The sequence below is a fragment of the Pseudomonas sp. Xaverov 83 genome (assembly GCF_019352905.1).
Taxonomy (GTDB): Bacteria; Pseudomonadota; Gammaproteobacteria; order Pseudomonadales; family Pseudomonadaceae; genus Aquipseudomonas; species Aquipseudomonas yamanorum.
The window spans coordinates 55,808-109,921 of record NZ_JAAAFU010000038.1 but is presented as its reverse complement, the minus strand read 5'-3'; the positions used below and the strand labels follow the sequence as shown (position 1 = coordinate 109,921).

The following is a 54,114-nucleotide window of genomic DNA, read 5'->3' as shown; positions in this document are numbered from 1 at the left end:
CAGTGCCGGTGGTTTTACCGGCATCAATGGTGATCACCTGGCCGTTGGACAGGGTCACGGTCACCGGCGCATGCGCTTCATTAGAAAGCGTGGCGGTGTAAGTGATCTGGCCGCCTTCAGTGATCGCAGTGTCGTTAGTCGACAAGGTCACGGTGGTGGTATCGATCGAGTCCGAAATAACGGTGGTCGGCGGATTAGTGTTATCCGGTACCAACTTCTCGAAATTGCCGCCAGTAGCGGTGGTAATCGTGGTGCTAACGGTCGAACCGTTGTTGTAAACGTCATTGACCGGAGTCTGGAAAACCACGGTGCCCGTGGTTTTACCCGCGTCGATAGTGATCACCTGACCGTTAGACAAAGTCACGGTCACCGGCGCATGCGCTTCATTCGAAAGCGTGGCGGTGTAAGTGATCTGACCGCCTTCAGTGATCGCTGTGTCGTTAGTCGACAGCGTTACCGTCGTGGTATCGATCGAGTCGGTGATCGTAGTCACCGCTGGCGTAGTGCTCGGCACCAGGTTCTCAAAATTACCGCCAGTCGCCGCCGTAATGGTGGTGCTAACGGTCGAGCCATTGTTGTAAACATCATTGGCTGGCGTATCGACCACGATCGTCCCGGTGGACTTCCCGGCTTCAATGGTAATCACCGAGCCATTGCTCAAAGTGACAGTCACCGGTGTCTGCGCTGGGTTGGTCAGGGTGGCGGTGTAAGTAATCTGGCCGCCTTCGGTCACGCTTTCGCCCGCCGTCAGGGTGACGGTGGTGTTGTCGATCGAATCGGTAATGGTGGTAACCGCTGGCGTAGTCGCTGGCACCAGGTTCTCGAAGTTGCCGCCGGTAGCCCCGGTAATCGTGGTGCTGATGGTTGAGCCATTGTTGTAAACATCATTGGCTGGGGTTTCGACGACCACCGTCCCGGTGGACTTCCCGGCTTCAATGGTAATCACCGAGCCATTGCTCAAAGTGACAGTCACCGGTGTCTGTGCTGGATTAGTCAGGGTCGCGGTGTAGGTAATCTGACCGCCTTCGGTCACGGTATTCCCGGCTGTCAGCGTGACAGTGGTGGTATCGATCGAATCGGTAATGGTGGTAACCGCTGGCGTAGTCGCCGGCACCAGGTTCTCGAAGTTACCCCCGGTAGCCCCGGTAATCGTGGTGCTGATGGTCGAGCCGTTGTTGTAAACATCATTGGCTGGCGTATCGACCACGACCGTCCCGGTGGACTTCCCGGCTTCAATGGTAATCACCGAGCCATTGCTCAAAGTGACAGTCACTGGTGTCTGCGCGGGATTGGTCAGGGTAGCGGTGTAAGTGATCTGACCGCCTTCGGTCACGGTATTACCGGCTGTCAGCGTGACAGTGGTGGTGTCGACGGTGTCGGTGATTTGGGTCACCGCCGGCGCGGGGTCGGTGGTCAGCACCAGGTTGTTGCCACCGGTGGTGCCGGTGACGGTGACGCTGATCTGGCTTGCATCGATGTACGGGGTGTCGTTGGGTGCCAGGGGCACATTCACGGTGCCCGTCAATTGGCCGGCCGGGATGGTGATCACCGCGCCATTGGACAGGGTGATGCTCAGGTCGCTGGTGGGCGCCTGCGTCACCGTGGCGGTGTAGGTCAGCACGCCGCCCGCTTCGGTGATGGTCGGGGTCGCGCCCAGGGTCAGCGTGGAGGCTTGCAGCACCAGGCCGCCCGCGTCGCTCGCCTGTGCGCCCGCGTTCTGGGTCAGGGCCGAGGTGGTCACACCCAGGCCGGCCGTTGGGAAACCAATGGTCGGTGCAACGCTGGCCGCTGTCGCATCCAGCACCACGAAACTATGGCCGCCACCCGCTGCGCCCGTGCCGGCCGCAGTCGGCCCTGCTGCGGTAGCTTCCAGGTCGGTGGTCGGGTCGGCGCCGGCAGCGATGGCTTGCTGCAGCTCGGCAACCGACGGCGCGGCCTGGGCTGTTGCTTGGGCCAAGTCGAGGCTGGAGTCCGGCGTTTCGGCGCTCCACTGGGTTTCACGGCCCAGGTCCAGTGTGCGGCCGTCGGCCAGCTCCAGGCTAACGGCGCCCGAGAGGCCGGTGTCTACCTGATCCCCTGCGAACAGTCGGTCGCCTTCGACAAGTACACGTCTGACTCCTTCTGGAGAAATGACGAAAACTTGGCCAACAATGCTTTTGACGATGGCAACAACACTGCTCATTGAAGATTTCTCCGGCGATCCGTTCGGGTAACTTCCATAGACCTGAGCACTAGTTAGCGCCAGTTTGGAGGTGTTAAGACTTTTGACAGGTGATTCGTCAATAATTTGGCTATATTTTTTCGGAATTAACTTTATGCCAAACTATTGACCTTGTGGCCGCCATCCTAAACAATCGCCCCACTAATGTCACATTGATATTTATGCGGCGAACCGTCCTACATGTGTGAACCAGTTCCGATTTTGAACTTTCCGACGTACGGTCATTACGGTTGCCATTTTCCGACACAGCTACTCGATCTGCTGTGATTTGAGACAAGAAGTCCTGGGGAATTTTTGAAATGCGTTTGCACCTGTTTAAGGCACTGCCGTTCGTCCTCGCCGCGAGTTTCGTACACGCCCAAACATTGCCACAGGCCATGCAGCAAGCGCTCGACGTGCACCCTGAGATTCAGGCCGGCGTAAATAGTCGTATCGCCGCCGACTACCAATTACGCGCCGCCCAAGGTGGCTACCTGCCGAAGGTAGACTTGGCCGGTGGCTACGGTCGTGAAGGTGTGGACAACTCGTCCACTCGTGCCGCCAACGGTCGTGGCAGCAACCAATGGGATACGCTCAACCGCGGCGAATCGAGCCTGCGTCTGCAGCAAATGATTTTTGACGGTTTTGCCACTTCCAGCGAAGTAGGGCGTCAACAAGCCACCGTCAACTCCCGTGCTTATTCGTTGCTCGGCACCTCCGAGCGCACTGGCCTGACCGTTGCCCAGGTCTATCTGGACGTGCTGACCCGGCGTGAATTCGTACGCCTGGCTGAAGAGAACCTGCGCAACCACGAGCGCATCTACGACCAGATCAAACTGCGCACCCAGCGCGGCGTCGGTAACGGTGCTGACCAGGACCAGGCTGAAGCCCGTCTGGCTCAAGCCCGTAACAACCTGATCACCGAACAGACCAACCTGGCCGACTCCCAGACTAACTATCTGAGTGCCGTGGGCCAGATGCCTGACCAGTTGGAGCGCCCGGCACCGTTCATGGCCATGCTGCCAGCCGACCTGAACGAAGCACGTCGCCAGATGCTCGACAACAGCCCGATCCTGCGCTCGGCCGAATCCGATATCGTCGCGACCGAACAGCAGTACCAAGCCGCCAAGTCGGCGTTCTACCCGCGTTTTGATGCTGAACTCGGCACCAATGCCGACAACAACGTCAACGGTGACCCGTCCCACAACAATGGCTGGGAAGCCATGTTGCGCATGCGCTTCAACCTTTACTCCGGCGGCAGCAACAAAGCTGATCTGGAATCCAAATCGGCCCTGTCCAACCAGGCCCTGGATATCCGCAATAACGCCTTGCGCCAGTTGAACGAAGAGCTGGGCCTGGCCTGGAATGCCCTGAACAACGCCAACGCCCAAGTGCCGATCGCCCAGCAATACGTTGATCACAGCACCCGAGTACGCACTTCTTACCAGCAGCAATTCAGTTTGGGCCAACGTACCCTGCTCGATTTGCTCGACAGCGAGAACGAACTGTTCACCGCTTCCCGCCGTTTGGAAGAGATCAAAAACATTCAGTTATTTACTCAATACCGAATCAAGGCGACCATGGGCGAATTGCTCAAAAGCCAGGGAGTGGTCGCGCCAATGGCCTCCGTCGTGCAAAACGACGTGAAGCCTAAAGTCCAACTGCCAGGGATGAATTGAGCCACCCCTCCAAGCCCCATCTGTTAGTCGAGAGTACCCGCGTGGAATCAGAAGTCAGTCGAGTTCATCTCAGTCATGATCCACGCACGCTGCATGACGACCCGTTACTCGACGGGTTGCTTGCGCTTTGTGCACTGCATCAGAAACCTGCCAGTGCGGCGATGCTCACCACCGGCCTGCCGTTGCCTGCGCAACGCCTGAGCGCCGAACTGCTGCCTCGCGCCGCTGCACGCGCGGGGCTCCAGGGGCGTTTGTTGCAACGCAAGCTGGAACAGATTCCGACCATCGCCCTGCCGGCCTTGCTGTTGCTCAAGGACGGTCGCAGCACGGTGTTGGTCGGTTGGCATGGCGAGGACGAAGCTCGCATTTTGCTCAGCGAAAGCGACGGCGGTGAAGTCGTCGTCAAACGCGACGTGCTGGCCGATGATTACACCGGCAAAGTGTTCTTCGCCCAACCCCAGCACAAGTTCGATGTCAACCACGGCACCCTGATCCCCCGTGCCCGCTCCTGGTTCCGCGACACCTTGAAGCGCTCGCGCTGGCTTTACACAGACGCCATCGCTGCCAGTTTCCTGATCAACATCATCGCCATGGCCGCACCGCTGTTCGTGATGAACGTCTATGACCGTGTAGTGCCGAACCAGGCCACGGCCACCTTGTGGGTGCTGGCTATCGGCATTGGTGGCGCCTATCTGTTCGATCTGATCCTCAAGAGTCTGCGCAGTTTGTGCCTGGACCTGGCCGGGAAAAAAACCGACCTGATTATCTCGGCGACGCTGTTCGAGCGCATTGTCGGGATGTCCATGAAATACCGCCCGGCGCGGGTGGGCAGCTTCGCCCAAAATATCCACGAGTTTCAGAGCCTGCGGGATTTCCTCGCGTCACTGACCCTCACCAGCCTGATCGACCTGCCGTTCACCCTGCTGATTTTCCTGGTGATCGCTATCCTCGGCGGGCACCTGGTGTGGATTCCCGTGCTGGCGTTCCCGCTGGCCCTGGGCATCGGTTACGCCCTGCAAAAGCCCCTGGTGGCAACCATGGAGCGAACCATGGCCCTGGCCGCCGAGCGTCAGTCGAGCCTGATCGAAACCCTCGCCGGGCTGGACGCGGTCAAGGTCAATAACGCCGAAAGTGAACGCCAATACCAGTGGGAGCAAACCATTGGCACCCTCAGCCGTCTGGAACTGCGGGTGAAGTTGCTGTCGGGCCTGTCGATGAACATGACGCTGCTGATTCAGCAATTGGCGGGCGTCGTGATGATTTGCTTCGGTGTTTACCAGATCATCGACGGCAACCTGAGCATGGGCGGCCTGATTGCCTGCTACATGCTCAGTGGCCGTGCCTTGAGCCCGCTGGCTTCGCTGTCCGGCCTGCTGACCCGTTACCAGCAAGCCAAAGTCACCATGAAATCGGTAGACCAGATGATGGAGTTGCCCCAAGAGCGCAACTTCGAAGAGCGTCCGATGAGCCGCCGCACGCTGCAAGGTGCGATCGAATGCCGGGGCTTGAACTTCACCTACCCGGACCAGCAAAACGCCGCACTGAAAAACCTCAACCTGGTGATCAAGCCTGGGGAAAAGATCGGCATTATCGGGCGCAGTGGTTCGGGTAAAAGCTCACTGGCCAAATTGATTGTCGGCCTCTACCAACCCGACTCCGGCGCCTTGCTGGTGGACGGCGTGGACGTTCGCCAGATTGACGTCAGCGAGCTGCGCCACAACATCGGCTACGTCCCCCAGGATATCCAACTGCTGGCCGGCACCCTGCGGGACAACCTGGTATCCGGTGCCCGCTATGTCGAAGACGAAATGGTCCTGCAAGCCGCAGAATTGGCCGGTGTCCACGAGTTCGCCCGCCTGCACCCCCAAGGTTACGAACTGCAAGTCGGCGAGCGCGGGCAGAACCTGTCCGGCGGCCAGCGGCAGAACGTCGCGCTGGCCCGTGCCTTATTGCTCAACCCGCCTATTCTGCTGCTCGACGAACCGACCAGCGCCATGGACAACACCGGTGAAGAACGCTTGAAACAACGCCTGCAAGCTGTGGTGCAAAACAAGACGGTCGTGCTGGTCACGCACCGCGCCTCGCTGCTGTCCCTGGTGGACCGCCTGTTGGTGGTCGATCGTGGTCAGATTCTCGCCGATGGCCCGAAAGCCGCCGTCATGGAAGCGTTGAAAAAGGGGCAAATCAGTGTCGCTTAAGTCCTTCAAAAACGCGGTTGGCCGCTACTTCAAAGGCTCCGAATCCCTGCAAGACCAGCCGCTGCCCGAGGTCAACAAAGCACTGATCGAAGATGCGCCGCGGGTCATCCGCCTGACCATCTGGGCGATCATCGCGTTTTTCCTGTTCCTGGTGGGCTGGGCGTATTTCTCCAGTATCGACGAAGTGACGCGCGGCGACGGCAAGGCGATTCCGTCCTCCAAACTGCAGAAAATCCAAAACCTTGAAGGCGGTATCGTCGCAGAGCTGTACGTCAAGGAAGGCCAGATCGTCGAAGCCGGGGCGCCGTTGATTCGTCTGGATGACACGCGCTTTGTGTCCAACGCCGGCGAAACCGAAGCCTTGCGGTTGTCGATGTTGCTGCGGGTCGAACGCTTGAGCGCGCAGGTGGATGACCGTCCGCTGAATATTCCGGACGACGTGCTCAAGGCCGCGCCGAGCCAGGCCGCCAGTGAGCGCTCGCTCTACGAGAGCCGTCGTCAGCAGCTCAAGGACGAAGTCGGCGGGTTGCAGGAGCAACTGGTGCAGCGTCAACAGGAACTGCGCGAGTTCTCCTCCAAGCAAGGCCAATACCGCAACCAGCTGTCGTTGCAGCGCCAGGAAATCAACATGTCCGAGCCGTTGGTGGCCCAGGGCGCGGTCTCGCCGGTTGAAGTGCTGCGGCTCAAGCGTGCGGAAATGGAAACCCGTGGCCAACTCGATGCAACTACCCTGGCGATTCCCCGTGCCGAATCGGCGATCAAGGAAGTGCAGCGCAAGATCGACGAAACCCGCGGCAAATTCCGCAGTGAGGCCCTGACGCAACTCAACGAAGCCCGTACCGAACTGAACAAGGCTGCGTCTACCGGCAAGGCCCTGGAAGATCGGGTAAGCCGCACCCTGGTGACCTCGCCGGTGCGTGGCATCGTCAAGCAGCTGCTGGTGAATACCGTTGGCGGCGTGATCCAGCCAGGCAGCGACATGGTGGAAATCGTGCCGCTGAATGACACCTTGCTGGTGGAAGCCAAGATACGTCCGCAAGACATCGCCTTCCTGCACCCGGGGCAAGAAGCGGTGGTCAAGTTCACCGCCTATGACTACACCATCTACGGCGGCCTCAAGGCCAAGCTCGAGCGCATCGGTGCCGACACCATCACCGACGAAGACAAGAAAACCACCTACTACATGATCACCCTGCGCACTGACCGCAGCCACCTGGGCACCGATGAGAAGCCGCTGATCATCATCCCCGGCATGGTGGCGTCGGTCGACATCATCACCGGCCAGAAAAGCATCCTCAGCTACCTGCTCAAGCCGATCCTTCGGGCGCGGGCAGAGGCGTTGCACGAGCGCTGATCCCGATTGCACGCACAGGCAAGCCCGGCCGCCCCCTGTGGGAGCCGGGCTCGCCCGCGATGAGGCCCTCCAAAACACCCAAGTGCCATGGGCTGTACAAAAGCCATATCGATATTCATTAACGGTATTTAAAATGCCGTTCTTATGACTATAAAGTCACTCTCCTGACTGTCCGGGAGTGAACTCATGTCTGCCACCTCTACTGTTCCAACAGCGAACGACACTGCACAAACCTTTGAGATCCGTCCATTTCCCGGCAGCGTCGGCGCCGAGATCATTGGCCTGGACCTGACCCGCCCGGTCAGCGACCAGGACTTCGCCCGCATCCATCGCGCGCACCTGGACCACCATGTCGTCGTCTTCCGCGACCAACGCATCACTCCCGAGCAACAGATCGCCTTCAGCCGCCGCTTCGGTGTGCTGCAAATCCACGTGCTCAAACAATTCCTGCTGGCCAACCACCCGGAAATCCTGATCGTCTCCAACATCATCGAAAATGGCCAATCCATCGGCCTGGGGGACGCCGGCAAGTTCTGGCACTCGGATCTCTCCTACAAAGAGCTGCCGAGCCTCGGCTCAATGCTCCATGCCCAGGAGCTGCCGTCCGAAGGCGGCGACACCTTGTTCGCCGACATGCACAAAGCCTGGGACCACCTGCCCGAGCACCTGCGAAAGGCTGTCGAAGGTCGCAGCGCCGCACACTCCTACACGGCGCGTTACAGCGAAACCAAATTCGAAGGCAACTGGCGCCCGACCCTCACGCCTGAGCAGCTGGCTCAAGTGGCGGAAGTGGTGCACCCGATCGTACGTACCCATCCGGAAAATGGCCGCAAGGCGCTGTTCGTCAGTGAGGGCTTCACCACCCGTATCGTCGGCCTGCCGGAAGACGAAAGCCGCGACTTGCTGGCCCAGCTCTACGCCCACAGCGTGCTGCCCGAAAACATCTACCGCCATCAGTGGCAGCCCCACGACCTGGTGTTCTGGGACAACCGCTCGCTGATCCACCTGGCGGCCGGCTGCCCGAGTCACCTGCGGCGCAAGCTGTTCCGCACCACCATCCAGGGCGACGCGCCTTTCTGATCCGGAGCAAGACCATGTCCAAGAAAATCCCATTTGCGCGCCTGGCCGCCACGGTCGGCCTGGGCGTCAGCCTGCTGGCCGGCAGCCTTGTTGCACCTGCGGCCGCCCAGGCCGAAGGAGAGATTCGCATTGCCGAGCAGTTCGGCATCGTCTACCTGTTGCTCAACGTGGTGCGTGACCAGAACCTGATCGAAAAATACGGCAAGCAGGAAGGCATCGACATCAAGGTCGACTGGACCCAACTGTCCGGCGGCGCCGCCGTCAACGATGCGTTGCTCTCCGGCTCCATCGACATCGCCGGCGCTGGCGTCGGCCCGCTGCTGACCATCTGGGACCGCACCCACGGCAAGCAGAACGTGAAAGCCGTCGCTTCCCTGGGCAACTTCCCTTACTACCTGGTGAGCAACAATCCCAAGGTCAAGACCATTGCCGACTTCACCGAAAAAGACCGCATCGCCGTACCCGCAGTGGGCGTCTCCGTGCAGTCGCGCTTCCTGCAATACGCCGCGGCCAAGCAGTGGGGCGACAAGGAATTCAATCGCCTCGACAAGTACACCGTCGCCGTCCCGCACCCGGACGCCACGGCTGCGTTGATCGCCGGTGGTACCGAGCTGACCGGGCACTTCTCCAACCCGCCGTTCCAGGAGCAGGCCCTGACCAACCCGAACGTGCACGTGGTGCTCAATTCCTACGACATCCTCGGCCCCAACTCGCCGACGGTGCTGTTCGCCACCGAGAAATTCCGCAACGACAACCCGAAAACCTACAAGGCGTTCGTCGAGGCGCTGACCGAAGCGGCCCAATTCGCCCAGAACGATAAAGGCGCCGCCGCCGATACCTACATTCGCGTGACGAAGGCCAAGATCGACCGCGCCGAACTGCTGAAAATCATCGAAAACCCGCAATTCGAATTCAGCGTCACACCGAAAAATACCTACCCGCTGGCGGAATTCCTCTACCGCGTCGGCGCGATCAAAAACAAACCCGAATCGTGGAAGGATTACTTCTTCCAGGACACCAAGCCGCTGCAAGGGAGCTGACATGAACGCGCCCTTGCAAGGCCACACGGCCAGCAACCCGACGACCACCGAAGCACTGCTTTCGGTGGATAAAGTCAGCCTTGAATACCGCACACCAGAACGGGTCGTGCGGGCCACCCACCAGGTCAGTTTCGAGATCGACCCGGCGGACCGCTTTGTACTGCTGGGGCCTTCGGGCTGCGGCAAATCCACGCTGCTGAAATCCATCGCCGGCTTTATCAAGCCGTGTGAGGGCGAGATCCGTCTGCTTGGGCAAAAAGTCGAGCAGCCAGGGCCGGACCGCATCGTGGTGTTCCAGGAGTTCGACCAACTGCCGCCGTGGAAAACCGTCAAGCAGAACGTCATGTTCCCGCTGCTCGCCTCCAAGACCCTGAAGCGTCGCGAGGCTGAAGAGCGGGCCCTGTACTACCTGGAAAAAGTCGGCCTTACGGCCTTTGCCGATGCCTATCCACACACCCTGTCCGGCGGCATGAAGGCCCGCGTGGCAATCGCCCGGGCGTTGGCCATGCAGCCGAAAATCCTGCTGATGGACGAACCCTTCGCCGCCCTCGACGCCCTGACCCGACGCAAGATGCAGGAAGAGTTGCTGCTGCTCTGGGAAGAGGTGCGCTTCACGCTGTTGTTCGTCACCCACTCCATTGAAGAAGCGCTGGTGGTGGGCAACCGCATCCTGTTGCTGTCGCCGCACCCGGGGCGGGTGCGAGCGGAAATCCACAGCCATCAATACGACCTGCACAGCCTTGGCGGTGTGGCGTTCCAGGCTTCGGCGCGGCGCATTCATCGGCTGTTGTTTGATGAAGCGCCCGAGGCGGAAACCGAGCTGGGTTTCGCCGATATCCGCATCGCTTATTGAAGGGTTTCCACCATGCGCCAGGAATATGAAATCACCCTCGAACCGTTGCCCGGTGTTCGCGTAGAGCGCGAGTTGCCGCTGCGTCAGCGCCTGTGGCAACAAGGCTGGCTGCGTAAAAGCCTGATCCTGATCGTGCTCGCGATCCTCTGGGAAGCGGCCGCCCGTTATCAAAACAATGACCTGCTGCTGCCGAGCTTCCTGCAGACCCTGAGCGCGTTCTACGACGGCATGGCCAGTGGCGAGCTGTTGAGCAAGGTCAGCATCTCGCTGGTGGTGCTGATCAAGGGTTACCTGATCGGCATTGTGCTGGCGTTCGCCCTGACCACCCTGGCGGTGTCGACCCAATTGGGTCGCGACCTGCTGAGCACCCTGACCTCAATGTTCAACCCGTTGCCGGCGATTGCCCTGCTGCCGCTGGCGCTGTTGTGGTTTGGCCTGGGGCAGAACAGCCTGATCTTCGTGCTGGTGCATTCAGTGCTGTGGGCGCTGGCGCTCAACACCTATTCCGGGTTTCTCGGTGTCTCGGAAACCCTGCGCATGGCCGGTCGCAATTACGGCCTCAAGGGCATGCGTTTTGTGCTGTTCATCCTGATCCCGGCGGCGCTGCCTTCGATCCTCGCCGGGCTGAAAATCGGCTGGGCGTTTGCCTGGCGCACACTGATTGCTGCCGAGCTGGTATTCGGCGCCACCAGCGGCAAGGGCGGGCTGGGCTGGTACATCTTCCAGAACCGCAACGAGCTGTACACCGACAAGGTGTTTGCCGGCTTGGCAGTGGTGATCCTGATCGGTCTGCTGGTAGAGAACCTGGTGTTCGACACCCTGGAGCGCGTCACCGTGAAGCGTTGGGGCATGCAACGCTAATCACCTGCTGCTCCCTGTAGGAGCGAGCTTGCTCGCGAAAAAAGCCCAGGCGACGCGTCCCTTCAGGATGCCCGCGTTACCGTTAACGTTCTTCGCGAGCAAGCTCGCTCCTACAGAGAAGCCTGCTACGATTGCGCCAAGTTCACTCCCAACCCATCACGAGTGCTTGGCATGCAATTACCGGACATGAACCTGCTGGTCGCCCTCGACGCCTTGCTCGACGAGGGCAGTGTGGTGGGTGCCGCACGGCGGATGAACCTGAGCCCGGCCGCCATGAGCCGCACCCTCACGCGAATCCGCGAGGCGGTGGGCGATCCGATCCTGGTGCGCGCCGGTCGCGGCCTGGTGCCGACGCCCAAGGCCCTGGAGCTACAAGGCCAGGTGCGTAACGTGGTGGAACAGGCGGCGCTGCTGTTCCGCTCGGCGGACGAAGTGGACTTGCGCACCCTGCGCCGGCGGTTCAGCGTGCGGGCCAATGACTTTTTTGTCGGGGTGTATGGCGGTCGGCTGTTCGACACCATGGAGCGCATGGCGCCGCTGTGCGAGCTACGCTTCGTGCCCGAAGGCGACACAGACGACGAAGCCCTGCGGGAAGGCCGTCTCGATCTGCGGGTGGGTAACACCATGCCGATCACTCCGGAAGTGAAGGTGCAAAACCTGTTCACCACCACCTTCGTCGGGCTGGCGCGGGAAGGGCATCCGTTGTTCGATGGAGAAATCACCGCTGCACGGTTCGCCAGCTACTCCCACATTAGCATCTCCCGGCGCGGCATCGCCCGTGGTCCGATCGACACGGCGCTCAACGCCCAGGGCCTGGAACGTCGAGTCGCCATGATCGCCCCGGGGTTTCACGGCGCGATGTTCATGCTGCCGGACTCCGACCTGATCCTGCCGGTGCCCAAGGAAGCGCTCTACAGCGCCAATCGCCTGAAGCTGCCGTTGCGCGCCTTCACCCTGCCGATCTCCCTGCCGACCCTGGTGTTGACCCAGGCCTGGCACCCGCGTTTCGACAAGGACCCGGCCCATAAATGGCTGCGCGAAACCATGCGTGAATGCTGCGAGGCGACGTGGCAAGAAGCGCAGCCCACGTGAGTCGCAAGTGAGCTCGGTCAATGTGGGAGCTGGCTTGCCTGCGATGCGGGCGACCCGGCTTTTCAGGAATAGCGAGGTGATGCCGTCGCGGGCAAGCCCGGCTCCCACTGCGATTGCCTACATTTTGATCATTGCGTCTGGTGCACTTATAAGCTTCCTATAAGTCACTTTCTGTCATGTCTAAGCCTGATTAAACTGCTCGGGTATTTCTTATTCCGAGTTGTAGTTCATGACGTCCCTCGCTGCTCCCGCACCCCTGGCCGCAGCCAAGCCGACCGCCATCACCCCGCCCGTTTTCGGCCCGCGCATCATCATCGGCCTGGTGGGCGTTTTGCTCGCGGTACTGGTGTCCGGCCTCAACGAGATGGTGACCAAAGTCGCCCTCGCCGATATTCGCGGCGCGATGTACATCGGCTTCGACGAAGGCACCTGGCTGGTGGCCGCGTACACCGCCACCTCCGTCTCGGCGATGGCCTTTGCACCCTGGTGTTCGGTGACGTTCTCTCTGCGCCGTTTCACCCTGTGCGCCATCGGCCTGTTCACCGTGCTTGGCGTGCTTTGCCCGTTCGCACCGAATTACGAAAGCCTGCTGATTTTGCGCACCGTGCAAGGCCTGGCCGGCGGCGCTTTGCCGCCGATGCTGATGACTGTGGCCCTGCGGTTCCTGCCGGCCAACGTCAAGCTGTACGGCCTGGCCGGCTACGCCCTGACCGCAACCTTCGGCCCTAGCCTCGGCACACCGCTGGCGGCCATGTGGACCGAATACGTCGGTTGGCAATGGGCGTTCTGGCAGATTGTCGGGCCGTGCCTGTTGGCCATGGCCGCCGTAGCCTACGGCTTGCCCCAGGACCCGTTGCGCCTGGAGCGCTTCAAGCAGTTCAACTGGCGGGGCCTGCTGCTGGGTTTTCCGGCGATCTGCATGCTGGTGATCGGCCTGTTGCAGGGCAACCGCCTGGACTGGTTCGAATCACCGCTGATCACCTCGTTGCTGATCGGCGGCCTGGTGTTGCTGGTGTTGTTCATGATCAACGAGTGGTCGCACCCGATGCCGTTTTTCAAGTTGCAGATGCTCGGCATCCGCAACCTGGCGTTCGCGCTGATCGTGCTCGCCGGCGTGCTGATCGTGCTGCTGGCGGTGACCATCATTCCGTCCAGCTACCTGGCTCAGGTACAAGGCTACCGCCCGCTGCAAACTGCCCCGGTGATGCTGATCATGGCGCTGCCGCAGTTGATCGCGCTGCCGTTGGTGGCGGCGCTGTGCAACCTGCGTTGGGTCGATTGCCGTTGGGTATTGGGCATCGGCTTGAGCATGCTGATCCTGTCCTGCGTGGGCGGGGCCCAACTGACGTCGGCGTGGATCCGCGATGACTTCTATGCGCTGCAATTGCTGCAAATTTTCGGGCAACCGATGGCGGTGTTGCCGCTGTTGATGCTCTCCACCGGCAGCATTACGCCGCAGGACGGGCCGTTCGCCTCGGCGTGGTTCAACACCGTCAAAGGCCTGGCCGCCGTGGTCGCCACAGGCGTGATCGACGCCCTGACCACCCACCGCCTGCATTTCCACTCGACCATGTTGGTGGACAGCCTGGGCAACTCGCCCCTGGCCGACAGCGATGCCGCCGGCCTTGCCCATCGCTTGCACCAGCAGGCCGTGGTGCTCACTTCTTCGGATCTCTACTACGTCATGGCCGGTGTCGCGGCGGTGTTGATCCTGCTGATTTTCTGGATGCCTACGCGGATTTATCCGCCCCGCGCGCCGACTTGATTGCTCACTGAGCCAAAGGGATCGTTATGAAACGCAAAGACAAAATCGCTGTAACCGTCATCACCGTGTTCGCCGTGGGTGTGCTGGTTTACCTGCTGGCGCCGGGCGTGTTCGGCAGCAAGCGCCAGACCACCAACGACGCCTTCGTCGCCGCCGACTACACCCTGGTGGCGCCACGCGTGGCCGGGTTTATCAAGGAAGTGCTGGTGGAAGACAACCAGCGGGTCAAGGCCGGCCAGTTGCTGGCGCTGATCGATGACCGCGACTTCCGCGCCGCAGCCCAGGCGGCTGATGCCGATACGTTGGTGGCCCAGGCGCAACTGAAAAACGCCACGGCGACCCTGGAGCGGCAAAGCTCGGTGATCGCCCAGGCCCAGGCCACGGTGGCGGCAGATCGCGCCGAAGTGGCGTTTGCCGAACACGAACTGAACCGCTACAACCACCTCGCGGGCGTAGGCGCCGGTACTGTGCAGAACGCTCAGCAAGCCAAGACCCGCATCGACCAGGCTACCGCGCGCCTGGCGAATGCCACGGCGGTACTGGCTGCCGAACGCAAGCAAGTGGAAATCCTCAGCGCCCAGCAGGATGCGGCGCAAGGCGGTTTGAAACGTGCCCAGGCCGCACTGGAAATGGCCAGCTTTCAGCTGTCGTACACCCGCATCGTCGCGCCGGTGGACGGCATGGTCGGCGAGCGTGCGGTGCGGGTTGGCGCCTATGTGACGCCGGGCAGCAAGATCCTCGCCGTGGTGCCGCTGGCCGAGGCCTACGTGGTGGCCAATTTCCAGGAGACCCAACTGTCCCACATGCACGCAGGCCAAGCGGTTGAAGTGCGGGTCGACAGCCTCGACGGTGATGTGCTCAAGGGGCACCTTGAAAGCCTGGCGCCGGCCACTGGCGTGACGTTCGCCTCGGTCAAGCCGGACAACGCCACCGGCAACTTCACCAAGGTGGTGCAGCGCATTCCGGTGAAAATCATCCTGGAGCCCGGCCAGGCGCTGACCGAACGCCTGCGGGTCGGCATGTCGGTGGAAGCCAGCGTCGACACCCACGCCGCCGCCCAGCCACGCGAGGTCGCCCAGCAATGAGACATCTCGCCTGGATCACCTTGAGTTTGCTCAGCCTGAGTGCCTGCACCGTCGGCCCGGACTTTCAGCGCCCGCAAAACCCGCTGGGCAAATGGACCGAGCCTCAGGGCCGACAAGCCGCCAGTCATGCGGTCAACGAGCCGTTGGAAGAGCGTTGGTGGGAAGTGTTCCATGACCAGCAACTCACCGCGCTGACGCGTCGTGCACTGACCGACAACCTCGACCTGAAACTCGCCAGCAGTCGCCTGCAACAAAGCCGCGCGGCGCGCCAGGTGATCACTTCCGAGCGCTACCCGACCGTCAACGCCACCGGGGATTATCTGCGCCAACGCAACAGCGCCGATGGCTTGAGCGATCCCTCCGGCAAGAATGGCCGCTCGGCCTTCAACCAATGGGACATGGGTTTCTCCGCCGCCTGGGAACTGGACTTCTGGGGCCGGGTAAAGCGCGAAACCGAAGCCGCCGACGCCACCCTGCAAGTCGCCGAAAACGACCGCCGCGCCGTGCTGTTGTCAGTGCTGGCGGAAACCGCCCAGGACTACATCCAACTGCGCGGCGTACAGAACACCCGGGCCGTCACCGAGCAAAACCTCGACGTCGCCCGCCACAGCCTCAAGCTGTCGCAACTGCGTTTGGCCGACGGGGTTGCTACTGATCTGGACGTCGCCGAAGCCGCCGCTCAAGTCGCCGCCATCGAGGCGCGCCTGCCGGACTTGCAGCAACGCCAGGACCAACTGATCAACGCCCTGAGCTTGTTGATGGGCGAACCGCCACAAGCTCTGTATGCCGAACTGTCCAAGGACGCCGCCGTGCCGCAAACCCAACGTCAGGTTGCTATTGGCCTGCCGTCGCAACTGGCCGAACGGCGCCCCGATATCCGCCAGGCCGAAGCGCGCTTGCATGCCGCCACCGCTTCCATCGGCGTGGCCAAGGGCGACTTCTACCCGCGCATCACCCTGTCCGGCAGCGTGGGCTCCCAGGCGTTGCAGCTGGCGGATCTCGGCTCGTGGAGTTCTCGTGCATTCGCCTTTGGCCCGCAACTGAGCTTGCCGATTTTCAACGGTGGCCGGCTGCAAGGCATGCTCGATTTGCGCGAAGCCCAGCAACAGGAAGCGGCTTTGGCCTACCAGCAAACTGTGCTGCGGGCCTGGCATGAAATCGACGACCAGCTGACTCGCTACAACGCCAGCCAACTGCGCCGCGACAGCCTCGCCGAAGCCGTCCGGCAGAACCAGATCGCCCTTGCCACGGCGCAGCATCAATACGTCGAAGGCGTGGTGGATTTCGTTAACGTGCTGACCGTGCAAAGTGCGTTGCTGGCGACGCAGGAACAGTGGGTGGAAAGCTCCACCGGGGTTTCCCTGGCCATGGTCGGGTTGTACAAGGCATTGGGCGGGGGCTGGGAGTCGGTGTATCCGGAACAGACGGCAGGGCGTTAATACCAGTGCCCACAGTCCAGGGACTGTGGGCATTCAAGGATTCTGCAAAAACACCACATACCCACGAAACCACTCATTTCCCTTCAAATACCCCGGCTCCTCCCACGCCCCACCCTGAATCAACCCAATCTTGAATGGCACTCCCAGCCGGTTCATGCGTGGCAGGTACGCCGCGTAATCCGGGATGCTGTGGCGGCCCTGGTAGGTCTGCACCACCACTTCATCAATCACGCCTTTGAGTTGGGCGATGGCGGCCGGGTCAGCGTTGCTGCTCCAGTCCATCAGCCCGGTGATGCTCAGGCGCAAATCCTTGGGCAGGCGCTGGCGCAAGTCGCGCAGGAAGTCGGCGTATTCGTTGAGGTATTGCGTGCGTGCGTCGAAGTCGATCTGGATGCCAACCACCGGGTTGCCCGCGTCTCGCCAACGTTGTACCTGGCCGAGCATCTGGCTGTAGACCGACTCGGGCCAGTGCAGGGTGTGGGCGCGGTACACCACCCAGATTTCACCTTGGGTGAGGCGCGGCACACTCATGCCCTGGGCGATGAACTGCACGCCACGCTGGGGTGCGCGGCGGGTTGAGTTGATCTGGCCCTGGAGGATGTACAGGGTTTTGGCCTGCTTGAGCACCGGCTGCGGCGCGACGCCGCTCCACAGCCAGAACGCATCATGGTCGCGGGCGTCCACCGCACCGAAAGCCGGGCTTGCCAGCAGGAGCAGGGCCAGCCAGAAACGCTTCACGGCTTACCAGTAGTACTGCAGCGACTTGCCCCACTGGGTATCGGCAAACCCGGTCTTCAACTGGCGGAACCAACCTTTGCGCACGGCCTTGTCGACGTCTTCCCCACCGCAGCTGTTGTAGCCCGAAGGCCCATAGCAGTTGATGGCGCGAAACAGTGCGTAGGCCTTGTCGTTGTGAGGGGCCTTGGGATTGCCGATCACCCGTTTATAGCCTTCGAGCCGCGAGAAGGTTTCGCCCTTGAAGGGCGAGGCGGTACTGCCCAGGCTGCCGGCGGAGCGCGCTTGTTCCAGGGGCATGCCGTCCAGGCCGTTACGCAGGATGAATTCACCCAGGCAGTTCAGGCCTTGCGGGTTTTTCGGATCGGCCTGCAGGGTGCTGGCGATTTGCGCGATGCTCGGGCAGGTGTAGCCGGACTCGGCCTTGTCACCGTTCCATTGGAACAGTTTCAACGACTGGCCGCCGCTGTAGACGTAACCCAGGCTGGTGCCGAGCTTGTCATCGGGAACCGAGGCGGGCAGTTGCTTCAGGTCCTTGGCAAAGGTCTCAAACTGGCCGCGCAGCAGGTCTTTATAAAGCAGCGTGAATTGCGCGGTCTGGCGCTCTACTGGGTCGCTGGAATCGGCAAGCTGTTGGCGCAGCAGATCGGGACCGGCGACGTTGCGCAGCAGGATATAGCGCACCTGTTTGGCACTGATCGGCGAGTCGGCGGCGAATACCTTGGCCAGTTGGCCGCTGCGTTCGTAGTTCATCGCCAAGGCCAGCTCCAGCTGGTCACGTTGCAACGGTTGCTTGGCCAACGGCAGCAGTTGCAGCCACAGTGCTTCGGCGGTTTTCCAGTCTTCCTTGGCTTCCAATGCCAGGCCGCGCAGGGTCTGCTGGCTGAAGGCGAAGTAATCGAGGTTCGACGGCACGTCTTGCGGCAACAACTTCAAGGCGCGATCGGGTTGGTGCTCGACGTACACGGCAAACGCCGCCTGTACGTAGGCATATAGCGCCGGTTCCTGGGCGAATGTCGACTTCTGCCCATCGAGGGCTTCACGGGTGAGCTTCGGCGGGTCACCGGCGCGCATCCACATCAGGTCGTTGAGGGCCAGGATCAACGGATTGCCTACGGGTGCCGTGGTGCTGGTCAGCAATTTGGTGTCGGCTTCCTGCACCAGTTCATCCAGCGATACGTTGCGCTGGGCCTCGGTGGCCTGGGTCAGTTGCCAGGCGAAGTCGTCCGCCAGTTTGTCGGGGTTGGGCGCCAGCCAGTGCACCCGGCGCAGCAGGCCGCGGGCGGAGGCGGCGTATTCGCCCTGTGGATAAGTTTTCAGGTAATCATCGAATCCAGTCTCGGCCTGTTGCAGCGCGGACTTATCCACATGCTCAAGCGAGGGCGTGCCGTATTCGTCGAAGGCATTTTGCTGGGCGTCGTTCAGCGCGGTGCGCGCCGTCATATATAACGCTGTTTCCTTGAGCCAAGGCAGCGAACTGCTCGTCAGCCCGGCAAAGCCTTTTTGCGCATCGCCGAAGCGCCCGCTGTAAAAGTCCCCGGCGGCTTTCAGGTAGGCGAGCAATGCCTGGCCGTCTGCGGATTTAATTGAGTCGGCCTCGCCTGCCGCTACGCCGTCCGAGGAACAACTGCCGAGCATCTGCAACCGCAGTTTGGCCAGTAGTTGGCGCTCGGCTTGCGGTACATCGGCCTTCACCACCTGGCTGATAAACGCGGCGGCGCTGTCATCGGCGTTGCTGCGGCAACGGCTGCCTTCGCCGGAAAGGAAGGCTTCACCGGCGGCCTTGTAGTCATCGCGCTTGATGCCGAGTGGGCTGAGCAGTTCATCCAGTTCGGCGGTACGCGAGTCGTCGGGTTTGTTGTCGGGCTCATCCGCTGCGGGCGTGAGCCGATACACCGGGAATGGCACCGGGCCAAAGCCTTCGGAAAAGTCCTGCTCGCCCAGGGCATTCGGTGCCAGCGGCATGACGTTTTTGTCCGCCAGCAGCAGCCGCAGGTTGACCCGGCTGTCATTGCCCGGGCTCAAAAATGGCAGGTTGCTGCACACGTCCAGGCTGTTACGCGACACCCGCCAATCCGGGTAGCACGAGTCATCGCCGCTGGCGTGGGCCTGAAGGGGCAGGGAGGCGAGCAATGCCAGTGCCAGGGGTGACAGAAGACCGATGCGCATGAAGTGTCCTTGATCCTGAATCCATGGAAGGCAGCAATCATAGCCTGATCCGACCAAAGCGTCGGAGACACCCTGCGCAAAATTCAGATTTGTCCGATTGGCGGATGACGGCTCAAAACGAGCAAAACAGCGGGCGAATCAAGGCCTTTTCACCTAGAGTGGCGGGTGTTCGCGCAAGCGCAGGTTCAGTAGTGGGTGAGGAAGTAGAGGTGCGACGCTCTGTGGCGGAACAAGACAACAAGGCCGGGGCATTTCCCGTGGTCAATCCTGGTCTTTGGGAGAATGCCGGCTGGCTGGCTCGATTGTGGTGGGTGCCGCTGGTGGCGTTGGCCATGGCCGTGCGCTTCTATGGCCTGACCGCCTCCGCAATCTGGGGCGATGAAGGTTCAAGCCTGCTGCTCGCTGAGTATTCCCTGGAGGACCTGTGGTTTCACGCCGCCCATGACGTTCACCCGCCGCTGTATTTCTTCATGCTGCGCGGCTGGATCGAGGTGTTTGGCGACAGTATTTTCTCCCTGCGCAGCATGAGTGCGATCCCCGGTGTGGTTGCGGTCGGCCTGGGGGTCTGGCTGACGCGGCTGATCGCGACCCGCCGCGCGGCGGTACTGGCGGGGATTCTGCTGGCGTTGCTGCCCACGGCGGTGCGCTACAGCCAGGAAGTGCGAATGTATTCGCTGCTGGGCGTGTGGCTGCTGGCCGCCACCCTGGCATTGGTGTATTGGGTCCGCCAGCCTGAACGCAAGCGCTATCTGGTGGCCTATGCGCTGTTGATGACGGCGGCTTTCTACACCCACTACTTCACTGCCTTGTGCGTACTGGTGCATTGGTCATGGCTGCTGTTGCTGCGCCAGCCACGGACCGGCGGCCTGCGCCTTGTCACACGTCCGGGCTGGTGGTTGGCCAACGTTGCCATTGTCTTGCTGTACCTGCCCTGGCTCCCGAATTTGCTGGGCCTGGTGCAGCACACCGAAGAACTCAAGGTGGGCGGTGATATTGGCTGGGAGGATCCGGTCAACCTGTATTCCGTGCCATCGATGGTGTGGCAGTTCCTCATTCAGGACCCGGGCGACCATTTGTGGCGCCCCCTCTTCATTGCGTTTCCTTTACTACTGATAGCACTGGTAGGCGTGACCGCCTGGCGCGATCAAAGCCGCTATCGCTTCGGCTGGCTGCTGGCGCTGTTTTTCATCCTGCCGGTGCTGCTGGTCTATGGGGTGTCGTTTATTTCCCCGGTGTTTATCGAGCGTTATCTCACCGCCTACGCGATGAGTTTGCCGATCATCGTGGCGGTGGCTGTCGACCGTCTGTCGCCACGCCTGCCGCTCGCCGGGGCAGCACTGCTAGTGCTGTTTGTCGGGGTCGAGTGGGTGGGCGTGAAGACCAACGCCACCGTCGATGAACATGACCAATTCAACGTGGTGGTGGAGTTCGTCAATCGTAACTACCAGGAAGATGACCGCATCGTCATCAGCGACATGCTGTGGTACCTGCCCTACGTCTATTACGATGAGACCGACGCCCAGTTGCAGCTCTTCACACCGCCGACCGCCTCCGGCAAGTCCACACGGCCGAACGCCTATGGTTTTGGCACCTTGGTGGACCAGGACGGCGGGCGTATTTACCTTGATCGCTTGTCGGCGTTACCCGCCGAGACCCAGCGTGTATGGCTGATCAGCGGCACGGAGCCGCCGGATGAGTTTGCTCCGTTACCGACAGGGTGGCGCCAGCTCAGCCAGCAGGATGGCGGTGGCGCACGAGCCCGGCTGTTCGTGCTGTGTAACGCGCCAGCGGGCGTGCACCGCGAGGGTTGCGATTAATCTGCGCAACACCGGAGAGGTTTATGTTCGCCTGGGGGGCTAGACTCAGGTGAACCATTTCTCCAGGAACGCCTCATGGAATCCCCAGTCCACAACTTGCCATCGTTGTTCAAACAGCTCGGTTTGCCCGATGACCCGGTCAGCATTGAGCGGTTCATCGCGGTCCACTCCCCACTCAAGCCCGAACTGCACCTGGCGGAAGCGTTTTTCTGGACGCCAGGCCAGCGGGCGTTTTTGCGCGAAGAGATTTTGGAGGATGCGGATTGGGCGGAGGTGGTGGATGAGTTGAATTTGCGGTTGAGAGAGGGGCGAGGAGTCTAAGCCGTCAAGAGGCGGTTGCTTTCTCTGGTGGCCATTGGCGAGCGGTGTGCACAAGCGCTACGACCCTTACTACGTCGGGCTCAAGTTGGTAAACAAGGCGGTAGCTTGGATGAGGAATGACTTCGCGTGTGCCCGTGATCCTGCCGAGTGGACCGATTTCTGGGTGTTTTGCCAGTCCCAGCACTGCACTGCTGAAGCGTCGATCCATATCGGCTGCGGCTTGTGGGCTTTTCTCAAATAAAAAGTCCCAGATATCCCTACGGTCCTGCGCCGCTTCCGGCGTCCAGGCAACCCTCATTCCTGACTATCTACGTGAGCACGTTTCGCAGAAAACTCAGCTTCCAAATCCTCATTGGAAATCTCTCTGCCTGCCTGTATCGAGGCGCGAGAGGCGTCTACTTTACGCTGCAAGAACGCATCGTACTCCCGTGATTCCTGCTGGGCCTGGACAAACTGACGCATCATATCTCGTACGATTTGCGATGCAGGACGGTGGGTAGCCTCGCACTCGGCCATGAATTGGTCGCGTAGTTCCGACTCAAGCTTCAAGGTGAAAACGGCTAGTTTCGACATAAGTGAATGCTCTAGATTGGTATGTACGAAGTATATACAACGTGCATACCTGACGACGCATGTGAGCTGAGTGAGGCGACTGACGGTTGCTGGCAGCAAACCACCTTTCCCCAAACCAGCTTTACTTAGCCCACGGGCCATCCACCCATCCGCAAATTTGTATCAAAACTTGACTGCTTTGTATCCATCGACCATATTGATAGTTAGCAAACTAACTGTATGCGAAGAGTCCAGTGTCCCAGACCCTCGAACAACTCCAGATGAACATCAGCAGCAGCATGGTGGTAGGTGCCAGGACCTGGCGCAAAATCTGCCAGACCACGCTCGTCAGCTATGGCATCTCTGAAGCCTGCGCCGTGCCGCTGCTGATGATCGGCCGCCTCGGTGACGGCGTGCACCAGGTCAAGGTGGCCCAGGCCGCCGGGATGGAAAGCCCGTCCCTGGTGCGCCTGTTGGACCAGCTGTGCAGTTCCGGCTATGTGTGCCGCACCGAAGACATCCACGACCGCCGTGCCAAGGCCTTGAGCCTCACCGAGCGTGGCCGCGAGCTGGTGCAGGCGGTGGAAGAACAGCTGGTGCGCCTGCGCCGCGAGGTGCTGGCGACGATCGATCCCGATGACCTGGAAGCTGCGCTGCGTGTACTGCGGGCCTTCGAAGGCGCCAATCAACATCCCATGGTTGTGAGTTCTTGAACGGATTTTTTACCGGCATGCCGCCGGCCAAGGATTGGTTCTATGGCGTAAGGACATTCGCCGCTTCAATGATCGCGTTGTACATCGCCATGCTGATGCAAATGCCGCGTCCGTATTGGGCGATGGCCACGGTGTATATCGTTTCCAGCCCGTTTGTCGGCCCTACCAGCTCCAAGGCGCTGTACCGGGCGGTCGGTACCTTCATGGGGGCGGCCGCTGCGGTGTTTTTTGTGCCGATGTTTGTACAGACGCCTTACATGCTGGTGGTGGTGATCGCGCTGTGGACCGGGATTCTGCTGTTCCTGTCACTGCACCTGCGCACCGCCAACAGCTATGCGCTGATGCTGGCCGGCTACACCTTGCCGCTGATCGCCCTGCCGGTGGTGGATAACCCGCTGGCGGTGTGGGATGTGGCCGAAGCGCGTACTGAAGAAATTTTCCTCGGTATCGCCGTGGCAGCCGTAGTGGGCGCGATGTTCTGGCCGCGACGCCTGGCGCCGGTGTTCGATGACTCGGTGAGCAAGTGGTTTGCCGACGCCCAGGTCTACAGCCAGCGCTTTCTCAGCCGCGACGTGCAACCCGATGAAATCAGCACCCTGCGCGGTGGCATGGTTGCCACCTTCAACACCCTGGAATTGATGATCGGCCAACTGCCCCACGAGGGCTCGCGGCCGCAAACGGTGCGCAACACCAAGGAGCTGCGCGGGCGGATGATCCACCTGCTGCCGGTGATCGATGCTCTCGACGATGCCGTGTATGCCCTGGAACACCGCGCGCCGGAATTGCTCGACCGTTTCACACCGTTGCTGACCGCCGCCAACGAGTGGCTGGCCAGCACGCAAAAGGACGCGCCCCTCGAACGCTGGCGTGTTCTGCGTGACCAGATCGAAGCCCTGCAACCCGATGCCGACGCCCTGGATGACCGCCATCAGTTGCTGTTCTCCAACGCCCTGTATCGTCTGGGCGAGTGGGTGGATTTGTGGCAAGACTGCCGCAGCCTGCAAGCCGCCATCCAGTGCGAAAGCCAGGACAGCTGGCGCGCGGTGTACCGCCATTGGCGCCTGGGCCGGCTGACCCCGTTTCTCGACCGTGGCTTGATGTTCTACTCGGCGTTTTCCACCGTCACCGCGATCATCGTCGCCTCGGTGCTGTGGATCCTGCTGGGCTGGACCGACGGTGGCAGCGCGGTGATCCTGGCGGCGGTGGCCTGCAGCTTTTTTGCCTCCATGGACGATCCGGCGCCGCAGATCTACCGGTTCTTTTTCTGGACCGCAATGTCGGTGCTGTTCGCCAGCCTCTACCTGTTTCTGGTGCTGCCCAACCTGCATGATTTCCCGATGCTGGTGCTGGCGTTTTCGGTGCCCTTTATCTGCATCGGCACGCTGACGGTACAGCCGCGCTTCTACCTCGGCATGCTGCTGACGCTGGTCAACACCTCGTCGTTCATCAGCATCCAGGGCGCCTATGATGCGGACTTCCTGGCCTTCGCCAACTCCAACCTGGCGGGCCCGGTGGGCCTGTTGTTCGCCTTCGTCTGGACCCTGATTGCCCGGCCGTTCGGCGCCGAGCTGGCGGCCAAGCGCCTGACCCGTTTCAGCTGGCGCGACATCGTCACCCTCACCGAGCCTGCGACCCTGGCCGAGCACCGCAAGATGGGCGTGCAAATGCTCGACCGCCTGATGCAGCACCTGCCGCGCCTGGCCATGACCGGCCAGGACACCGGCATCGCGTTGCGGGAAGTACGGGTGGCGCTGAACCTGCTGGACCTGCTGGCGTACTCGCCGCGCATCCTCGGGGTTCCGCGTGTGTTGTTGAACCAGGTGGTGGAAGGCGTCGGCGGTTACTTCAAGGCCTGCCTGAAAGCCGGTGAACGTCTGCCGGCCCCCAGCGGTCTGCTGATGACCCTCGACCGTACCCGCCGCGCCCTCAACGGCCAGGGCCTGCAAGGTGAGGACGAAACCCGCCTGCACTTGCTGCACGCCCTCAGTGGCTTGCGCCTGGCGTTGTTGCCCGGCGTGGAATTTCTCGGCGGCACAGAAATGGAAGCGCCGTTACCCGATGGAGCGCCTTTATGATCGGTGATCTGGATATCAGCGGGGTGTTCCTGCCCACGCTGCTGGTGCTGATGGGCATTACGTATGTGTTGTACCTGGTGGTGCACGGGCTGTTGACCCGCGTCCACTTCTATCGCCTGGTCTGGCACCGGGCATTGTTCAATGTGGGTCTCTACGCTCTGTTGCTGGGCGCAGTGGATTCACTCAGTCGATACCTCATGACATGAAAAAACCTTTTTTGACCATCGGCCGTGTAGTCCTGACGTTATTGGTGGTGACCTTCGCCTGCGTCGTCGTATGGCGCATGGTGATGTACTACATGTTCGCCCCCTGGACCCGTGACGGCCACATCCGTGCCGACATCGTGCAGATCGCCCCGGACGTGTCCGGGCTGATCCAGCAAGTGGACGTGCGTGACAACCAGTTGGTGGTGCGCGGCCAGGTGCTGTTCTCTGTCGACCAGGACCGCTTCAAGCTGGCCCTGCGCCAAGCCCAGGCCGCCGTGGCCGACCGCCAGGAAACCCTGGCCCAGGCCGTGCGCGAGAACAAGCGTAACCGTGGCCTCGGCAACCTGGTGGCCAGCGAGCAACTGGAAGAAAGCCAGTCCCGCGTGGCCCGTGCCCAATCGGCCCTGGCGGAGTCGCAAGTGGCGGTGGATGCCGCGCAGCTCAACCTGGACCGCTCGGTGATCCGCAGCCCGGTGGACGGCTACATCAACGACCGTGCGCCACGTAACCAGGAGTTCGTGACCGCCGGGCGTCCGGTGTTGTCGGTGGTGGACAGCAACTCCTTCCACATCGACGGCTATTTCGAAGAGACCAAGCTCGACGGCATCCACGTCGGCCAGAGCGTCGACATCCGCGTGATCGGCGACAACGCTCGCCTGCGCGGGCATGTGCAGAGCATTGTCGCCGGTATCGAAGACCGTGACCGCACCAGCGGCTCCAACCTGCTGCCCAACGTCAACCCGGCGTTCAGCTGGGTGCGCCTGGCCCAGCGGATTCCGGTGCGCATCGCCTTTGACGACGTGCCGGCGGACTTCCGCATGATTGCCGGGCGCACTGCCACGGTGTCGATCATCGGCGATAAACCCAAGTCGGAGAACCAGCCATGAAACGGCTTTTAGCAACCGCCGGGCTGGGGTTGTTGCTGTCGGCCTGCCAAGTGGTGGGCCCCGATTACAAGCTGCCGGACAAGGCGGCCGTGAACCGTGGTGACCTTCAGGGCCAGTTGGCCGGGGAGGGCAACAATGTGGTGTCGGCGCCGGTGCCGGCGGACTGGTGGAAGCTCTATCAAGACCCGCGCCTGGATAAGCTGGTGGAGCAGGCCATGGCCTCCAACACCGACCTGCGGGTGGCTGCGGCCAACTTGCAGCGCTCGCGCTATCAAGTGCAGCAAGCCGAATCTGCCGGCGGCTGGAGTGCTGGCGCCAAAGCGGAAGCCCAGCGCCTGCAAGAATCCGGTGAGGCCTATTTGCTGACGGAAAAAGTCCCGGTGGCCAATATCGGCGCCGCGAGCATCAGCACGTCCTACCAATTCGATTTGTTCGGCACCTTGCAGCGCGGCATTGAAAGCTCCCAGGCCAGCGCCGACGCGGCCCAGGCGGCGGCCGATATCGCCCGTATCACCCTGGTGGCCGACGTGGTGCGCTCCTACACCCAAGTGTGCGCGGCCAATGAAGAGCTGGCGATCGCCAACGAGTCCCTCGACCTGCAAGCCCAGAGCACGCACCTGACCCAGCGCCTGCGGGATGCCGGGCGGGGTGATGAAACCCAGGTCACCCGTTCGCAAACCCAGTACAAATCCTTGCGCGCCGAAATGCCGCGCTATGAAGCACTGCGCCAGGCGGGGCTGTTCCGCCTGTCGATGCTGCTGGCCAAGCCACTGAATCAACTGCCGGCCGGCACCGCGCAATGCGCCGAACTGCCGCATATCGCCCAATTGCTGCCGGTAGGCGACGGCGCCACGCTGCTCAAGCGTCGCCCTGATGTGCGCCAGGCCGAACGCCAACTGGCGGCTGCCACTGCGCGCATCGGTGTGGCCACCGGCGCGCTGTACCCGGACATCAGCATCGGGGCCACCGTCGGCACCGTGGGTATCCTGGATGACCTGGGCACGCCGGCCACCAACCGCTGGGGCTTTGGCCCGCTGATCAGTTGGACGCTGCCGACCAACGGCGCCCGCGCGCGCATCCATGAAGCCGAAGCCGCGACCCAGGGCGCCCTGGCGCATTTCGACGGCGTGGTGCTCAACGCCATCCGCGAAACCCAGACGGGCCTGGCGCAATACACCGCGCAACTGCAACGTCGCGATGCCCTGGCGGATGCCGGCGCCTCGGCCAAAGAGGCCGCGGAGCAGACGCACCGCTTCTTCCAGGCCGGTCGCGCGTCGTTCCTGGCCGACCTGCAAGCCACCCGCACCTACACCGATGTGCGGGCGCAACTGGCGGCGGCGAACACCCAGGTTGCCATGAGCCAGATCGATTTGTTCCTGGCCCTGGGCGGCGGCTGGGAAAGTGGACGAACGCAAGCCACACAAGCCAGCAAACCCTGAGCTGATTGCTATGCTTTGACTGGCGGGTTCTGTTGATGACCCGCTTGTCACTGCTCGCGTTTGCTCATGGGGATTCCAATAATGAAAAACCCTTATGCTCCCGCTTTCTGGTGCGTGTTCTTCGCACTGGTGTTGCTATCGGCGACTTACTTCTACGGCATCATGTTGGCCCATCAAATCGACAAGGCCATGGTGTTCCTCGACAGCGCCAGCGCGCTGATCGCGGTGCTGTCCATCGGCGTGGTGGCCTGGGCTTCTTACCAGGGCCAGCGAATCAAGCGAAGACTGCTCGAACAAGGCAAGACCCGCGTGGCGATCTGGGACACCAAGGTTGCCCTGCGTCGGGTCGAGACAGTGTTCGACCGCTACTTCTGGGGCAGCTACTGGCAACCTGGGCGCACCTTCCAGGAAGTCATGGGTGAACTGACCGGCACCCCGCTGGAAAAAAGCCTCGAAGCCCTGAAAAAACAGTGCGTGATGCTTGATCGGCAAGTCGCCGACGGACGGCATTGGCTGAATAACGCCCGGGAATTATCCGACGTGGCCACCGCGATGGCGCGGGAGCGTTACCAGCTGGATTTTTATGATCCCAAATCGGATACGCCGGGCAATGCGGTGATTCACCGTGAGTTTGAAGTGCTGGTGTATACGTGGACGGCGCGGCTGAAGAGCTTTGACCATCAACTCGATGAGATCGAAACCGAGTATTCCTGAATTCTGTGGTGTCTGTACTGACGCCTTCGCGAGCAAGCCCGCTCCCACATTTGATCGAGTTCCATCTTTGGAATGCAGTCGAATGTGGGAGCGGGCTTGCTCGCGAAGGCACTTTACCGTTCACCGCTGAAGCCTGCGCCTATTGAAAAATTGGGCTGCATACGCCAGCCAATGCTAATCTTCCCCGGATTTCGGCGGGCTTGAGCCGACACCCTTCGGGGTTCAGGGAAGACAGCCCACTTCACAGGATTTGATCAGGTCACTACATGAATAAGCCAGCAGTCGTTCTCTTGGGTATCGTCGTCGCCATTGGTGCAATCAGCGCAGGCGGTGCCTGGTACACCGGCAAGCAACTGGAGCCGGTGCTGCAAACCGCCATCCAGGACGCCAACAAGGAACTGCAGACCTCCATGGCCGGTGTCGACGGCACCGTGACCCTCGAACTGGTCTCCCTCGACCGCCAGCTGTTCAGCAGCACCGCCCACTATCGCCTCAAGGCCCAGGGCGCAGTGTTCGGCGAAAACCATCAGGACACCGAACTGCTGTTCGTCGACCATATCGAACACGGCCCGCTGCCGTTCTCGCGCCTGGTATCGCTGAAGTGGTTGCCGGTCATGGCCACCAGTCACTACGAGCTTGAGAAAAACGCCACCACCGAAAAATGGTTCGCCGCCAGCAAAGACGTGTCGCCGCTCAAAGGCGTGGCCAACATCGGCTACAACCGCTCGGTGAACGGCAACGTTGAACTGCTGCCCCTGGAACTCAAGGACGACAAGTCGGCCGTGAGCTTCTCCGGCGCCAACCTGGACTTCGATTCGACTGCTGAAGGCAAGAAGGTGAAGGCCAGCGGCTACATGGACAGCCTCAAAGTCTCGGTGGTCGATGCCAACAACGCCAAGCTGGATGCCGAGCTGAGTGGCCTGACCATCGCCAGCAACCTGGAAAAAACCACCTTTGGTTTCTACACCGGGCAAAACACGGTCGAGTTGACCAACACCAAGGTCACCTTCGGTCCGCAGCAAGCGGTGCTGACCCTCAAGAACTTTGAGCAGAAAGACAGCAGCGAAACCAAGGACAACAACCTGGCCGGCCGTGTCGACTACAAGATCGACGAGATCGGTTACCAGGGCAAGCCAGTGGGTTCGGCGGCCATGGCGGTCAGCATGAAGAACGTCGACATCCCGTCGATGCTGGTGCTGACCAAGCTCTATCAGGAAAAAGTGCAACCGGCCCAAGCCGCTGCGGCGGCTGGCCAGCCCGTACCTGAGTTGCAACTGACCGAAGCCGAGCAGACCCTGGCCCAGGCCAACGTCGACCAACTGCTGGCTGCCAAGCCGCAAGTGGCGGTAGAAAACCTGTCGCTGAAAACCACCAATGGCGAGAGCCGTTTCAACCTGGTGCTGGACCTGGCCAAACCGTCGAGCATGGAACTGCCGCCGGTTGAGCTGGGCAAGCAAATTGTTGCGCTGCTGGATGCCAACCTGACCCTGTCCAAGCCGATGGTCCAGGACGTTGCCGCCCTGCAAGCGCAGATCGGTGGTGTGACCGACCCGAAAGCCATCGAGCAGCAATCCCAGATGGCCAGCGAGATGATCAGCGGCATGGCCGTGGGCACTCAACTGGCGACTCTGGTGGGCACCGATATCGTGTCCAAGCTGCACTACGCCAACAATGAAGTGACCTTCAACGGCCAGAAAATGACCGTCGAGCAATTCATTGGGTTTGTGCTGGGCAAGTTCGGCGCGGTCAGCGGCGCTCAATAAGAATCAGCTCAAAGTGATGTAGGCCAATTCTGAATAATTGTTCGGAATTGGCCTTTTTTGTACCCCTCTCAAGGATATTGCGCCCCAGGAAAGCTTGGCCGCGTCATCAGATGCTGGCCGCCTGGAGTGTCGTGCAGGTGAATTTATCGCTACAGCTTTCCCTGGTGAGGAAGCTGACGACATGTCGCGTAATGTTCATCCCTTTATCCGTCTGGCCCTGTGTAGCCAGTTGCTCTGGCCTGTCGTGGCGTCGGCGGATGCTGCCTATGATTCGCTGATCAACCAGGCCCGCAGCGGCAACTATGGCCCGGCCCTCAACCTGTTGCGCCAATTGCCCGCCGAGCGCCAGACGCCCGGGCAGGTCAGTGATCACCTGTTGATTGCCAGTTGGGCACGCCAGGACACCGAGGTGCTGACGGTCTACGAGGCTCAGGGCCGCAGTCGCACCCTAACTACCCAAGCGTTGGTCACCGTCGCCCGTACCTATCGCAACCAGCAGCGTTGGGAGCCGGCGATTGCCGTGTATCGCCAGGCGCTGCAACGCGAGCCGAATAACCCGGACCTTCAATTGGGCCTGGCCCTGACCCAGGCCGACGCCGGCCAAACCGCCGAGGCCGTACAGCGCACCCGAGCTCTGGTGGCCGCCAAGCCCGACGACGCCGACCGCCGCATGGCCTTGGGTTATGCCCTGACCCGTGCCGGTTCAACCTATGATGCGCTGTTCGAATTCGACCAGGCGTTCATCCGCGCCGGCAACAAACCCGAAGTCGCCCGCGAATACATCATCGCCCTGCAACGCGCGCGCCTGCCGGAACCGGCCCTGCGCCTGGCCGCCCGGCGCCCGGGCCTGTTGGACCCGGTCACCCAGCGCCGCCTCGAAGGCGACCTGGCCGCCGAGCGCGTGCGCCTGGCCGAGTTCGCCTCGCGCAGTGAAAAAGAGCGCTACGTCATCGCCGACCGCGCCCTCAAGGATTACGACCAACTGCTCACTACCTGGACACCGGATGCCACCGCCCATGATGACGTGGTGCGCTGGCGCATCGATCGCCTGGGTGCGCTGAAGGCTCGGGCGCGCACCGCCGAGGTGATCCGCGATTACGAAGTGCTGAAGGGCGAAGGTGTGCAGCTGCCGACCTACGCGCTGCGCTGGGTCGCTGCCGCTTACCTTGACCAGCGCCAGCCGGAAAAGGCCGCGCCGCTGTATCGCCAGGCCTTGGCGGCGAGCGATGCGGACGCCGGCGATCACGTCGAAGACAGCACCGCGTTGTTCTACGCCTTGCTTGAAAACGATCAAGTGGTGGAGGCCCGCGAAGTCGCCGACAACCTGGCGAGCACCCAGAAACCCCGGGTCGAACTCAAGGGCCTGCCCATCGGCAACCCCAACGACGCCTGGATGGACGCCCAACAATTGGCCGCCCAGGCCGGCACCTATGGCGCCGACCTGCCCGCCAGCGAAAAAGGCCTGGAAGCTCTGGTGCAACAGGCGCCCGGTAACATTGGCCTGCGCCTGGCCCAAGCTGATATGTACCGCGCCCGCGACTGGCCACGGCGCGCCGAAAACACCCTCAAGGAAACCGAAGCCCAGGCCCCGCGCGACATCGGCCTGGAAGTCTCCCAAGGCCATACCGCCCTGGATCTGCAGGAGTGGCGCCAGCTCGATGCGCTCACCGACGACGTGGTCGACCGCGCCCCGGACAACCGCCAGGTACAGCGCCTCAGCCGCCTGCGGGATGTGCATGACATGGCCGAATTGCGCGTCGAGGCCTACACCGGCAAAAGCAACGGTGGCGGCGATAACGGTGCGGGCGCGGTGTCCGGCAGCCGCGATTTCGGCATCGAAACCTTGCTCTACAGCCCGCCCATCGATGAAGACTGGCGCGTGTTCGGCGGTGTCGGCTACGCCACTGCCGATTTCCAGGAAGGCACCGGCCAACACCGCTGGCAGCGCCTCGGTGTCGAGCGGCGCACCCGCGACATGACCCTCGAAGCCGAGGTCTCCAATCACTCCTACGGCTTTGGCGACAAGCAGGGCGCGCGCATCGCGATTGCCCGGGACATCAATGACCAATGGCAGTACGGCGGTAGCCTCGACTACCTCTCCGCCAGCACTCCGTTGCGGGCGCTGAATGCCGACATTACTGCCAACGGCGGCAGCGGTTTTATCCGCTGGCACGCCAACGAAAGCCGCGAATGGAAACTGGCCCTGAGCCCGTCCCATTTCAGCGACGGCAACAACCGTCTCGAAGCACTGCTCACCGGTCGCCAGGGCGTGTACAGCTCGCCGGGGGTGCAAGTCGATCTGGGCCTGGAAGTCGGCACCAGCCGCAACACCAAGGAAGACACGCCGTACTTCAACCCGCGCTCGGACTTCAGCGTGCTGCCCACGGCGACCGTCAACCACGTGCTCTACCACCGCTACGAAACCCAGTGGAGCCAGCAGTTCCAGGTGGGGGCGGGCACCTACAGCCAGCGCGATTACGGCACCGGCGGCGTTGCATTGGTGGGCTACGGCCAGCGGTTTCGCTGGAACGACGTGCTCGAAACCGGCGCCAACCTCAGCTGGATCAGCCGACCTTATGACGGTGAGCGCGAAAGCGATCTGCGCCTGATCGTCGACCTCACCTACCGCTTCTAGAAGAGTCCGATCATGCCTGTCTTGTCCCGTTGCCTGTTGGCCCTGGGGTTAATGCTGAGCAGCGCTTGCGCCCAGCAACCCGCGCCTTTCACTCCACCCGCCGAGCGGCTCAAGCCCGCCAACGAAGCGGCGTGGCCGAAGAACCACTTTCTCGGTATCGCCTACCACGACATCGAGGACCGCGACCCTGATCAGGCGGTGGTGGCCGTACGTACCGAGCGTTTGATCGAACAGCTGGCGTGGTTGCGGGAGAACGGCTACCAGCCGGTCACCGTCGACCAGATCCTCGCCGCCCGCAACGGCGGCCCGGAGCTGCCGGCGAAGGCGATCATGCTCAGCTTCGATGACGGCTACGCGAGCTTCTACACCCGTGTGATGCCGATCCTGCGCAGCTACAACTGGCACGCATTGCTGGCGCCGGTGGGTTCGTGGGTGGATACGCCGCTGAACCAACCGGTGGATTTCGCCGGCACGCCACGGCCGCGTTCGGACTTCCTGACCTGGCAGCAGGTGCGTGAAATCGCCCAATCCGGCCTGGTGGAAATCGCCGCGCACACCGACGCCAACCACAAGGGCGTACTGGCCAACCCACAGGGCAACCTGCAACCGGCCGCCACCACCCGACGCTTTGACCCGGCCACCCATCGCTACGAAACCGAAGCCCAGTTCCAGGCGCGGATGCGCACCGACGTGACGGCCATCTCCAACAAGATCCGCGCCGTCACCGGCAAGGCGCCGCGCGTGTGGGTGTGGCCTTACGGCGCTGCCGATGGCACCTCGCTGGCGGTGGTAGGCGAGCAGGGTTACCAGATGGCCCTGACCCTGGAAGACGGTCTCGACAGCCTCGGCAACCTGATGAGCAGCCCGCGCTTCCTGGTGGCCTCCGACCCGGACGGCGAACACTACGCCAACGCCATCGTCGCGACCCAGACTGAAGCCCCGCTGCGGGTGCTGCATGTGGACCTGGACAACGTCTACGACCCGGACCCGGAGCAGCAGGCGCGCAACCTCGACAAACTGGTCCAGCGCGTGGTCGACATGGGCGCCAGCACCGTGTTCCTGCAAGCCTTCGCCGACCCCAAGGGCGATGGCCTGGTGCGTTCGCTGTACTTCCCCAACCGCCATTTGCCGGTGCGCGCCGACCTGTTCAACCGTGTCACCTGGCAACTGCGCACCCGGGCTCACGTGAACGTATTTGCCTGGATGCCGGTGCTCAGCTTCGCCCTCGATGCGAAGCTGCCCCGTGTCACCCGTTGGGACCCGGAAACCGGCAAGGTCGCCATCGACCCGGACCAGTACCAGCGCCTGTCGCCGTTCGATCCGAAGGTGCGGCAGATCATCGGCGAAATCTACGAAGACCTGGCCCGCACCAGTGCCATCGACGGCGTGCTGTTCCACGACGACGCGGTGCTGTCGGACTTCGAAGACGCCAGCCCGCTGGCGCTCAAGGCCTACGCCGCCAATGGCCTGCCGGACACCATCGAAGCCCTGCGCGCCGACCCTGCGGTGATGCAGCGCTGGACGCGTTTCAAGAGCCGCTACCTGATTGACTTCACCCATGAACTGACCGCCAAGGTCCGCACGCTGCGCGGCCCGCAGGTGCAGACCGCACGCAACATCTTCGCCGAGCCGATGCTCAACCCGGGCAGCGAAGCCTGGTTCGCGCAGAACCTCGACGACTTCCTCACCAGCTACGACTGGACCGCGCCCATGGCCATGCCGCTGATGGAAGGCCAGGACCTCAAAGGCTCCAACGCCTGGCTGGAAAAGCTCGTGGCCACCGTCAAGGCCCGCCCCGGCGCGCTGCAACGCACAGTCTTCGAGTTGCAAGCCAAAGACTGGCGCACCTCGGCCGCTCCCGATCTGGACGGTGCGCAAATGGCCGAGTGGATGGGCGTGCTCAAGCGTCAGGGCGTGACCAGTTTTGGCTACTACCCCGACAACTTCCTGGAGAACTCGCCGGATCTGAAAACCGTGCGTCCGGCCCTTTCCAACCAGTGGAATCCTTGACTCATGTTCGACAGAATCCTCGCGCTTATCGTCTTGTCATTGGTATTGGGTGTGCCCCTTGGGCTGATCTTTTTGGTCACCGGGCAGTTCCTGATGGACTTCGTATTCTTCTATCCGCTGTTCATGTCCGGCTTGTGGATCGCTGGCGGCCTGTACTTCTGGCTGCACTGGGAGCGCCATTGGCCGTGGGCGGATGACACGCCGGCGCCGGTGCTGGCCGGTGAGCCACTGATCTCGATCCTGATCCCTTGCTACAACGAAGGCGACAACGCCGCCGAAACCATCGGCGCCGCGTTGGCCCAGCAGTACCGCAACATTGAAGTGATCGCGATCAACGACGGCTCCAGCGACAACACCGCCGCCGTGCTCGATGCGCTGGCGCTGAAAGAACCGCGTCTGCGGGTGCTGCACCTTGCGCAAAACCAGGGCAAGGCCGTGGCCTTGCGCATGGGTGCGGTAGCCGCGCGCAGCGAATACCTGGTGTGCATCGACGGCGATGCATTGCTCTCGCCGAACACGGCGGCGTACTTGGTGGCGCCGATGCTCGACAACCCGCGCCTCGGTGCCGTCACCGGCAACCCGCGGATTCGCACGCGCTCCACCTTGATCGGCCGGGTGCAGGTGGGCGAGTTCTCTTCGATCATCGGCTTGATCAAGCGCACCCAGCGGGTCTTCGGGCGGATCTTCACCGTCTCCGGCGTGGTGGTGGCGTTTCGGCGGGCGGCCCTGGACCGGGTCGACTACTGGAGCACCGACATGATCACCGAAGACATTGACGTGAGCTGGAAGCTGCAACTGGACCACTGGAGCATCTTCTACGAGCCCCGCGCGCTGTGCTGGATCCTGATGCCGGAAACCCTCGGCGGCCTGTGGAAGCAGCGCCTGCGCTGGGCCCAGGGCGGCGCCGAAGTGCTGTTCAAGAACATCCGGGGCATCTGGCAATGGCGCCATCGCTACCTGTGGCCGCTGCTGTTCGAGTACTGCCTGTCCACCGGCTGGGCCTTCACCTTTTTGCTTTCGGTGATCTTTTGGGCCGTGGGCAAAGTCGTGACGCTGCCCGCCGCCATCGCCGTTGACTCGCTGATGCCGCCGGCCTTCACCGGCTTGCTGTTGGCGGTGGTGTGCCTGGTGCAGTTCGCGGTGAGCATCATGATCGACCGGCGCTATGAAAAGGGCCTGTGGAAAACCCTGTTCTGGACCGTCTGGTACCCGCTGGTGTTCTGGTTGGTGAGCCTGTTCACCACCCTGGTCAGCTTCCCCAAAGTGTTGTTCCGCCAACACCAGAAACGCGCGCGCTGGGTCAGCCCGGATCGCGGTATCAAAGCCCCCACTACGGATGTGCAGCCATGAACCTGATCCGAACCCAACAGCGCCCGGTGATGTGGGCGATCGACGTATTCCTGACCCTGCTGGCCTGGGCCGGGCTGATCCTCCTGCTGGTGCGCGGCATGGTGCCGATGCTCGACAGCCACGGCGGCCCGCGGATCGAAGCGCCGATTTTTGCGGCGCTGGACACCTTGCAGATCTACCTGTGGATCGCCGTGTTCAACGCGGTGGTGCTGATCGGTTGGGCGCGTTACCAGCAGCAACGCGGCAAGCGGTTTGCCCAGCGCCGTTCGGCGGCCAAGGCCCTGAGCGACCAGCGTTTGAGCGACAGCTTCAGCCTGGGGGAAGGTGACCTGGAGCAACTGCGCCGCCCGGGTGTGCTGGTGATTCATAACGACCACGAAGGGGGCGTGCAGGAAGTGACAGCCCATGTGTCCCGGCATGTGGAGCGGCCAGGGTTGAAGTTGGTAGCGGGGCAGGAGCGGACCAAGGAGGTTGGTTAACCGGGATGCCGAAAAATGGGATCCAATTCACAAAATAACTGCGAACTTTTCCCATCTTTTGGCTACTAACCAGTCTGGATACCAGATTGATGGCCAAATAATGGCAATTGTAAGCGCCATAGTTGGAGTTGTATCAAAACTGTTACCGCTTGTCGGAATAAAAATTCCAATTGCAAGCACTTAAGCGTTGCTTGATTTATTTATTGTTAATAATCAGCAACTTATAGGCCTGCGAAATATAACTTCCAATAAAGCCAGAATGTTGGCCCACCGGAAGTTCGATGTTAGTTTGCCGGCCCCCGCTTTTTCGACGGATCGAACATGTCTTTATTATTGCCACGGACTCGGCTGCTGCTGGGCGTTTGCCTGCTGACTTGCTTCGCACTCAATAGTGCGACGGCTGCGCCCACGCCTGGCGATCAGGACCTGATCCGTGATCGGCAAAACCGTCTGCTGGAAGAACAGCGCCGGCGCCTTGAAGACCTCAAGGAACTGCCCGGCAAAGAAGCCAAGCCCGAAGCGCCTGCCACCCCGGCTGACACCCGCTGCTTCCCGATCAAAGACATCGAACTCAAGGGCGCCGACAGCCTGCCTGCACCGGACCGCGATCGCCTGCTCAAGCCGTATATCGGCCAGTGTCTGGGCGTGTCCCAGCTCAATCAAGTGCTCAAGGCGATCACGGACTACTACATCGACAAAGGCATGGTCACCAGCCGTGCTTACTTGCCGCAGCAGGACCTGTCCACCGGCCACCTCCAGGTGTTGGTGGTGGAAGGCAAACTCGAAGGCTTGAAGGGCGCCGACGGCAGCAACCTGTCCCAACGCGAGCTGGCCATGGCCTTTCCCGGCAAGGTTGGCGAGCAGCTCAACCTGCGGGAAATCGAGCAGTTGGTGGACCAGTTGAACCGCTTGCCGTCCAAGCAGGCACAAATGGAACTGACCCCCGGCAGCCAGGTGGGCGGCAGTGAAGTACAGGTCAAGAACGTCCCGCAAAAGCCCTGGCGCGCCAGCCTGTCGCGCAATAACGACGGGCAGAAAAGCACCGGCGAACAGCAGTGGGGCGCCGGCCTTGAGTGGGACAGCCCCCTGGGCCTGGCCGACCAGCTTGTGTTGCGCGGCGGCCACGATGCCGTCAGCGACCACCAGAAAACCTCGAAAAACACCATGCTTTACTACAACGTGCCGTGGGGCTGGTGGAACTTCAGCTACACCTACAGCGAGAGTGATTACCGCGCTCTGGGTTACGCCGACACCTTCAAGTTCAAGCAATCTGGCGACAACGAAAACCACCAGTTGCGCGCCGAGCGCGTGATCCATCGCGACGACGTCAGCAAGACCTCGGTCAACGTCGGCCTGGCCCATTTGCGCACCAACAACTACATCAACGACGCCCACCTCGAAACCAGCAGCAACCGCCTCAGCGAACTGCAACTGGGCATCAACCACGGCCGCCGCATCGGCAATGCCTTCGTCAACCTCGACCTGGGCATGCAGAACGGTATCGGCGCCTTCGATGCCCAAGCTGAAAACGAGCGCGATCAGTACGGCAATCGCCTGCCCAACGCGCGCTACCGTAAATACACCGCCACCGTCAGCTACTTGCAGCCGTTCACGCTGTGGGGCGAGTCGTTCAGTTTTTCCAGCCTGGCCACCGGCCAACGCAGTGAAGACATCCTGTTCAGCCCCCAGCGCATGAGCCTCGGCGGCTCGGCCTCGGTGCGCGGTTTCAAAGACCAGCAGCTCACCGGCGACAGCGGCGGCTACTGGCGCAACGACGTGCGCTGGGCGCGCCCGGTGACCTGGGACTGGATGCGCCCGGCCTTTGCCGAATACGGCGCCAGCGTCGGCTACGACCAGGGTGTGATCAGCAATGGCCGCTACAACGACAACGTGCATGGCCGGGTCTCGAGCAATTCGCTGGAGTTCTTCGCCCGTGGCAAATACGTCAGCACCAGCGTGACCTTTGCCCATTCCCTGGAACGCCCGGCAGTGATGAGCGAGCGCGAAGCGCCGATCTACTTCCGCATGGATTTCTTCCTGTAATTCAACGCCCCGTTACATCGAGAATATGACAATGGATGTTCGCCACTTTGCCTTCCTGGCCCGCCAACCTTCTGCTGCGCTGAAACCGCGAGACTCGTTCTTCGGCCTGCCCAAGCGCGGTTTGGTGCTGATCCTGGCCAACGCGCTGTTCTGGCAGCCGCTGCTGGCTCAGGCCGAAGGCATTGTGGTCAGTGCGCCGGGCACCACCGTCGGCCAGGCCGGCAATGGCGTACCGGTGGTGAACATCGCCACCCCCAATGGCAGTGGCTTGTCCCATAACCAATTCAAGGACTACAACGTCGGCCCCAACGGCGTGATCCTCAACAACGCCAACGGCCCCGTGACGAACACCCAGCTGGGTGGCTACATCGTCGGCAACCCCAACCTCAAGGGCGGCGCGGCCAGCGTCATCCTCAACGAAGTCAACGGCGGCAGCCCCAGCCAATTGCGCGGCTACACCGAAGTGGCGGGCCAGTCGGCCAAAGTCATCGTCGCCAACCCGTACGGTGTTACGTGCAGCGGTTGCGGCTTTATCAACACCCCCAACGTAACCCTCACCACCGGCAAACCGGTGCTCGACGCCAGCGGCCAGTTGCAGCGCTACCAGGTTGACGGCGGCGCCGTGACCATCGACGGCGAAGGCTTGAATGCCAGCAACGTCGACCGCTTCGAAATCATCACCCGTTCGGCCAAGATCAATGCGCAGATCAATGCACGGGAATTGACCGTCATTGCCGGGCGTAACGACGTCGATGCCAAAAGCCTGAAAGCCACCGCGCGCGCCGATGACGGCAGCGCAAAGCCCGAGCTGGCCATCGATTCCTCGGCGCTGGGCGGTATGTACGCCGGTACGATCAAACTGGTGGGCACCGAAGCCGGCGTGGGTGTGAAGCTCGACGGTACGCTGGCCGCCAGTGGCGGCGATATCCAGCTGGATGCCAATGGGCACCTGAGCATGGCGCAGACGGCGGCCACCGGTAACCTCAAGGTCACCGCGCAGAACGTGAACCTGACCGACAAGGTCTACGCCACCGGCAATGTGCAGGTGAGCAGTGCTGAAGAACTGGTCAACCAGAAGAGCCTGGCTGCGGGTCAGCGCATCGAACTCAACGCGATCAAGGTCACCAACCCGGGCATCATCGAAGCGGGCGTGCAGGCCGATAACAGCCGCAATGCCACGGGCGACGTGGTGGTTAACGCGCAGACCGTGAACACCAGCGGTGACCTGCTGGCCAGCCGCGCGTTGGCGATCACCGCCGCGCAGGCGCTGACCAACCAGGGCAGCATCATCCAGGGCAAAACCGTCAGCGTCAGCACCGCCAAGCTGACCAACCAAGGCGCCACCGCCCGTGTGTACGGCGAGCAAAGCCTGGCGATCAGCGCGCCGGCCATCGTCAACCTGGGCGGGTTGATTCGCTTTGGCGAAGGCCAGGCCGCGACTCTCGACAGCGCTTCTTTGGACAACCGCCAGGGCCGCATCGAAATGTCCGGTGGCAGCCTGGTGCTGACCAGCGCCGCACTCAACAACAGCGGCGGGCAAGTGATCGCCAACAGCCTGACCGTCAACGCAGGCAGCCTGAATAACCAGAACGGCAAGCTGATTGCCGGCGCCCTCACGGTGAACGCCAGCGACCTCGACAACAGCCTCAAGGGCCTGATCCAGGCCGACAACGGTGCACTGAACCTCACCGTCGCCAATGGGTTCAACAACAGCCAGGGTTTTGCCCAGGCCAGCACCGACCTGAACCTCAACGCCGGCAACCTCAGCAGCAACGCCAACGGCGTACTGAGCGCCAACACCGGTAAGTTGACCCTCGTCACCGCGCAACAGCTCAATAACGCCCAAGGCCGCTTGCAGGCCGGGCAGGGCGATGTCGAGCTGCACGCGGCGAACCTGGATAACCAGAGCGGCGTAATTGTCGGCAAACAACTGCTGCTCGACGTGACCGGCGGTGACATCGACAACCGCGCCGGGCGCGTGGTGGGCGACCAACTCGACGTGCGCGCCTCCGGCCTCGACAACCGCAACGCCGGCCTGCTGGCCGGTGGCGCGCCGGGCGTGAGCCTGCTGCTCAAGGGCCCGGGCCAGTTGCTCAATGCCCAAGGCCGTATTCAAAGCGAAGGCCTGTTGCAGGTACAAGGCGAGCGGCTGGACAACAGCGCCGGCATCCTGATCGGCACCTCGGTTGACGTCACCGCGCAGACCCTCAACAACAGCAACAAAGGCTCGCTGGTCAGCAATGGCGGCGACGTGACCCTCAACGTCAGCGACCTGCTGACCAACGCAGGCGGGGTCATCGACGCTGGCGAGCGCAGCGTGCTGGTCAAGGCGCTCACCACCCTCGACAACAGTGGCGGCACCCTGCGCGGCAAGCGCCTCGACATCGCCGCGCAGCACCTGAACAACGATGGCGGCCAGCTGCTGGCCGGTAACCAGGGCCTGAGCTACAGCGGCCAGGACGCGACCAACCGCAAAGGCCTGATGCTCAGCGGCGGCGCACCTACCCAACTGGATACCGGCAGCCTGGATAACACTGGCGGCACCGTGCAAGGCGACACCCTGACCATCACCGCCGACAGCGTGAACAACGCCAGCAACGGCACGTTGGCCAGCCTGGTGGGTAACCTGCAACTGACCGTCGAAGCCCTGGCCAACCAAGGTGGCAAGCTGTTCGGTAAAGAACAGGTGACGATCACCGGCAACACCCTCAACAACAGCGCGGGCGGCCAGATCAGCGGCAACCAGCTCAACCTGACTTCACGCGACACGCTCACCAACCAAGGCGGCCTGATTGAAGCCAACCAGGGCCTGACCCTCAACGGTGGCAACCTCGACAACAGCGCACGCGGGCAACTGCGTGCGCTGGCCGGTGCCAGCAGCAGCCTCAACCTCAGCGGCACCCTGAACAACCAGGACGGCACCCTCGAGTTCGGCAGCACAGCCTTCAGCCTCGATGCCACGCACCTGAACAACCAGGGTGGCCAGTTGCAGCACGCGGGCAACGGCCTGTTCCGCATCAACACCGCCAGCCTCACCGGCAGTCAGGGCAACATCAATGGCATGGGCACCGCTGACTGGGCATTCGGCAGCGTTGACGGCCTGGGCCGTCTGCAACTGAACGAAGTGCTCACGTACAAAAGCAGCCAGGGCCTGACCCTCAAGGCCGGCGACCGCATGGCCAGCAGCAAGGGCCTGATCCTCGACGTGGCCAGCCTTAACAACGGCGGCGAACTGCTCACCGACGGCGACCTCAGCCTCAGGCTGAGCGGCGACCTGAGCAACAGCGGGCGCATTGCAACCCTGCAAAACCTCAGCGTGACCGCCAACAACCTCAGCCAGAACGGCGGTCGCCTCGCGGGCAGCAACACCCAGATCAAACTGAGCGGTACCCTCGACAGCCTCGGTTTCCTCACCGCGCGTCAGCAACTGGATATCGCGGCGGCCCAAATCGGCAACCGTGGCACGATGGGCGCTCAAGGCGCGGTGAACCTCACCGCCGTCAATGGCATCACCAATGGCGCCGATTCGCTGTTGTTCAGCGGCGGCGACATGACGTTGCGCGGTAATGGTTTCAGCAACCTGTATGGCGACGTCTACAGCAAGGGCAACTTGAGTTTTGCGGCGGTGGATGGCGGCAAGGCGGTGCTGTTCAGCAACCGCTCCGGCACCGTAGAAAGCGAAGGTTCCATCGGCATCAACGCCGGCTTTATCGAGAACGCCAAAGACGCATTTGAACTGGGCCAAACCCTCACCACCGGCAGCCTGGCCTGGGTGTGTATGCAGCACTGCGGTGAGGACGACAATTGGCGGCGCGGTGAAATCACCATCAACGAGACTTACCTTGAAACGGCAACCAAGGACTCGGCCTCGGCGCGGCTCGTCGCCGGCAAGGACATGGTGCTGCAAGGCGACAACGTGCAGAACCGCTACAGCCTGCTGGCCGCCAATGGCGACCTGAGCATCACCGCTGGCGACTTGCTCAACCAGGGCGCCGGCACGCGCACCGGGCAACGCAAACTCGTGATCAACACCCCAGGGCATGTGAACGATCACGTGTGGGAAGGCATGGAATACATCGACGTGCCTGCGTTCAATGCCGCCACCGCCGCCGGCAACTTCGACAAGGCGCGTTTTGAAGAGCTCAAAAACCGCTCGCCAAACGTGCGGCCCTTCTCCTACACAAGCGATGTCACCACCTGGACCGACAACGGCGGCCCCGGCTACGCCGCCACGATGCAAGCCGGCGGCACCGTTAACCTCAACGTCGCGCGCACCCTGCAAAACGGCACGCTGCATAACAACACCCTGGCTCAGTTGACTGGCACGCTTGGCGATGACCAGACCGGCATCCCCGTCGGCGGCATCAACATCAACCTGAGCAAACATGCCAACGACCCGAGCGCCCAAGCCGCCGGCAGCGTATTGCCGGTTGCCGCCGTCGCCCCCGGTGGCGGCTTCGTACCCGTGGACTACACCGGCAAGCCGTTCGCCCCGGTCGACCCCACTACCGCCCCGAACTTCCAGCTGCCCAAGGGCGAGTACGGCCTGTTCGTCAAAAACCCCGACCCGACCAGCCACTACCTGATCGAGACCAACCCGGAATTTGCCACCACCTCGGGCTTCTTCAGCTCCGACTACATGCTCGGCAAACTCGGCTTCAACAGCGACAACGCCTGGCGCCGCCTCGGCGATGGCCAATACGAGACCCGCCTGATTCGCGACGCCGTACTCGCACAAACCGGCCAACGCTTCCTGGCCGGCGGCCTGCTCAGCGACGCCGACCAGTTCCGCTACCTGATGGACAACGCCCTCGCCAGCAAAGACGCCCTGCGCCTGAGCGTCGGCGTGTCCCTCACCGGCCAGCAAGTCGGCGCCCTGACCCACGACATCGTGTGGATGGAAAACCGCGTGGTCGACGGCCAGACCGTCCTCGTGCCGGTGCTCTACCTGGCCCAGGCCGAATCGCGCAACGTGCGCGGCAACAGCCTGATCCAGGGCCGCGACCTCAACCTCGTCACCGGTGGCGACCTGGTTAACGTCGGCACCCTGCGCGCCAGCAACAACCTCAGCGCCGCGAGTGGCGGCAGCCTCTACAACGGGGGCCTGATCGAAGCCGGCAACAACCTGAGCCTGCTGGCCCAAGACAGCATCCGTAACGCCATGGGCGGCGAAATTCGAGGCAATCAAGTCAGCCTTACCACCCTCAAAGGCGACATCACCAACGACAACACCGCGATCCAAGTGCGTGAAGGCGTCGGCATGCGCACCCTCACCGATGCCAGCGCGAGCACCATCACCGCCCGCGGCAACCTGGCCATCGATGCCGGCCGCGACCTCAACAACCACGGCGCCCTGGTCGCGGGTAACGACGCCAGCCTCAGCGCCGGCCGCGACCTGAACCTGGTCGCCGTCAGCGACACCAGCGTGATCCACAACACCATTGATGGCGGCGAAAAATCCACCATCACCACCGACGTCAAAAACCTTGCAGCCAGCGTCACGGCGGGCGGCAACGTCAACATGCAGGCCGGGCAAGACGTCAACATTATTGGCAGCACCGCCACCGCCGGTAAGGACCTGAATATTCAGGCTGGGCGCGATTTCAACGTGACCTCTGTCAGCGATGTGCACAACGTCGAGGGCAAAGAAAAAGACGGTAAAAAACGCATCAAGACGGCCGATGAGCAAACCACGCAGTTGGCCAGTGTGCTGACGGCGGGCGCGGACTTTAAGAGCCAGGCCGGGCGCGACACCACGATTGTGGCGAGTAAGATCAGTGCGGGGAATGAGGCTTATCTGTATAGCGGGGATAAGTTGAACCTGCTGGCGGCGCAGAACAGTACGCATACTTTGTATGACATGAAGGAGAACGGTGGCTGGGGCGCGAAAAAAGCCAAGCGCGACGAAGTCACCCAAACCACCAACGTCGGCACTGAGATCAAGACCGCTGGCAACCTGACTCTCGTCAGTAACGGCGACCAGCTCTACCAGGTCGCCAAGCTCAACAGCGGCAACGACCTGATCCTGAAAAGCGGCGGCGCCGTGACGTTTGAAGGCGTGAAGGACTATCACGACGAGAGCCATACCAAGAGCAAGAGCAACATGGCTTGGTTCTCGATGAAGGGCAAAGGCAAAACCGATGAGACCCTGCGCCAGAGCGAACTGGTTGCAAAGGGGCAAACCGTCATCCAAGCCGTGAACGGCCTGAAAATCGACGTCAAGCAGGTCGACCAGCAAACCGTCAGCCAGACCATCGACACGATGGTCAAGGCCGACCCGCAATTGGCCTGGCTCAAGGAAGCCGAGAAGCGCGGCGATGTGGATTGGAGGCAGGTAAAAGAGCTGCATGACTCCTTCAAGTACAGCAACTCTGGCATGGGGCAGGGTGTCATGCTGGCGGTCATTATTATCGTGACCGTGCTGACGGCAGGCGGTGCGAGTGCGATGGCTGGCTGGGCCGCAGGCGCGACAGCGGGCTCAGGGACAGCCATGGCCGCCGGCACAGCTGCGGTTGCGGCAACTAGTACGTCGGCGGCAGTTGCCGCCACCAGTGCCGGGCTAGGCAACATGATGGCCACCGCCGCACTGACCTCGCTGGCCAGCACCGGTGCTGTGAGCACGATCAACAACAAAGGCAACATCGGCGTTGCGCTCAAGGATACCTTCAGCAGCAGTAGCCTGAAAAACGCCGCCATCGCGGGGCTGGCAACCGGGGCGTTGAACTACGCAGACAGTAATTGGTTCAAGGGCGCGAGCCCGGCCGACGGTGCGGGCGCGAAAGTCACCACAGCGGGGCCGGTACAAAACCCAGGCTATTCCAGTGACTGGCTCAGTTGGCAAAAAGCACAGGATGCGGTGCTGCGCGGCGGCACCCATGCCGTCATCGAAAGTGGCATCTCCACCGCCATCAACGGCGGCAGCTTGCAAGACAACCTCGGTTCAGCCTTGGTCTCGCAAGGTTTCGACCTTGCCGCAGCGGCGGGCAATAAGGGCCTTGGCAACCTCGCGAACGAACTGGACCTGAGCCCCGGCTCAACGCAGAAGGTCTTGATGCATGCTCTCCTCGGTGGCGCGCTTTCAGCGGCCCGAGGCGGCGACTTCAAGACCGGCGCCATTGCCGCCGGTGCGGCAGAGGGCTTGACGGCGATTGCGAACGAGAACCTCGGTAAGTACCTGGATGAGCGTTTCGCCACCGATGATCAATTCAAAGTCGCCACCGCGCAGCTCATTGGTATCGCTGCCGGCTCGCTGGTTAACGGCAACCCGAATGACGCCGCGTGGGTGGCGGGCAATGTTGAGCGTTACAACGAGCAGTTGCACCCAAGAGCGCCTGAGCTGATTGAAAAGCAAGCGCCTGCGCTGGCAGCGGAAAAAGGCATCAGTGTCGAAGAAGCCACGCGACTGATGGGCGTTGCCCTGGCGTACAACACCGATGAAGGTTGGAGCAAGTCGATCTCGCAAAAAGACGTAGACGCTATCGACACGGCTACTTTGCAGCATCTGGGTCTTGCGCTTACACCTATTGCAGATCAATACGCCCGAACCGACGCTTCCGCAGACGGCAGTAAGCGGGGGTACTCAGGTAATGAAACAGCGGCCTTGATTCTTGATTTCCGCACGACTCGGCCGACTGCTTACAAAGACAGCACTATAAACATCGACTACCTGGGTGATCCGAAAGGGCGCAACACCCAAGGGTTGGTAGATTTTTACGAGACTAACCTGGATTACAGCGGCAAACCGACTGACTACGGCGACGTTGCCAAAGGCCTGGCAGTAGGGGCTGGCCGCAGTCTATGGGGGTCAGTGCAAGGTCTTGCCAAGACTGCCGGTGGGCTTTTAGGTAATAGCAGCCCACTGGAAATGACCGACGGCCTGCTGGGGCCGATTGCCGACCCGACGGTGGACCGCGGCGGTCAAATGATCACCAGGCAGACGGGCAGGGAATTTGTCTCGAGCTTGCAAGGCAACAGCTATGAGTCAGCGGCGCAAGTCACTGAGTTAATGACTGATGGTTTGACCATGATCGCGCCTTCCGGCCGATTTGGGCAGGTTTCCAAGGTTGGCGAGGCTTCAAGCGTCGTCAGGGCCGACGGCGCACTTGTGGCCCGTAGCGACGTCGGTTTGACCAACGTGGGCCGCCAGGAAACGCTTGGCAGCAGCGGCATCGCACGCGTTGCGGATGACATCCCGAACTATGGCCTGAACCCCAACAGCCTTGACTCCGCCGTGCGCTTCGAGCGCACCGGCGCCAATGCGACAGCCCCGACCACCTCGATTGGGAAATACGAGCAAACCGCCTACACCGGTGATGTGGGCAGCTTCGCCAGGGCCGATGACTTGTTCGCGACCCGACGCGATGACGTCGTTCTCTCGAAATACAAAGAGCCCTGCTGCTTCGCGGCCGGCACCAAAGTCTCGACCCCCAACGGCGACCGCACCATCGAGTCGCTCAAAGTCGGCGACGTGGTTTGGAGCAAACCCGAAAAAGGCGGCAAACCCTTCGCCGCTAAAATTCTGGCCACCCATCAGCGCTCCGACCAACCGATTTACCGCCTCAAGCTGAAAAGCGTTCGCGTAGACGGCAAAGCGGAAGGCGAAACCCTGCTGGTCACCCCTGGCCACCCGTTCTACGTACCGGCCAAGCGCGACTTTATCTCTGTTATTGATCTGAAGCCGGGGGACCTGCTGCAATCCCTGGCAGACGGCGACACGGATAACACCTCGTCCGAAGTTGAGTCGCTGGAGCTTTACCTGCCAGTGGGTGAGACGTACAACCTGACGGTTGATGTGGGGCATACGTTCTACGTTGGGGATCTGAAGACGTGGGTGCACAATACGGGGCCGTGTGCGCTGCCGGAGGGGTATTTCGAAGCTAAAGCAGCAGATACTGCGAAGGTCGGATTTGCTGAAGGCAAAATTGCAGGAGAGGCATCGGACTTACTAGCTCGGCCTGCCCCCGTACATCATATCTGTACCAATAAAAACTGCGTATCTACTGCCCGTGGGGGCCCATGGACTCCGAAATTTGAAGCGATTTTCACAAGAGCTGGACTCGATTTGGATGACGCTATTAACAAAGTAGCTGTTCCTGGTCATAAAGGACCTCACCCTCAAGACTATCACGCCTATATATATGATCAGCTTCAGTCTGCTACTGTCGGTGTTCCGGCCAACACAAGCGCTTATAAAAATGCTATAGAGTTGACCTTGGAACGGATTAAAGTCGAGGCTGTTACGCCAGGCAGTCAAGTAAACCGCTGGTTAAAAAAAGAGTAATATTATGCAATATTTCCGTTTGATAGATGATGTGAATTTTCCGGGTAGGTGGCACTTGGGAGATATACATGAAGTCGATAATTGGGCGTTTATGCATTCCCGTCCCCAATTCTTAAATCATGGAAAAATTGATGTATATGTTGCCGGCGCAAGGATGGACTTTACTTTTTCGGAGGTTTTTGGTGTTCCCATAGTCAGTGAAAAAGTTAGAAAGGAGTTAATGTGTTTCCCTGAAGTAGAATTTTTCCCGGTAAGTATTAACTCTCACGGGTCTGTAGATGACTTTAATGTGATGGTGACCTTGGCGTCCATTGAGTGCGTAGATGAAGAAAGGTCGCAGTTTCAAAAGTTCGAAGAGCTGGATCCGGTTAGGCCGGATAAAGCTGGTGATTATCGCGGTTTTATGAGCTTGTATTTAGATACAAGTAAAGTTAAAGGTTTGCATATTTTTAGACTAAAAAAATTTGAAGTGGCCATTATTGTTAGTTTGGTAGTTAAGGACAAGCTGCAAGCTGCTGGGGTTACAGGTGTGAAATTCTTAGCTGTTTCTTGAATGCGACGAGGAAATAGGGTCCGATCAGAGGAAGTAGCGCTAGCTTTGGGTAAAAACGGGGGCAGGCCACGATTTTATTTATGAGCGTGCAGGAGGCAGATTTATTTAAATGTCGTAAAGGGGACTGCGTAAAGGGGACGGATTTATTTAAATATTTAAAAATTCAGATGAGCTGATTAAATAAATCCGTCCCCTTTGAGTCGGCTTGTCCATTTAGTAGCGGTAAAAAACCATGGCAGCAGAAAAGGAACTTCAACAATGAAATATTGGAACGTATGCCGGAAAGCTCTTTACCTCTTCACCCTGATCAATCTCACTCTATTAACAGGTTGCGCAGGAATTCCCTACGAAAAGCCCGAGGACCAGATTTCCATCCAAAAGGATCTTTCCGTAAGGCCTGACGAGATTGTCACGATGAGTCAGGTGACTTGGTGCACCTATCCTTATGGTGACATGATCCCGTGTCATCCACAGGATGCACTTGCAGTACAGACACGTACAAAGCTGATACTTGCCAGTTATAGCGGTCAGCACTACAAACCCGACTTAACAGTAACAGTCAGTGACGTCATGTGCGCCCACCTCTACGAATCCCGAGAGACATCGCCGAATTTCTATTTATTCACCAAAGAGTATGGGCTGCAGATTTGGACATTCGATGTGCACAATAAACCGGACATGAAGAAGAAAAAGCTCATGCTCGACATCATGGTGCAGCCAGGCAAAAAAGCCTATGTCGGGCCAGAGGGTAATTTTGTAGAAGCCTCCGGGCGGACCAGTGAGGCAACTTATGTTACGAAGTCTCCTGCTATTGTCTATACAACAAATACGGAGATAATGCAGATGATCAATCCATGTGGTGGGGAGCTAAAAAAAGAAAAGCGGGCAGATTTTTCTAATTGAGCGTAAAGGGGGCGGATTTATTTAAATATTAAAAATTCCTTATGAGTTAATTAAATAAATCCGTCCCCTTTGCCCAGTGAGTATAAAAAATGGAAAACTTGGAACCCTCCGAATTAAAATTTCAGAGTATGAGAGAGGAGCTGGTTTCCTATCTGGCAGGTTTGTCGGACTCATATTACCAGTACCGTGCATGGGTAGAACGTTCATCGCCGGATTTAGCTTATGATGAACTTGATTACACAATACATTTTTTATATGACGATACAGGGCTCGCTGAAAACGCATACACTTGGATAGGGCTAGTTTTGAAAAATGATCAGGAAGCTAGAGCCATCGAGGACGTGGTTCAAGCTATTAACGCGCTTTTTGATAAGTATGGTACTGATCTTTCTGATAAAGAGTATTTGGAAAAAGAAGAGTGGGCACGCATAGTGTGCGTTTCTAAAGATGCTTTAAAAGTTTTGCTTCATGGTAAGTGAGGTTGTTTAACCGAGTTAAAGGGGCGGCACCCAGGCCGCCCGGCTTTTACTCAGGATGGATCGGTATTGAGCCTGCGACTGATGACATCCAGCAAATCACACCCATCGCGCAGCGGAATAGCCAGCAATTGGGCGAAGTCTTGAAGCACCACAGCATCGCTGCTGAGCTGTTCGCGAAAGGCCAGGTTTTCCAGCAGTTGGGTGACGGCGCGAATCCGGTACACGGCGGCGTCGTGGAGGACATCGAGGGGCGCATGGGTGTCGATAAGCAGGGCGGGGACGGTGCAGTCGTGGCCCGTGAGGGGCATGTATCGATTCATTGTCAGTACTCTGTTGGTGGATTAAGCCACCACTCATTCGTCGCCAAACGAATGGGTGGCAGCTGTACGCAGGTTGGCGAACCGGCAACAGAGAAAACCGGCAGACCCGAAGGTCTCCCGCGCACAGCCGCCATATCATGCACAGCTTTGCGGGTGCAAAAACACCTGCATAGAAGCGGGATGCTTTTGCGCTCTGTTGTCAGGTCGCCAAACCTGAATCGCCATGTGGGCGACGGCCCGGACTATAAGCCCGCACCCAAACCCACGCAAGGCAGCAAAGTACTGGCCCAATACCAATGCCTCATGTCTTCACCCCCATTGCCGACACCCTGGCGATGATTAAACGCATCCACCCACCACCAACATTAAAGGACTGATGTGAAAAACCTTCTCCTGATTCTCCTCTCCACCCTCATCCTCGGTGGCTGCGTCAGCCAGCCCCTCACGGCCGAGCATCGTGCGCAGGTCAAGACGGTCAAAGTGCTGCCCGTTAAGTGGGAAAAGAACATGGTCTACATGGGCCGTGAACAAGCCTGGGGTGCGGCCCTGGGCGCCGGGCTTGGCGCGGGCGTCGGCATGGCCAGCGGCGCGTCCAAGCTGGGCACGGCGGCCTTGAGCGGCGCGGGGTTTGCCGCCGGCATGAAGGCGGGGCAACTGGCCGAGATGTCGACGCCGGCCGCGATCCTCACGGTGATGGACGCCGAAAATATCGACTTGGGCGTGTTGCTCAAGCAGGCCTTTATCGATGCCTTGGGTAAGACGTCATCGCTCAAGGTGGTGGCTGACGACGAGCCGGCCGATGCACAGATTCAACTAACGGTGGGCGAGTGGGGCTTTCGCCTGACCCAGGGTTTCAGCAGCGTGGTCTACCCAACGCTCACCGTGGTGGCGCGCATGGACCGTGGCGACGAGATGCTCTGGCGCACGGTGGAGACGGTCACGCCGTTCAATGGTCAGAATGTCTACGGCTACACACCGCTCACTTATCGCACTGATCCTGAGGCATTGCGCCGTGCGTTGACGGGTATCACGCAGATCTCCGGTGGGTATCTGGTGAAGGAGCTCAAGTAACTCCGCGATAGGCTCGACATCGCCCCGTGGCTTGCGGTGGCTGATGTCGGCGCGGGTGTTATTGACCGAAACCGCAGGGCATCTTGAACATTTTGTATATCCCAGTGTCTTTACCCCGCCCACCCGCAACCGGTCGGGCTGCATGGACTGCAGCGTTTTCAAAATACATTAAGGATTAATGTGAACCTCGCCCCCTCATTCACTTCTCTGCCACCGCCCGCTGCGGTGCACTCGCTCGCGCCTGCGTTGCAGAAAGACGCCTTGGGGGCATGCACTCGGATCAAGTGATCCTTCGCTCAGTACACCTACAGCCGCCGGGCTTATTGGCGGCTTTGACTGTAGTTCATGGAGTTTTAGATGAAGCGTAAGCCGTTCAAGAAAACCCTGTTAGCCCTCATGGTCAGCGCAGTTGCCGCGCATGTCAGTGCGGTGGAATTTGACGTCAGCACCGGCCAGAACATGTGGAAAGGCCAAGTGTTCAACGAACCTGTCACCTTGACCGGTTCGCGGAATGTGGTGGCCACGCAGCGTTTCGTCGATGGCGCCAGCGTTGCCGAGACGGATATTCAGGGCTCGTTGATCAATCGCGCCGATTACACGATCGATGGCAGCGGCCTCAACATTCGAGGTCTTGTGGTGGACGGCGCGCTGGACTCGGATCTGCGCGCCCGTGGCGGCACCATCACCGGGGATGTGATTCAGGCCGGCACGATCAGGCTGACCAACCAGACCTGGGCCGAAGGTTTTGAAGTGGGCGCCGCCAACATCGGTGGCAGCGTCATCAACTCCGGCAACATCGTGACCGTTGACGTACCGGGTTCGGACAGTGACGGCGAGGGCATGTACCTCAATGGTACGACCGTCGGCGGTGACGTGGTCAACTCCGGGCTGATTGATGTGACGTCCATCTACGGCTACGGCCTTATTCTGGACACTCACAACAATATGCCGGTGACCATCGGCGGCAAGATTCTCAACTCCGGGACCATTCGTGTCACCGGTGAGGAAGCGCTGGGCATCGAGGTTGAAACCGACACCAGTGACCTGCGCATCGAAAACAGCGGGTTGGTGACGGTCAACGGCGGGCTGGCCAAAGCCGTACAGTTCAACTCCGGTACTTACGATTACGTGCTCAACACCGGCACTATTGAAGCCAACGGCACCAACGCGGTGGCCATTAATTTGGCCGGGGCGACCTTTACCCTGAACCCGCAGACGGGCGCGCGCGGCATCGTCAACCGTGGCCTGATCAAGGCCGACAGCACGGCGATCCTGGTGGACGCGAAGTACCAAACCTCGCCTTTCGAAATCAACCAGCAAGCCGGCGAGATCCGCAGTAACTCCGGCACCGCCATCGACGCCGCCAACCTCGCCACGCTGAACTGGACCGGCGGCAAAATCACCGGCGACCTGCTCAACTTGAGCGCGGTGAATGTCGCAGGCCAAGCCGATTTCACCGGCAATCGCATCATCGCCCCGATCTCGATCAACTCCGGCTCGCTGAACCTGTCCGCGCCAGGCACCACGATCACCGGCGACCTTAACGTTGCCAACGGCGCGGGCATCGATATGCACCTGTCCGACAGCGTCGTGCCGACCACGCCGTACCTCAACGTGAATGGCAACGCAACGTTCGCCCAGGCCTCGAAGTTGACGGTAAGCGCGCAGCCAGGCGACTTCGCGCGCACCAACAACGGCACCCAATACACCTTGTTGCAAGCCACCAGCGTGCAGAACAACGGCCTTTCGGTTGCCAGTTCGTCGTCGTTGCTCGACGTGCTCAGCTACTCGGCCGACGCGCAAACCGTCAAGGCGGTGGTGGCGGTCAAGGACAACCAGCAAGTGCAGCAAGAGCTGGCCGGCGTGGGCGCCAGTGCCGCAGCGGCCACGGCGGTCAATACCTTCAAAAATGACGTGCTCGGCGGCCTCAACCAGAACGATCAAGTGTTCCAGGCCCTGGCCAACGCCGGTACTGCGCAGCAACTGGCGCAAGTCAGCGAACAACTCAAGCCAGACGTCAACCGCGGCGCCCTGGACGTGGCGTTGTCGGGCCAAACCGTGATCAACGGTGCGATCTTCAACCGCCTCACCGACCAGCGCGAAAGCCATCAAACCGGCGGCGTGTGGGTGCAGGGCCTGAGCAGCAACATGGACCAGGACGGGCGTGGCGGCAACAACGGCTACTCGGCCAACAGCAGCGGCATGGCCGTGGGTGTGGACGGGCGCTTGAACGACACCACCACGTTGGGCGTGGCGTACAGCTACCTTAACTCCAACATCCATTCCGACCTCGGCAACAAGACCGACGTGGAGGGCCATGCGCTGTCGCTGTACGGCAACTGGTCGCTGCAAAACTGGTTTGTCGACGGCAGCCTCAGCTATGGCCATAACGACAACGACAGCAAACGCCATATCGCCGGCACCACAGCCAAGGGCAGTTACGACAGCAATGTGCTGTCTGCGAGTGTGATCGGCGGCTACAGCTTCAAGCCGTCGCAGGCCGTGGTGATCGAGCCGCGCGTGGCAGCGCGTTACGCCAACGTGCGCATGGACGGTTTCGACGAGAAGGGTTCTTCGGCCGCGCTGAGCACCCAATCGCAACGCTATGAAGTGGGCGAGCTGGGCGCCGGTGTGCGCTTGGCGGGCAACTTGCCCATGGGCGCCGGTAGCCTGCAGCCGGAAGCAACCTTGATGGCGTATCACGACCTGATGGGTGATCGCGTCGCACAAACCTCCAGCTATGTGCTCGGCGGTTCTGCGTTCACCGTCACCGGCGCTTCGGTGGCGCGTGACAGCTATGAAGCCAGTGTCGGCGTGAACTACCAGGTGTCGGACTTTACCGTGGGGGCCAGCTACACCCGCCAGGCCCGCAGTGGGTTTGATGCGGATGGGGTGATGCTCAAGGCGCGGTACGCGTTTTAAGTTTTACAGCCGATAGAAAACGGCGTCGGGCT

Annotated in this window: 37 protein-coding genes; 31 read left to right on the top strand and 6 right to left on the bottom strand. The window is 61.0% G+C overall.

Annotated features, from left to right (window positions below; all coding sequences use genetic code 11):
• The coding region (locus tag K0H47_RS31070) for a retention module-containing protein (protein WP_257626664.1) at positions 1 to 2,182 on the bottom strand (2,182 nt) is incomplete at its 3' end.
• A gap of 338 nt (positions 2,183 to 2,520) precedes the next feature.
• On the opposite strand from K0H47_RS31070, the gene K0H47_RS13930 reads away from it, so the two are divergent.
• From K0H47_RS13930 to K0H47_RS13880, 11 genes are all read left to right on the top strand, one after another.
• Positions 2,521 to 3,879, top strand: coding sequence for a TolC family outer membrane protein (locus K0H47_RS13930; RefSeq protein WP_063033672.1), 1,359 nt, complete (start codon positions 2,521 to 2,523; stop codon positions 3,877 to 3,879).
• A gap of 41 nt (positions 3,880 to 3,920) precedes the next feature.
• Positions 3,921 to 6,077 (top strand): type I secretion system permease/ATPase, encoded by a 2,157-nt coding sequence (locus K0H47_RS13925; RefSeq protein WP_026078040.1) that lies wholly within the window; start codon positions 3,921 to 3,923, stop codon positions 6,075 to 6,077.
• Positions 6,067 to 7,431 (top strand): HlyD family type I secretion periplasmic adaptor subunit, encoded by a 1,365-nt coding sequence (locus K0H47_RS13920; RefSeq protein ID WP_093203157.1) that lies wholly within the window; start codon positions 6,067 to 6,069, stop codon positions 7,429 to 7,431. The genes K0H47_RS13925 and K0H47_RS13920 overlap by 11 nt, the downstream gene beginning before the upstream one ends.
• 186 nt (positions 7,432 to 7,617) lie before the next feature.
• Entirely contained in the window at positions 7,618 to 8,511 is an 894-nt protein-coding gene (locus K0H47_RS13915) for a TauD/TfdA family dioxygenase (protein WP_063033670.1), read from the top strand.
• 14 nt (positions 8,512 to 8,525) lie between these two features.
• Complete coding sequence (locus tag K0H47_RS13910; protein ID WP_093203152.1) at positions 8,526 to 9,551, top strand: ABC transporter substrate-binding protein; 1,026 nt, start codon at positions 8,526 to 8,528, stop codon at positions 9,549 to 9,551.
• Position 9,552: 1 nt separating this feature from the next.
• Positions 9,553 to 10,404: an ABC transporter ATP-binding protein gene (locus K0H47_RS13905; RefSeq protein WP_093203148.1), complete on the top strand. Its 852-nt coding sequence runs from the start codon at positions 9,553 to 9,555 to the stop codon at positions 10,402 to 10,404.
• Positions 10,405 to 10,416: 12 nt separating this feature from the next.
• The gene (locus K0H47_RS13900) at positions 10,417 to 11,265 is read left to right on the top strand and encodes an ABC transporter permease (protein ID WP_017478025.1); all 849 of its coding nucleotides are present in this window, start codon (positions 10,417 to 10,419) and stop codon (positions 11,263 to 11,265) included.
• A 171-nt stretch (positions 11,266 to 11,436) separates the two neighbouring features.
• Positions 11,437 to 12,357 (top strand): LysR family transcriptional regulator, encoded by a 921-nt coding sequence (locus tag K0H47_RS13895; protein WP_063033667.1) that lies wholly within the window; start codon positions 11,437 to 11,439, stop codon positions 12,355 to 12,357.
• Positions 12,358 to 12,586: 229 nt separating this feature from the next.
• Positions 12,587 to 14,122, top strand: a complete 1,536-nt coding sequence (locus tag K0H47_RS13890) for an MFS transporter (RefSeq protein ID WP_177025661.1) — start codon at positions 12,587 to 12,589, stop codon at positions 14,120 to 14,122.
• 26 nt (positions 14,123 to 14,148) lie between these two features.
• Positions 14,149 to 15,207, top strand: coding sequence for an HlyD family secretion protein (locus tag K0H47_RS13885; protein WP_219272948.1), 1,059 nt, complete (start codon positions 14,149 to 14,151; stop codon positions 15,205 to 15,207).
• Positions 15,204 to 16,646 carry an efflux transporter outer membrane subunit gene (locus K0H47_RS13880; RefSeq protein ID WP_219272947.1) on the top strand — a complete coding sequence of 481 codons (1,443 nt, stop codon included), beginning with the start codon at positions 15,204 to 15,206 and terminating at the stop codon, positions 16,644 to 16,646. The genes K0H47_RS13885 and K0H47_RS13880 overlap by 4 nt, the downstream gene beginning before the upstream one ends.
• Before the next feature lie 33 nt (positions 16,647 to 16,679).
• Here the strand turns inward: K0H47_RS13880 and K0H47_RS13875 are convergent, their stop codons facing one another.
• The gene (locus tag K0H47_RS13875; RefSeq protein WP_063033663.1) at positions 16,680 to 17,384 is read right to left on the bottom strand and encodes a DUF3142 domain-containing protein; all 705 of its coding nucleotides are present in this window, start codon (positions 17,382 to 17,384) and stop codon (positions 16,680 to 16,682) included.
• A gap of 3 nt (positions 17,385 to 17,387) precedes the next feature.
• Positions 17,388 to 19,550 (bottom strand): hypothetical protein, encoded by a 2,163-nt coding sequence (locus K0H47_RS13870; protein WP_063033662.1) that lies wholly within the window; start codon positions 19,548 to 19,550, stop codon positions 17,388 to 17,390.
• 209 nt (positions 19,551 to 19,759) lie between these two features.
• On the opposite strand from K0H47_RS13870, the gene K0H47_RS13865 reads away from it, so the two are divergent.
• Positions 19,760 to 21,367 carry a glycosyltransferase family 39 protein gene (locus K0H47_RS13865; protein WP_374106754.1) on the top strand — a complete coding sequence of 536 codons (1,608 nt, stop codon included), beginning with the start codon at positions 19,760 to 19,762 and terminating at the stop codon, positions 21,365 to 21,367.
• 75 nt (positions 21,368 to 21,442) lie between these two features.
• A complete protein-coding gene (locus K0H47_RS13860) occupies positions 21,443 to 21,688 on the top strand; it encodes a DUF2789 domain-containing protein (protein ID WP_063033660.1) in 246 nt (81 codons plus the stop codon).
• Positions 21,689 to 21,692: 4 nt separating this feature from the next.
• Here the strand turns inward: K0H47_RS13860 and K0H47_RS13855 are convergent, their stop codons facing one another.
• Together K0H47_RS13855 and K0H47_RS13850 are read right to left on the bottom strand one after the other, a co-directional pair.
• Complete coding sequence (locus tag K0H47_RS13855) at positions 21,693 to 21,986, bottom strand: type II toxin-antitoxin system RelE/ParE family toxin (protein WP_081253234.1); 294 nt, start codon at positions 21,984 to 21,986, stop codon at positions 21,693 to 21,695.
• The gene (locus tag K0H47_RS13850) at positions 21,983 to 22,261 is read right to left on the bottom strand and encodes a hypothetical protein (protein WP_063033658.1); all 279 of its coding nucleotides are present in this window, start codon (positions 22,259 to 22,261) and stop codon (positions 21,983 to 21,985) included. The genes K0H47_RS13855 and K0H47_RS13850 overlap by 4 nt, the downstream gene beginning before the upstream one ends.
• Before the next feature lie 260 nt (positions 22,262 to 22,521).
• Here K0H47_RS13850 and K0H47_RS13845 point away from each other — a divergent pair, with 260 nt between their 5' ends.
• The 16 genes from K0H47_RS13845 to K0H47_RS13770 all read left to right on the top strand — a co-directional run bounded on the left by K0H47_RS13845 (position 22,522) and on the right by K0H47_RS13770 (position 49,769).
• A complete protein-coding gene (locus tag K0H47_RS13845) occupies positions 22,522 to 22,953 on the top strand; it encodes a MarR family winged helix-turn-helix transcriptional regulator (RefSeq protein ID WP_010168758.1) in 432 nt (143 codons plus the stop codon).
• Entirely contained in the window at positions 22,950 to 25,028 is a 2,079-nt protein-coding gene (locus tag K0H47_RS13840) for an FUSC family protein (protein ID WP_219272945.1), read from the top strand. The genes K0H47_RS13845 and K0H47_RS13840 overlap by 4 nt, the downstream gene beginning before the upstream one ends.
• Positions 25,025 to 25,234, top strand: coding sequence for a DUF1656 domain-containing protein (locus K0H47_RS13835; protein ID WP_003218193.1), 210 nt, complete (start codon positions 25,025 to 25,027; stop codon positions 25,232 to 25,234). The genes K0H47_RS13840 and K0H47_RS13835 overlap by 4 nt, the downstream gene beginning before the upstream one ends.
• Positions 25,231 to 26,121, top strand: coding sequence for an efflux RND transporter periplasmic adaptor subunit (locus K0H47_RS13830; protein WP_017478037.1), 891 nt, complete (start codon positions 25,231 to 25,233; stop codon positions 26,119 to 26,121). Before K0H47_RS13835 ends, K0H47_RS13830 begins: the two co-directional genes overlap by 4 nt.
• The gene (locus K0H47_RS13825; RefSeq protein ID WP_076015578.1) at positions 26,118 to 27,560 is read left to right on the top strand and encodes an efflux transporter outer membrane subunit; all 1,443 of its coding nucleotides are present in this window, start codon (positions 26,118 to 26,120) and stop codon (positions 27,558 to 27,560) included. Before K0H47_RS13830 ends, K0H47_RS13825 begins: the two co-directional genes overlap by 4 nt.
• A gap of 81 nt (positions 27,561 to 27,641) precedes the next feature.
• Positions 27,642 to 28,274: a hypothetical protein gene (locus K0H47_RS13820; RefSeq protein ID WP_003218188.1), complete on the top strand. Its 633-nt coding sequence runs from the start codon at positions 27,642 to 27,644 to the stop codon at positions 28,272 to 28,274.
• A gap of 266 nt (positions 28,275 to 28,540) precedes the next feature.
• On the top strand, positions 28,541 to 30,037 hold the full coding sequence (locus K0H47_RS13815) for a YdgA family protein (protein WP_063033655.1): 1,497 nt from the start codon (positions 28,541 to 28,543) through the stop codon (positions 30,035 to 30,037).
• 181 nt (positions 30,038 to 30,218) lie between these two features.
• The gene (gene pgaA, locus K0H47_RS13810) at positions 30,219 to 32,672 is read left to right on the top strand and encodes a poly-beta-1,6 N-acetyl-D-glucosamine export porin PgaA (RefSeq protein WP_219272943.1); all 2,454 of its coding nucleotides are present in this window, start codon (positions 30,219 to 30,221) and stop codon (positions 32,670 to 32,672) included.
• A gap of 12 nt (positions 32,673 to 32,684) precedes the next feature.
• Positions 32,685 to 34,682, top strand: a complete 1,998-nt coding sequence (gene pgaB / locus K0H47_RS13805; RefSeq protein WP_063033653.1) for a poly-beta-1,6-N-acetyl-D-glucosamine N-deacetylase PgaB — start codon at positions 32,685 to 32,687, stop codon at positions 34,680 to 34,682.
• Positions 34,683 to 34,685: 3 nt separating this feature from the next.
• Entirely contained in the window at positions 34,686 to 36,032 is a 1,347-nt protein-coding gene (gene pgaC, locus K0H47_RS13800) for a poly-beta-1,6-N-acetyl-D-glucosamine synthase (RefSeq protein WP_003218180.1), read from the top strand.
• Entirely contained in the window at positions 36,029 to 36,511 is a 483-nt protein-coding gene (gene pgaD, locus K0H47_RS13795) for a poly-beta-1,6-N-acetyl-D-glucosamine biosynthesis protein PgaD (protein WP_063033652.1), read from the top strand. The genes pgaC and pgaD overlap by 4 nt, the downstream gene beginning before the upstream one ends.
• Positions 36,512 to 36,832: 321 nt before the next feature.
• Positions 36,833 to 38,554: a ShlB/FhaC/HecB family hemolysin secretion/activation protein gene (locus K0H47_RS13790; RefSeq protein ID WP_257626663.1), complete on the top strand. Its 1,722-nt coding sequence runs from the start codon at positions 36,833 to 36,835 to the stop codon at positions 38,552 to 38,554.
• Between the two features lie 31 nt (positions 38,555 to 38,585).
• Positions 38,586 to 47,834 carry a DUF637 domain-containing protein gene (locus K0H47_RS13785; RefSeq protein WP_219272942.1) on the top strand — a complete coding sequence of 3,083 codons (9,249 nt, stop codon included), beginning with the start codon at positions 38,586 to 38,588 and terminating at the stop codon, positions 47,832 to 47,834.
• 4 nt (positions 47,835 to 47,838) lie between these two features.
• On the top strand, positions 47,839 to 48,387 hold the full coding sequence (locus K0H47_RS13780) for an imm11 family protein (RefSeq protein ID WP_219272941.1): 549 nt from the start codon (positions 47,839 to 47,841) through the stop codon (positions 48,385 to 48,387).
• A 258-nt stretch (positions 48,388 to 48,645) separates the two neighbouring features.
• On the top strand, positions 48,646 to 49,290 hold the full coding sequence (locus K0H47_RS13775; protein ID WP_063033649.1) for a hypothetical protein: 645 nt from the start codon (positions 48,646 to 48,648) through the stop codon (positions 49,288 to 49,290).
• Positions 49,291 to 49,379: 89 nt separating this feature from the next.
• The gene (locus K0H47_RS13770; protein WP_219272939.1) at positions 49,380 to 49,769 is read left to right on the top strand and encodes a hypothetical protein; all 390 of its coding nucleotides are present in this window, start codon (positions 49,380 to 49,382) and stop codon (positions 49,767 to 49,769) included.
• 50 nt (positions 49,770 to 49,819) lie between these two features.
• Here the strand turns inward: K0H47_RS13770 and K0H47_RS13765 are convergent, their stop codons facing one another.
• Complete coding sequence (locus K0H47_RS13765; RefSeq protein ID WP_017478047.1) at positions 49,820 to 50,077, bottom strand: hypothetical protein; 258 nt, start codon at positions 50,075 to 50,077, stop codon at positions 49,820 to 49,822.
• A 390-nt stretch (positions 50,078 to 50,467) separates the two neighbouring features.
• Here K0H47_RS13765 and K0H47_RS13760 point away from each other — a divergent pair, with 390 nt between their 5' ends.
• Positions 50,468 to 51,160 (top strand): hypothetical protein, encoded by a 693-nt coding sequence (locus K0H47_RS13760; protein WP_219272938.1) that lies wholly within the window; start codon positions 50,468 to 50,470, stop codon positions 51,158 to 51,160.
• A 357-nt stretch (positions 51,161 to 51,517) separates the two neighbouring features.
• Positions 51,518 to 54,082: an autotransporter outer membrane beta-barrel domain-containing protein gene (locus K0H47_RS13755; protein WP_219272937.1), complete on the top strand. Its 2,565-nt coding sequence runs from the start codon at positions 51,518 to 51,520 to the stop codon at positions 54,080 to 54,082.
• Positions 54,083 to 54,114 lie beyond the last annotated feature (32 nt).

Excerpts from the sequence above, each read along its gene's own strand:
- K0H47_RS13870 (WP_063033662.1), bottom strand. The coding sequence starts at position 19,550 with ATGCGCATCGGTCTTCTGTCACCCCTGGCACTGGCATTGCTCGCCTCC.
- pgaB (WP_063033653.1), top strand. The coding sequence starts at position 32,685 with ATGCCTGTCTTGTCCCGTTGCCTGTTGGCCCTGGGGTTAATGCTGAGC.
- K0H47_RS13880 (WP_219272947.1), top strand. The coding sequence starts at position 15,204 with ATGAGACATCTCGCCTGGATCACCTTGAGTTTGCTCAGCCTGAGTGCC.
- K0H47_RS13905 (WP_093203148.1), top strand. The coding sequence starts at position 9,553 with ATGAACGCGCCCTTGCAAGGCCACACGGCCAGCAACCCGACGACCACC.
- pgaD (WP_063033652.1), top strand. The coding sequence starts at position 36,029 with ATGAACCTGATCCGAACCCAACAGCGCCCGGTGATGTGGGCGATCGAC.
- K0H47_RS13830 (WP_017478037.1), top strand. The coding sequence starts at position 25,231 with ATGAAAAAACCTTTTTTGACCATCGGCCGTGTAGTCCTGACGTTATTG.
- K0H47_RS13850 (WP_063033658.1), bottom strand. The coding sequence starts at position 22,261 with ATGTCGAAACTAGCCGTTTTCACCTTGAAGCTTGAGTCGGAACTACGC.
- K0H47_RS13900 (WP_017478025.1), top strand. The coding sequence starts at position 10,417 with ATGCGCCAGGAATATGAAATCACCCTCGAACCGTTGCCCGGTGTTCGC.
- K0H47_RS13890 (WP_177025661.1), top strand. The coding sequence starts at position 12,587 with ATGACGTCCCTCGCTGCTCCCGCACCCCTGGCCGCAGCCAAGCCGACC.
- K0H47_RS13770 (WP_219272939.1), top strand. The coding sequence starts at position 49,380 with ATGGAAAACTTGGAACCCTCCGAATTAAAATTTCAGAGTATGAGAGAG.
- K0H47_RS13785 (WP_219272942.1), top strand. The coding sequence starts at position 38,586 with ATGGATGTTCGCCACTTTGCCTTCCTGGCCCGCCAACCTTCTGCTGCG.
- K0H47_RS13835 (WP_003218193.1), top strand. The coding sequence starts at position 25,025 with ATGATCGGTGATCTGGATATCAGCGGGGTGTTCCTGCCCACGCTGCTG.
- K0H47_RS13885 (WP_219272948.1), top strand. The coding sequence starts at position 14,149 with ATGAAACGCAAAGACAAAATCGCTGTAACCGTCATCACCGTGTTCGCC.
- K0H47_RS13895 (WP_063033667.1), top strand. The coding sequence starts at position 11,437 with ATGCAATTACCGGACATGAACCTGCTGGTCGCCCTCGACGCCTTGCTC.
- K0H47_RS13845 (WP_010168758.1), top strand. The coding sequence starts at position 22,522 with ATGAACATCAGCAGCAGCATGGTGGTAGGTGCCAGGACCTGGCGCAAA.
- K0H47_RS13915 (WP_063033670.1), top strand. The coding sequence starts at position 7,618 with ATGTCTGCCACCTCTACTGTTCCAACAGCGAACGACACTGCACAAACC.
- K0H47_RS13755 (WP_219272937.1), top strand. The coding sequence starts at position 51,518 with ATGAAGCGTAAGCCGTTCAAGAAAACCCTGTTAGCCCTCATGGTCAGC.
- pgaA (WP_219272943.1), top strand. The coding sequence starts at position 30,219 with ATGTCGCGTAATGTTCATCCCTTTATCCGTCTGGCCCTGTGTAGCCAG.
- K0H47_RS13860 (WP_063033660.1), top strand. The coding sequence starts at position 21,443 with ATGGAATCCCCAGTCCACAACTTGCCATCGTTGTTCAAACAGCTCGGT.
- K0H47_RS13930 (WP_063033672.1), top strand. The coding sequence starts at position 2,521 with ATGCGTTTGCACCTGTTTAAGGCACTGCCGTTCGTCCTCGCCGCGAGT.
- K0H47_RS13855 (WP_081253234.1), bottom strand. The coding sequence starts at position 21,986 with ATGAGGGTTGCCTGGACGCCGGAAGCGGCGCAGGACCGTAGGGATATC.
- K0H47_RS13820 (WP_003218188.1), top strand. The coding sequence starts at position 27,642 with ATGAAAAACCCTTATGCTCCCGCTTTCTGGTGCGTGTTCTTCGCACTG.
- K0H47_RS13790 (WP_257626663.1), top strand. The coding sequence starts at position 36,833 with ATGTCTTTATTATTGCCACGGACTCGGCTGCTGCTGGGCGTTTGCCTG.
- K0H47_RS13815 (WP_063033655.1), top strand. The coding sequence starts at position 28,541 with ATGAATAAGCCAGCAGTCGTTCTCTTGGGTATCGTCGTCGCCATTGGT.
- K0H47_RS13765 (WP_017478047.1), bottom strand. The coding sequence starts at position 50,077 with ATGCCCCTCACGGGCCACGACTGCACCGTCCCCGCCCTGCTTATCGAC.
- K0H47_RS13780 (WP_219272941.1), top strand. The coding sequence starts at position 47,839 with ATGCAATATTTCCGTTTGATAGATGATGTGAATTTTCCGGGTAGGTGG.
- pgaC (WP_003218180.1), top strand. The coding sequence starts at position 34,686 with ATGTTCGACAGAATCCTCGCGCTTATCGTCTTGTCATTGGTATTGGGT.
- K0H47_RS13775 (WP_063033649.1), top strand. The coding sequence starts at position 48,646 with ATGAAATATTGGAACGTATGCCGGAAAGCTCTTTACCTCTTCACCCTG.
- K0H47_RS13910 (WP_093203152.1), top strand. The coding sequence starts at position 8,526 with ATGTCCAAGAAAATCCCATTTGCGCGCCTGGCCGCCACGGTCGGCCTG.
- K0H47_RS13825 (WP_076015578.1), top strand. The coding sequence starts at position 26,118 with ATGAAACGGCTTTTAGCAACCGCCGGGCTGGGGTTGTTGCTGTCGGCC.